The following is a 57,671-nucleotide window of genomic DNA, read 5'->3' on the forward strand; positions in this document are numbered from 1 at the left end:
GGCTTTGCTGAGTCTGCGTTCATTTCAAAACCAACAAACTCCGCTTCTGGTGCTGCCTCGCCAAATAAAAACTCAACCGCTGGCAACCAAGCGGTTCTTAATTTTTCTAGTTTATTAACCTGTACAGATTGAGCGTCGGACACAACCTTTTCCTTCTAAATACTTTCAATAATGTCAGCACGCGACTTAGTTCGCCAGCACGCTTTAGGTAGCCGAAACCTTAACACACTGAAGAAATTTGAGCAGTGAAAAATCCACAACTAATAAGGATCAAACTCATCAATAGCCTTGATACAAATCACATTGATAGCAACTGTCAATAACGGCCACTTTCATTTACATATAGAGCATCGGGACTCACTCCCTATTGATTATTTTGAAATAAAAAACGTTAATAGGAATTCATATCAAGCAAATATAATTGACTTTGACAACATTAAGGCATAATTAAATAACACTCTAATAAGTACAAAAATTAACCAGCCTAGCTAGTGTTTTTTCTCATTAGCTTCTTAGAGACCATAAATCTCTATTGCAATTCAACAAGGTCATTCACATGAAAAAGTATTTAATCGAGGGAATCTTATTCCTTACTTACGTGCTGTTTGCATTTGCATGGGCAGGCTCAAGCATGATGAGCCCAGAAATCATGAAAACGTTTGATACTGGAGGCCTAACAATGATTGCAATGGCGACCAACATGATTGCTATTGCTAAAATTGTGGGCAATATTTTCGCCGCTTGGTTTCTTGTAAAACTAGGGCCTAAAAACGTATTTACGATGGCTTCTATTTTAGTCATTCTTGGCGGTATGGGGGCGTTTGCCTCCAGCTACAATCTGTACTTACTTTCTCGCTTAATACTTGGTTTTGGTGGCGCATTGGTCTTAGTTGTTACCGCACCAATCGTAATGAACACTTTTAAAGAGCCCAAAAGCCGTATGGTTGCAAATGCGTTAAACGCAGATGCATTTAATACTGGGAATTTAATCGCCGTTTTAGGTGTTGGCGCACTTATGACTCTCGCGGGTAGTTGGCAAACCACTATGCTAACAATGGCTGGTTTAAGTGCGATAGCAATGCTTGTATGGTTATTTGTTGGCACCAATTTCGACATAACAAAAAAAGACGATGGTACATCTGCTCGTGGCTATACGATGAAAGAAGGCCTTAAAGAAAAGTTTAATTGGACAATCGCAATCGGCTATTCTGGCCTCCTTTTCTGCTACATATCAGTATTTACTCTATTTCCTAATATTCCAGGTTTTGCTATTGAATCTAAATACCTCAGCTCTATCATGATTGCGGGTGGAATGATTGGAACCACGGTTGGCGTATTTGTCGTCCCAAAATTTATCCCTCAGCGTGTTAAAGCTTTACGTTGGTTTGGCCTAGGTATTACTGTTTTTGCTGCAATAGCGGTAACAACCAGTATTCCTAGTTTAGCGATGGCGGCTGGATTAATGTGTGGCGTGTGCATGTTCTCACCAATGAGTTCTTTGCTTACCATGATGCAAGAACAATCGGACACTTTCCCTGCTCGAGTAGCCATCGCTGCTGGTATTTTTTGGTCTGCAGCCTATGTGCTTGAAATGATCTATATGACGATAGCAACCAGTATTGCAGATTCAATGAACAATTCATTAGTCGCTGCATTTATCGCCGTGGGTATGTCGAGTACTATTTTCTTATCTAGCTTCTTCCTAAAAGAAACTAACAACAAGCAAACTAATTAAAGCAAAGGATAGCCCCAGGTATTGTTGGGTTTTCATTTGGAGTGATTCATTATGCGTAGAGTAAGTCCAAAATTACAATCTTGGCTCAATAATTTAAACAATATCACCATACCTACTCTGCTTGAAAATGGCTTTAAGCCAACGCCTATCAACGCCAGAGAGGGATTAGCCAACTTAACTAAAGCTTTTATCACTGATGTTCAAAATGTCGCTCGCATCACAGATGATATAGTAAAAAATGATGAGTATGACGTACCAATACGAATCTATAACCCTGTTCCGGAGCACCCCCTACCCATTCTTATTTTTTGTCATGGTGGTGGTCATATGTCAGGGTCAGTCACCGTTTATGACCCTATTTGTCGAAAGCTCGCCAATGCCACCCAGCACATTGTTGTATCAATAGAATATAGACTGGCTCCAGAATGCCGTTACCCAGCAGGCATAAACGACGCCTATGCCGTCACTAAAAATATTTATGACACCTTAGACAATGCTGGTATTCAATACATTTCAACATTATCTCTAATCGGCGATTCTGGCGGCGGCGCAATGGTAGCAACCGTGGCGGCCAAAGCACAATTTGATGACCTAGTGTCTATTAACAAGCAAATTCTGATCTACCCTAGTCTAGATTACACTATGTCTTGCCCATCAATAGAGCAGAATGCGGAAGGCTATTTACTACAAAAAGATAAGATCGCTTGGTATTTTGATCACTATTTTCATAAAGTGGATAATCGTAAAAAAGCCTCCCCCTTACACTGTAACTTTACCTGTAACTTACCTAACACCTTAGTATTTACTGCCGAATTCTGTCCACTTAGAGACGAAGGAATGCAATATGTCCAAAAGGTGTTAGACAACGGAGGGTATGCCGAACACATTCATTTTAGTGACATGATCCATACTTTTCTCAATATGGAAAATCTCGTTCCTGAAGAATGCAATTCAGTTTATCGCTCAATAACAACATTTTTGCATCAAAGTGATTATCAAAAAACAACAGCGAACTAAGAATTGTCGTTGGGCTCGCCCCCTAATAAATTATTATATTCCACGACTCGCAGCGGCATTAAGTCGCTGTCTTTGGTGATCACTAACGACGGATCCACACGAATACAACTGCCGGCAAAATGTCCACCTACGGAAAAAGTACAGATCTGTGATTTATACCCTTCAATGTCTGGTAGCTTCCAAAGCGCTTGATATATTTGATCTTGGTGCGAAAACCGCCCTTCAGTTTCTTCCATTAAGGTTTCACTGCCATCATATAGGCTGATGTTAAATCCACATCGACCAGCGATTGGTTTACTTACATAACCTGTTTCTTGTAGTTCTTCGGTGAGTTCGAACGAAGAATTCAACAAGTAAGGATGGTTAGGAAACAAACTCCACAGCACGGGTAAAATGGCTTTATTACTGGGGATTAAAGTCCAAAGTGGTTCATACACCATCACCCCTTCGCGCAATAACACATCCACCAAACGCGGAGCGACACTGCGAGGAACATCCGTTTTGTACTCACGTAAACGTTGCTCATCATCGTCGCATTCAGAACGAATCTGATCCAATGCGGTTTCCCACGCCCACGTTTTCCATACCCAACGAATCTTGTTTCCCTCAGGGTCAACCACATCACCATCAGTGTCCCAGGTTAAACCCGCCACTCCTTTAATTACTTTACAAACGATGCCAGCTCGCTCTATCGCTTTTTTCATAAACAACGCATGATAATTCTCTTCCAAATCAGTGTCTTGCATAATATGAAGCACACTGTCCACGTCGCTGTGTTGCCACGCATCAATCAAATTTTCTACTAATGCCGTCGCCGAGCTTTTACCATCATGACAGCCATAATGCTTGGCCCATTTATCTTGAACCAAACCAGCTTCCATATAACAAGACGCCGAATCACAATTGTATTCGTACACCTTAATACCGCGCGCCGACATACTAAAATCAAAGCGCCCAGTGATCATTTGATTCCGACGATTATCCCAAGATTGATGAATCTTCGGCCACAAGGCCTGTGGAATATTAAAATTTGCCAACAGCTCATCGTTTTGCAACACATGATTCGTTGCGTGCATAAACAACGCATGCAGCTCATTCGTTGCCCGTTTCAGCTCCCGCTCTGCTGTTTCCGACATCACCATATAGCGATAATCGTCTTCTGGACAACTGGCTAACTTATGCCCGCCCATCATATCGACAAATGCCTCTTCATCTGGGTTCGCTACGTTTAACCAAGCTCTAGACGCTTGCCCTTTATTCAGAACATGCCGTAATGTCAAATCAAAGAGCGCAGGGTCGTCTGGTTCAATTCGTTCGGCATACGTATCGTCATCGGTTTGAATAACCCAACCTAAAATAGACGCATCACCATAAGAGCAACGAAGCCAATAGCCACCATCATCACTAATTCGCGCAGGCAATTCTCGAGAATAATTCTGACCTTTAGGCCATATCTGATGACCCACATTCTGCTCTACCAAGCGCAGTTTATCTGGGTATACTTCAGTAACAATCGCCACATGCCCAGTGACTTCAAACTCTCCACCCTCGCTCCAAATCAATAACGCCCCTACTTCAGGATGACGTAAAGAACCATTACGAAACGACTTCAACGGCAAACGACTTCCATCGGCTAAAACACGCACAGACGTTAAACGAAAAATATCATACGCCATCGCCACATCATCAAAAATGTAACCGCGATTCAGATACCACCAACGCCGTACGAATTCTACGCATTGCCACTTATGCCCCATGTATACGCCATCAACATAATGACGATACGCATTTCGATTGGGCAATTCCGTTTCGTCGGCAGAATCATAATCTGAAGAATAGACAGGGACATTGCCTGGCGCCATTCCTAATAAAGTGCCAAATTTAGCCACCGAACCCGTTGAATCAAAAGTCATATTCGTCCTTAGATCAGAACAAGTAACAGCACAGAACGTGCCGAATAAAGAGAAGAAAAAAACACATAAAAACAACACTTGATCTATGCAATATAGATCAAGTGTTCAGTATCAACAACCGCTAATTCAAAGAGTTTAATTAGGTGATTTATAGATCAAAAATGACATTCAATATAAACGCAACATTAATTGACTTATTCAACAAAAATCAGAGAAATGCAAAGATATAGCATAAATTATTATTCTCATTTATGAACCTCATTATTCTTGATAACGATCAATATAAATAGTTCTAAGGTTATGTCTAATACGTCTAAATCAACTCACTTTGAAGGCTTCGGTATGGAATATGTAGATCAGAAAAAAACCGATGGAAACCTATTACTATCCCCTGCATTTTGGCAAATGGCAGGATTAATGGCCCTAGCAGTACGCCTAATCACTGGTTGGATTTATTGGGGTGGCGCTAGCCGTCGACTTATCTACGCACCGTTGAAACTCGATCCAACATCCCATGCTTATCTAGCAAATAAATTAGTACACGCAGCACCTGGAATGGCCTTTGACCTGTCCGGTGTTATGTACTGGTTATTGGCTCATGGCACGCTATTGTACGTTTCTATTATCTTTTTCACCTTAGTTGAACTTGTTGTCGGTGTCGGCTTAATCATTGGTTTTGCAACACGCCTTATGTCGCTTATCAGCATTGGATTGGCCTGTACCTTAATGGTCATTTTCGGTTGGATGGGAACCACCTGCTTAGACGAATGGACAATGGCCGCCTTTGGGTTTGCAACCGCATCAGTCACTTTAATTACTGGCGGCGGAAAGTACTCCGTCGATCAGTTATTTCAAAGCAAATTTGAGAAAAACAACATGAATTGGGCACGCTGGTTAACCAGTGGTCCGTTACCATTATCCATGCCTCAATTAGTAAAATTTTCGGTCATCATGGGCGGCTTATCCATCCTCTTTACCGTCGCTTTTTATGGCTACAACTTTGGCGCACTCGTTACCCCATTAGGCAAACGAATCGACAACGCAAATCATTACGTCGCGCTTTCTCAAGCTAAAATAGATGGCAATAAGATAGACGTAAACAGCTACATCAATGCGGGTCCAGACACTCAAGGGGCTTACATTACTCAAGTTACTGTGATGCAAAACAACCAAGCCATAGCGACCTACCCTGCGACGTCATTAAAAGACCCTACCGCCGTCACTATTAACAACCAATTTGCTCCTTGGTCTACCTGTAAAGCCATGCCATATGCAGTCCGCTGCCAGCTAGGTTCAAAAGCAACATGGTCATTCACACTACCTAAAGACAGCAGTCTAAACGCTGCTCAACCTATTACCTTGCAGTTTAGTAACGTAGAAGGAAAAATCTTTAAAACCACAATTAAGTAATCGCGCTATACAACGAAAATTAGACAATAAAAAGACCTTGTAGAATAATGTCTACAAGGTCTTTTTTGTCCGATTAAATAGCGACTATTCCCAACCGCTTTTAGTGGCAGTCATGTGCGCAGAAACATTAAAAGTAGAGTGATCGAAGAAGATTTTAAAGTTGACGCGCTTACTCATAGGATCAACCTGGTGGCCATTAATAAACAGGTCTCCTTTCTCACAGTAAGTTATATTGAAAGGCAGGCTTGGCACCTCTGACCCAGTAGAACCACTATTCGTTAACATTAATCGCGAAACGCCACCTAGAGATATAGTCACAGGAGCGATGTATGGATTTTCATACGTTAAATCATCGTCATCAGCAACATTGATATCACTTAGATCAACACTCGCAAAAGCATCATGCGTTTTTGTGGTTTCACGCACCTTCATTCTCTCTAATAAAGCCATTTTCATCGCAATCAGTTTATAAATATTCGCCGCGAGCTTCTTCTTATCAGCGTCTCTCTTTCCTTTCGTGAACGCCATGTAAGAGATATCTGATGGCAAAATAGTCTGACAAGTTCGTTGATGAATTTCCGCAATCAGAGTCGCTTCAATCCTTGTTAACTCTGAGGTTTTACGCTGAAGTAAATCTTCAGCCTGAACCGAAGAAGACATCATACAAATTAGCGCAAAAGAGACCGCGGTTTTAGAAAACATGATTAGTCCTTTATATCAAATAACGCAGTAAAAAGCGTTTTACACTGCTCTATTTAAAAATTCACACAACTACGAAAAGTACCTACATTATTTGGGCTAAAAGAACACAAAAGCCCACCCCATTGATAACCCACTACACCCGTTTGAGTACGAATTTTGAACCAGTGATAACCATTTCTAAACTCCTTTACACGCTCTAAAATCTCTAACTTATCGCCTGCTTTTAAAGATAATAACCGAGGAGAATCTATCGTCGCAGCACTACGCACCACACCACCATAAGACAATCCTTTCGCATTCACTTCTTGGCGCTGGCTATTTTCTGATTCAGCCAATTTAGTTTGTAATTGCTCAACCTTGCCTTGTAGCGCTTTTACTTCTTGAGTGTTCGTCGTACAACCACTAAGAATGACAACAAAAATACTTAACCAATATTTATACTTCATAATTTACCCTTCTCCTAATAGCTAAGCTTAATCTGATCCATAAAATATTTGATAATGCCTTCAACGTTCTTAGTCACCTAAATTCATTTAGACGCTTTCGTTCTTACTTGATGGCGGCCAAAAACAGCTTAATTTACAAATGATTCATAAACGATAAATTTATTGGCATTCGACTTATCGGGCGAAACTGAGAATACTAACTCCCTTCCTATTTTAACATCAGTCTACTGTGCGCAACCGGCTCATCTTTTACCGGCTCAATACCTGAATCAGCAACCATGATAAAACCTAATAACGAAACTATAGATGTAGATAAACTCTTCTTTTTCTCAGCTCTTTTGAGTTGTACTCTAGGTTTTTTAGCCCCCCAATAATACCTTGGTTAAGTAATAGAAAACACCTCATCACTTACTGAAATAACTCACTGAGAAATAGCTCCGTAAAAGTAGAAAACAGCATAAGATCACAGGTCTCATCTGACCAAAATTGACTTTCATTTTTAATACACAATTGATACTGAAATCGAACAGTTATTCTTTATTTGTATTACAAATTAACTGGCGATTTATTATGATTTCTATTAATATCCTATATATTAGGGTGTTTATAAATGATTTAAAAAACATTGGTAATACAAAACAATCAACATAAATCATATTGTGATTGATATTTACTATATTATTAGTGCCATATTGTGGCTATTTATACGATGAAATTAATCCAGAAAACATCATTAATATAGGCTGACATTACATAACAATAAGAGGTCAAAAATGAATCAAAGCGACGTTTTTTCATATGCAAATACAACAGAAATCGAAGACATAGGAGGTGGGCTTAAACGCCAAATTCTAGGCTATAATGATGAATTAATGATGGTGAAAATTTGGTTTGATAAAGGTGCCATTGGTTACAATCACGCTCACCGACATTCTCAAATCACCTATATAGTAGAAGGTGAATTTTACTTTAATATAGATGGTGTCACCAAGGTTTTAAGCGCTGGCGATAGCTGCTTAATACCACCTCATGCAGACCATGGTGCAACCTGCCCAATGGGCGGAATTTTAATCGATACATTTAGTCCTCCACGTGAAGATTTCTTGAGAGGAAATAACAATGAAAATCATTAACTTACGTTGGTGGGTTGTCACCTTAATCGCCTTAGCTACTATAATAAATTATATTGACCGTTCAGCGATCTCGGTACTCTGGCCAGATATTGTAAAAGACTTATTTCCTAACCAGAGTACATTTGAGGGTAAGCAAATATACGCAACCATCTCCATGGTTTTCATCTTATCTTATGCTTTTGGTCAGGCCATATTTGGTAAAATTTTTGACTGGATAGGAACGCGATTTGGTTTCTTACTGTCTATTGGCGTTTGGTCACTAGCCACTGCCGCTCACGCATTTGCCCAAGGCATTCTTAGTTTTAGCCTTGTTCGCTCAATATTAGGGGTTGCAGAAGCTGGTAACTGGCCCGGCGCAGCTAAAAGTAACGCTGACTGGTTCCCTACTAAAGAGCGCGCTTTAGCCCAAGGTATTTTCAATTCGGGAGCTGCCATTGGAGGTATTATCGCCACTCCGTTAGTCGCATACATGACTGTTTATTTTAATTGGCAAATGGTTTTTGTGACAATAGGCTTACTCGGTTTATTGTGGCTTGTTCCATGGATGATATTAGTCAAAGCCCCTCCTAAATCCCATCCTTGGATTACTGACAAGGAGCGTGCATATATTTTATCAGGTCAAAAAAACACTGATGAAAACGACTCACCTAACGAAGAAGAATACAACCCGACAACAAGCGAACTCCTCTCTCGTAAAGAGAGCTGGGGAGTAATCATTGCCTCAACTGTGGTTGAGCCCATCTGGTGGTTGTTTGTCTTCTGGATTCCCATTTATCTTAATCAAGTATATGGTATGGATGTTAAATCCATTGGTATTTACGGTTGGGTACCTTATGTGGGGGCGATGTTTGGCGCTTGGTTTGGCGGCCTTCTTGCACAAAATCGTTTAAAAGCTGGCTGGAGTATAGACAAAACACGCAAAATAATAATTACTCTAGGGTGTTTAATTATGCTACCCGCGCTATTAGCAATGGCAAAACCTGGTGGGCCGACTACGGCAGTGATCATTATGGCGGTTATTTTATTTGGCTTCCAAACCGTTATTAGTAACCTTCAAACTCTTCCAAGTGACCTTTATGGTAAAAAGTCAGTAGGTACACTATCAGGATACTCCGGCATGGCGGCTAAACTTGGTGCACTCGGGCTTACCGCACTTGTCCCGATGCTAACCGCTGGCGGGAACTACACCCCTGCATTCCTTATCGGTGCGGCTTTAGCTATTATCGCAATCGTTGCTGTTTGGGTTCTTATTCCAAAAATTGAACAATTAAAACCGTTGAAGTAAATACATAAATAACACAAGAGAATGTTGTTGTGTGCTGAGTCTATTTTAAGGACCATAATAAAATACGTTACAACTTATTTCTGATGTAACGTATTATCGTCGAAGCTTCAAACAGGGAATTTATCCACTGTTTGAAGCTTATTTATATACCCTGATCACCCTTGTTAAATCAGAAAATAACAGGGGAATTTAAAGTACTTTCCAGACTAACAAAAAGTTATTGGCAGGCATTGATATTTGTTCTATTAATGTCATACCAGCGGCCCATTCAACTAACTCTTCTATATCACGAATACCGCCACAACCACTTTGTTGCAAATGATGATCGAAATCTCGGTTGCCTTCGCTGGTGTATTTTCCATTTGCATTCATAGGCCCATATTGGCAAAACACACCACCTGATTTTAGATGAGAAGCGATGGTTTCCATCATCAACTTTGCCTCATCGCGCTGCATAATGTGCGTCGTATTAGCCGTGAAGACCGCATCTATATCTAACTCTGGCCAGTCATTCTTTCCAAAATGAAACACAATAGGAGCAACCAGATTGCTCAAATTAGCGTCCTCCATCCAAGCCTGAATACTGCCATGATAATCGAGCATATCACTGGTATTCCAAAGCAAATGGGGCAAATATTTAGCGAAAAACACCGCATGTTGACCTGTACCAGATCCTATCTCAAGTACTTGTTGGCACTCTTTAAAATACACAGAAAGTTGTTCAAGAATCGGCTGCTGGTTTCTATCACAGGATGGAGAAAAAGATTTTTTCATATTGTTCGTCATAAAAGTGTTTATCAAAATTCAGGATGAGAGAAAATCAACTAAACATAACATAGAAATAAGACTTGAAGAGCTAAAAACAAGCTGAAAAACTGGAAGTACTATGCTTAATTTCTTTTCCCCATGCACATCGTGAAAAGTTGCTTTTTAGTTTTCTATCATCACTGCCTATATTGCTCAATATATCTAAGATGCACTTCACAACCACTCAATCCCATATATCAATAGCAATAAAGATCTACAAAAAATCCAACTTAACAGAAGTATACACAATGTGCTTATTTTAAGAGAATAAGATCATTAATTTGAATAATAGAATGTAACGTGACACTACACTGCATAGCCTTTTTATTTTTCAGTTAACTGGTATTATTTTAAACATAGAAACAACACAGACAATATGTCTATTAAACGAATTATATTTAAGGTGATACATTATGAATACTTTTACTAAAAGCGCACTGACTCTTCTTGCCGCATCTTCTATTGCTACTATGGCTTTTGCAGCACCAGGCGATGCAACATACGGTAAATCTGTACGCTCTCAGATCAGCTCTTTAGGTTTAGAATCTCAGACACAAAACTTTAATGTAGACCTTAATAATAATGCTGCTTTCGCACCAACTATTAAAGCTTCTGAAGACAATGCACACCGTGCTGAGTTTTTACAAAATCAAATTAACTAAGTTTTCAGAAAATTAGCTTTCTTTCTGTCTAAACAGGCAAAAGACACCTTATAAGCCAGTATGGTTACCCATGCTGGCTTTTTAACGATCTATCATCACCGACTATTTTACTCAATGTATCTAAATCCATGCTACGTCGATATTCGTAGCTGGTACCTGTAAATGGACCTTCACCCCATAAAAATACTCTACAAACACATAGAGCTACGTTATATTAATAAGGGGTATCGCCTAAACATACTTGCTGTCTTTTCGGCATTGGCATAATTCGGCTCATCTTCCTTGAGAAAAAGTATTAAGTATAAAAGAAGACTGAAAAATAAACCGAAAGGGACCTTAAGGACTGTGGTTACTGGTTTTAATGTATTCCTGTCTTGGATAAGCTATTCATAACGTCATCTTTCATTTCGACTTTATCCGATTTTAGTATTCATATAGGCATGAGTCATTGGCTAAAGGTAATAAAACCAGTAACTATACGGCTTGGTGGCTACCAGTCGTGGTATTTATAAAGCGTTGAAACTATAAAACATCTGCTTCGATACAATTAAATAGTGCGACTTAATTATATTTATCTAATCTAAAAATGACTAAATACCTTCCTCAAATAATCGATAAACAGACGTTTTAATGTGCCACGAAAGTCATAAACCAAAGAGCTTAAAAAGATTTTTGGTTTTTCTTTTAACGTAAAGTTTTGCATCGATTGTCAGAAGTTACACACTCGGCCTTTACTGGATTAAAAAGCAGAATAAAGGCTGGGAATCCTACGTGTTGGAATAGAACTTAAGTACCTCGCCTATACGTCAAATGACGTACCCCTCTGGGTCATTCAGCGAATACTTTTCTTTACGGTTTCTATAGATACTGGTTTCGCTTACTCAACGGAATCAGGCGGTGTTTAACTCACCTCTCATTCTGTGATCTGGATTCTTGTTAAATACGATAACGAATAGGAAGACTCAACAATGAAGATTAAGACGTTAGTTTCTGCTATTGCATTAACCGGTGCCACGTTGGTTGCTGTGCCTTCATGGGCGGCGGATACAATTAAAGTGGGCGTGTTGCATTCTCTTTCCGGCACCATGGCGATTTCTGAAAGCGCGCTGAAAGACACTGTGCTGATGCTGATCAAGGAGCAAAACGCGAAAGGCGGTTTGCTGGGCAAGCAGATTGAGCCTGTGGTAGTTGATCCTGCTTCTAATTGGCCGTTGTTTGCGGAAAAAGCACGTGAGTTGATCAGCAAAGACAAGGTAGATGTCATTTTCGGTAGCTGGACGTCTGTGTCTCGTAAGTCGGTGCTTCCTGTTCTCCAAGAGTTGAATGGTTTGATGTTTTACCCAGTGCAATTTGAAGGGGAAGAGTCCTCTAAAAATATTTTTTACACCGGAGCAGCGCCAAACCAGCAGGCCATTCCTGCGGTCAATTACTTGATGAACGACCTAGGCGTAAAACGTTTCGTCCTTGCGGGTACGGATTATGTTTATCCTCGTACTACTAATAAAATTCTGGAAGCGTATTTACAATCAAAAGGCGTTCCAGCAAAAGACATCATGGTGAATTACACGCCATTTGGTCAGTCCGATTGGCAGTCTATTGTCTCGCAAATCAAGAAGTTCGGTAGCCAAGGTATAAAAACCGCCGTGGTATCTACCATTAATGGCGATGCTAACGTGCCTTTTTACAAGGAGTTAGCAAACCAAGGTATTTCTTCTGAAGACATCCCTGTGGTGGCTTTCTCGGTTGGCGAGCAAGAATTATCGGGGTTAGATACTAAGCCTTTGGTTGGCCATTTGGCGGCTTGGAACTATTTTGAAAGCGTCGATACGCCAGAAAATGAGAAATTCATCAAAGCATGGAAAACCTTCAAAAAAGACCCTAAAGCGGTTACGAACGATCCGATGGAAGCCACTTATATTGGTTTCAATATGTGGGTTGATGCCGTCAAAAAAGCCGGTACAACAGATGTCGATGCGGTTGAAAAAGCCATGATCGGGCAGAAGTTTCCAAACTTGACCGGTGGCATGGCAGTAATGAATAAAAACCATTATCTAAGCAAGCCTGTTTTGATCGGCGAAATCCAAGACGACGGCCAGTTTGAAACGGTTTGGGAAACCGACAGTACGGTTCCTGGGGATTCTTGGTCTGACTATTTACCAAGCTCTAAGAACGTGATTGCAGACTGGACTTCGCCAATCAATTGCGGTCATTACAACACTGTAACGAAAAAATGTTCAGGCGAAAACTAAGCGTCAATATCGTTAGAAATGCTTAATAGCGAACCTCTCAGGTTTGTATGGACTCTCTGTCACACAGAGCAGAGAGTCCCTTTTTCTGCTCGTCTCCTCTTGTTTCAACTGTCCAAGAGCAACGAACGAATCCACCAGCAAGACATCTTGCCACTATTCACTCCACGGAGTATGACCTTGAGACATTTTATAGCACTTTGCTGCTGTCTTTTTGGCCTCTTATCTTCACAGGCTTACAGCGCAGAATCTTCTACCTCGACAAGTCCGTCCGCTAATCAGCCACCCGCCGAACTTGCGCCTTTAATGCTGGAACTGACCAAAGCAAAATACAGCAAACTCTTACCTGTTTTAAAGAAAATCGAAGCCAACAGCGACGAGTCTATGTTGCCGCTATTTCGCACTATGATGAATGGGAATTTGTACTTCATCAAAACCAATAAGCAACTTGTTCAACTTATTGAGGATGCGAATCAAAAGACTTACCAAGGGATTTTTAGTCAGCAATTAGTCGCAGATCTTAGCAAACGAGACGTGTCTAAAATCAAGGTCAATAACCACTTACGCAGTTATTTACGTAATGCCATTGCCCGTATTCAGTTAACGTCTTCCTCTGCTGAGGTACGTAAAAATGCGGTTCGAGAGTTGCTGTCTAGCCTTGATGAAGAGACAGTAACCACCTTAGAACGGCTCTATTCAAGTGAGACTAATCAGACAGTCAAAACAGAAATGGGCTTAGCCTTGGCGATTAATACCGCGCGACAAGCCAGCTTACCGAATTCCACACGCATTGCTGCTATTGAGCGCTTATCTGGCAGTTTAGAAAATACGGCTCGCAATGTACTCACACAGCTGACGAATCAAGACAACCCCGCGATTAAAGCCGCGGCAGAGCACGCGCTGAAAAAGATCACTCAGCGGGTTGAGCGCTTCGGTTTTTTGAACCAGTTATTTTTTGGTTTGAGCCTTGGCTCTGTGCTGTTACTGGCATCTATTGGTCTGGCTATTACCTTCGGTGTGATGGGTGTCATCAATATGGCCCATGGCGAGATGATTATGCTCGGTGCCTATACCACTTATGTTGTTCAACTAATGATGCCGAATTACATCGACTATTCTATTTGGGTTGCTATTCCAGCGGCTTTTCTTGTCTCTGGTATCGTCGGTGTACTGATTGAGCGGTTAGTGATTCGTCACTTACATGGTCGTCCACTAGAAACCTTGCTAGCTACCTTTGGTATTAGCCTGATTTTACAACAACTGGTGCGAACCATTTTTTCACCATTAAACCGTCAAGTGTCTACACCAAGTTGGATGAGTGGCTCTTGGGAAATTAACCCAGTGTTCTCACTCACTTTAAACCGTTTGTATATTCTGGCATTTTCGCTGCTAGTATTTTTTGCCTTGGTTATGGTGCTTAAAAAGACCTCTCTGGGATTAAACGTCCGAGCGGTGTCCCAAAACCGCAATATGGCCAAAGCCATGGGTGTAAAAACGAATTGGATAGACGCTATGACGTTTGGCTTAGGGTCCGGTATAGCAGGCATTGCTGGTGTGGCACTGAGTCAACTCACTAATGTTGGACCAAATCTTGGCCAAGATTACATCATTAATTCTTTTATGGTGGTGGTCTTTGGTGGTGTGGGTAACTTGCTCGGTACTTTAGTAGCGGCGTTCAGTTTGGGCATTGCGACCAAGTTTCTTGAGCCGATGACAGGCGCGGTTTTATCCACCATTTTAGTGCTGGTGTTCATTATTTTGTTTATCCAAAAACGTCCTAAAGGACTCTTTCCTCAAAAAGGCAGGGCCGCAGAATGAGCGTGATTACTCAGTATTTTTCAGAAGGACGCACATCGGGCAAACACACTATGCCATTTGTCATTATCCTGTTAGCCGTGACGGCAATGGCGTGTTTGTCGAATCTCTATTTGCCCGCCGATTCCGCACTGCATGTGAGCACTTACTCTATTACCTTATTGGGCAAGTATTTGTGCTATGCCATGCTGGCGTTAGCGGTGGATATTATTTGGGGCTATTGCGGTATTTTGAGTTTAGGACACGGTGCCTTTTTCGCTTTAGGCGGTTACGCCATGGGCATGTATTTGATGCGTCAAATTGGCGATCGCGGCGCTTATGGCAACCCAGATCTGCCTGATTTCATGGTGTTTTTAGGCTGGAAAGAGTTGCCATGGTTTTGGCACGGTATGGATCAATTCTGGTTTGCGATGATCATGGCAGTATTGATTCCGGGATTATTGGCTTTTGTATTTGGTTGGTTAGCGTTTCGCTCGCGAGTGACTGGGGTGTATTTGTCCATCATGACGCAAGCACTCACTTACGCGCTCTTGCTTGCATTCTTTCGTAATGAGATGGGCTTTGGTGGCAATAATGGCCTAACAGATTTTAAAGACATTGTCGGCTTCAGCTTACAGTCCGATACCACACGGGTGAGTTTGTTCGCTATTACGGCGCTCATGTTGGCGGTGGTGTTTGTCATCAGTCATAACATTCTCTCGTCACGCTTTGGCAAGGTGATATTGGCCGTTCGTGATTCAGAGTCACGCGCACGTTTTATTGGCTATCGAACCGATCGCTATAAGATTTGGTTATTTGTTTTCTCAGCGGTGATCGCGGGCATTGCAGGAGCCTTGTATGTACCACAGGTCGGCATTATCAACCCTGGCGAGTTCTCCCCTATTAACTCGATCGAAATGGTGATCTGGGTGGCGGTTGGTGGACGGGGCACCTTGATCGGCGCGGTCATTGGGGCGCTGTTAGTGAATTATGCAAAAACGCGATTTACCGCGATTTTACCGGAAGCTTGGTTATTTGCGCTGGGCGGTCTGTTTGTATTAGTCACTCTGTATTTACCCAAAGGCATTGTCGGCTTATACACCCAACTACTGGAAAAACGCCGTACTCAATCCGTTAAGGAGTCTGAAGCATGAATGCGATTCAACATACCGTAGAAAGCTTACGCCACACGTTTCGCCCTGATCAGGTATGGCCTTTTCTTGCCCCTGAAAACGCTAAGGTCAACGTCGATAAAGACATCATTTTGTATGTGGAAGGTTTGAATTTAAGTTTTGATGGTTTTAAAGCCCTGAATAATTTGAATCTCTATATTAATGATGGCGAGTTACGTTGCCTGATCGGCGCCAATGGTGCGGGGAAAACCACCTTAATGGACGTTATTACCGGTAAAACTCAATGCGATTCTGGCAGTGTTTTTTTTGGCCAGAACCAAAACTTACTCAATAAAGACGAAGCTGAAATAGCACAACTAGGCATTGGTCGAAAATTCCAAAAGCCAACCGTATTTGAAGAACAAACCGTGTTTGACAATTTGGAACTATCGTTAAAAACCGATAAAGGCGTGTTGGCAACCCTCTTTTCTAGACTGACACCGACGCAAATAGATCGCATTGACGACGTGCTAAAGATTATTGGTCTGGCTAAGCACCGCTTTATGCTGGCAGGTGCCCTTTCTCATGGCCAAAAACAATGGCTCGAAATTGGCATGTTACTTGTATCAGATCCTAGACTTTTGTTGATTGATGAGCCAGTCGCTGGAATGACCCCAGATGAAACCGAGCGCACCGCTGAGCTACTCACCTCTCTGGCGGGGGATCGAACGGTGATCGTCGTCGAGCACGATATGGAATTTGTTCGTAGCATTGCACGAACCGTCACAGTGTTGCACCAAGGCTCTGTTCTTGCTGAAGGTACTATGGACCAGATTCAAAGTAACAAAGATGTTATTGAAGTCTATTTAGGAGAACAAGAAGAAGGAGCAACCTCATGATTTCCATAAAAAATGTTGATCAACTCTATGGTGGCACACAAATTCTTTGGGGCTTAGATTTAGACATAGAACCCGGCTCAATAACCTGCATTATGGGCCGTAATGGCGTCGGTAAAACAACCTTACTGAAAGCCATTATGGGATTACTGCCGATTCAAAGCGGCGAGATCACTATGAATGGCGAAATACTCAATAAACAAAGCGCTGAAAAACGCGCCTACGCAGGCATTGGCTATGTACCGCAAGGCCGAGATATTTTCCCAATGTTAACGGTAGAAGAAAACTTACGCATTGGCTTGCCAGTGCTGAACAAGAAAAGTAAGCATAAAAGCAACGAGATACCGGAGAAAATCTTTGATTTATTTCCGGTGTTAAAAGACATGCTGCATCGTCGTGGCGGCGATCTTTCCGGCGGACAGCAACAGCAATTAGCCATTGGACGCGCTCTAGTATTAGACCCAAAAGTGCTTATTTTAGACGAGCCAAATGAAGGCATACAACCCAACATCGTCAAGCAAATCGGCGATGTGATTTTGAAGTTAAACGCGGAAGAAGGCATGACGGTGATCTTGATTGAACAGAAGCTTGGTTTTGCGAGACGCGTCGGTAAAGAATTCCGTTTAATGGAAAAAGGTCGTATTGTAGCTTCAGACCGAATGGACAAACTCAACGATACCTTGATCAAGCAGTATCTAGCGGTATAGCCCTAGCACGCTGAGCAAGCTGATTTTTTAAAAAGGAAGAAATGGATAATAATCATAATCTTGCCTTGGTAACGCAGCCAGTGACACAACAAGAAAACGCGCCGCCCTCTTCTGGCGCACCTTCTCACTGGCATGCATTCCTAACCTTAGGCTTTCAAAAAACCGCTCGCGGCACTGTGCTCAAAACTTGCGAACATAAAGGGCCTCTTTACGTACAAAAGCCCTTTTATCCAGAAGGCCCTGATATCGCTCATGTCTATCTCCTTCATCCACCTGGTGGACTCGTCTCTGGAGATCGCTTAACCATCACCGCGAATCTAGCCGAAAACACTCATGTATTAATCACCACACCCGGCGCTGGTCGAGTCTATCGCGCACGCGATGACAAAACTCTGCAGCATCAGATTACCCAACTGAATGTCCCGCAAGACAGCGTGATGGAATGGCTGCCACAAGAAGCTATTCTCTATCCCAACGCCCACACGCGCCTTGAGAATCAAATCAATCTGACGGGTAATGCCAAATTTATCGGTTGGGAAGTCACTTGCTTTGGCTTACCTGCAAGCAATGAAAGTTTCGCCAACGGCCACGCTGAACAAGGTTTTGAAATTCGTCAGGATGGCCGTCTAAAAGTCCGTGAGCGACTGGTGATTGACGACCAAAGCCGCGCTATTTTTCAAGCGAAAGCCGGTTTAGCAAACAATCCAATAAATGGCCTGATGATTGCAGGACCTTTTGACCGATCGGACAATCATGATGAGCTAATGGACACGCTGCGTGCCCATTGCACAGAACACAATTCACTTAGCGGCGCGACACTGGTAGACGAATACCTTATTGTGCGCAGCATTCACGATGATTCCGAGCAAATGAAACAACTGTTTACTCAGTGCTGGCAAGCGATTCGCCCTGCGCTGATTAACAAAATAGCGTGCGAACCTAGAATTTGGGCGACTTAATTCTCACGATTAAGACATTAAAAGCGCCATAGAATAACGACAAAAGGGTTGAAGAATGGAATTACTACCAAGAGAAAAAGACAAATTACTCGTCTTTACCGCGGCATTATTAGCAGAACGTCGCTTAAATCGCGGTTTAAAACTGAATTATCCAGAAGCCATGGCTTACATCACCATGGAAATTATTGAAGGCGCTCGCGATGGCAAAACGGTGGCTGAACTAATGAGCTTCGGTAAAACCTTGCTTAGTGCAGAACAAGTGATGGACGGCGTGGTGGATTTGATCCACGAAGTACAAGTGGAAGCCACCTTCCCTGACGGTACTAAATTGGTCACGGTTCATAATCCTATTAACTAACATGGAGACCCACCATGATTCCAGGTGAAATTCAGGTAGCCGCAGGCGATATTGAGCTCAATGTAGGCCGTAAAACCTTAAAAATTCGTGTTGAAAACACAGGGGATCGACCTGTTCAAATCGGCTCACATTATCATTTTTATGAAGTAAACCCTGCATTGTCTTTTGATCGAGAACCCACTAAGGGCTTTCGTTTACATATCGCATCTGGCACGGCGGTTCGCTTTGAACCAGGCCAAGGTCGCGAAATTGAACTCGTCGAATACGCTGGCACGAAAACCATTTATGGCTTTCGTGGTGAAGTGATGGGGCCACTTGGCGATACGGAGCATTCAATATGACTAAAAAAGACAAGACTAAGATGGACAGACAAAGCTACGCACAAATGTTTGGACCAACCACTGGAGACCGTGTACGCCTAGGCGATACAGACATTTGGATCCAAGTGGAGAAAGACTTCACTACCTACGGCGACGAAGTAAAATTTGGCGGCGGTAAAGTGATCCGTGATGGCATGGGGCAAAGCCAAGTTACCAATGAAGTAGCGGTCGATTTAGTGATTACCAATGCCTTAGTACTCGACCATTGGGGCATCGTAAAATGCGACGTTGGCGTCAAAGAAGGGCGTATTTTTAAAGTCGGTAAAGCCGGCAATCCAGACATCCAAGACAAGGTCGACATTGTGATTGGACCGGGTACCGAAGTCATCGCGGGAGAAGGCTCTATCCTTACCGCAGGTGGCATCGATGCGCACATTCACTTTATTTGTCCGCAACAAATTGAAGAAGCACTCACCTCTGGTGTCACCACCATGATTGGCGGCGGTACTGGGCCTGCGACGGGCACCAAAGCCACGACCTGTACGCCTGGACCGTGGTACTTAGGTAAGATGCTACAAGCAACCGACAGCATGCCAATGAACTTAGGCTTTCTAGGCAAAGGCAACGCCAGCCAACCAGAAGCCCTTGAAGAGCAGTTGGAAGCTGGCGCCTGTGGGTTGAAGCTGCATGAAGATTGGGGAACCACACCAGCATCGATCGATTGCTGTTTAAGTGTCGCAGACAAGTACGATGTGCAAGTCGCGATCCATACGGACACACTGAATGAATCCGGTTTTGTCGACAGCACATTGGCGGCGTTTAAAGATCGAGTGATTCACACCTATCACACAGAAGGCGCGGGTGGCGGTCACGCTCCCGATATTATTCGTGCGGCCGGAAAACTCAATGTGTTGCCCTCTTCGACAAACCCTACTCGTCCGTATACTCACAACACCGTCGATGAGCATTTGGACATGTTGATGGTCTGTCACCATTTGGACAGCAACATTCCAGAAGATGTGGCGTTCGCGGATTCTCGGATTCGCAAAGAAACCATCGCCGCAGAAGACATTTTTCATGACCGTGGCGCGTTCAGCATGATTTCATCGGACTCTCAAGCCATGGGACGAGTCGGTGAAGTTATCACTCGTACTTGGCAAACTGCCCATAAAATGAAACAGCAATTTGGCTTATTGCCAGAAGATCGTGAGCTCGGCGCTGACAACTTTCGGGCCCGTCGTTATATTGCTAAATACACGATTAACCCAGCGATTACTCACGGTATTAGCCATGAAGTGGGCTCAATTGAGCCAGGAAAGCTAGCCGACTTAGTACTTTGGAAACCGGCATTTTTTGGCGTTAAACCGTCGATGATTATTAAAGGTGGAATGATTGCCAGTGCACCTATGGGTGACCCAAACGCATCTATCCCAACGCCTCAGCCAGTGCATTATCGCCCTATGTTTGGTGCTTTTGGTAAAGCCGCCGCCGCAACCTCGGTGACCTTCGTATCAAAAGCCGCGCTTCATAATGGCCTTGCTGAGAAATTTGGCTTGGATCGTAAGCTGGTCGCGTGTTGTAACACTCGTAACCTTTCGAAGCTCGACATGATTCATAACAGCTGGCTGCCAGATATTACCGTAGACCCACAAACCTATGAAGTGCGTGCAGACGGCGAGCTGCTCACCTGTGAACCTGCAGAAACATTGCCATTAGCTCAGCTTTATACCTTATTTTAAAGATACCTAATTTTAAAAGCGCACTGTTTAAACAAATAAAACACCAAGCCCTATAAGACTTGGTGTTTAAGCGTAAGTCCTTAAGGAAAATAAGATGCTAGATATATATCAACGCTTAGGCACACATTGCCACGAAACCGTTTACACCACAGTCACTTTAACTCATGAGCAGCGCGATCGTGGTCGCCTTAAACTGGTTGGCGAAAACAATGAAGAGGTGCGCGTTTTCCTTGATCGTGGAAAACCGCTCCAAGTTGGGGAGTTTTTACGTAGCGAGTGCAACAAAATAGTGCAAGTTAAAGGTGCAATTGAAGAAATTGCTCACGCAAGTTGCGATAATTGGGAAGCATTTTCTAAAGCTTGCTATCACTTAGGTAATCGTCACACAAAAATCCAAATAGGCGATCGCTGGTTACGCATTAAACCTGATCACGTATTAGAAGAAATGCTGCATTTGTTGGGTCTCGTTGTGACGCATGAAAATGCGGTGTTTGTCCCTGAGTCTGGAGCGTATAGCCATGGTCATCACCACCACGGATAGTAGCTTCTTACGCTTATTACAATTAAGCAGCGTCAGTTTACCGGTCGGTGGCTATGCCTTTTCTCAAGGTATGGAATACGCCATTGACCAAGGCTGGGTAACCAATAAACGCGACGTATCTGACTGGATCAGCCTGCAGATGCAACAGTCCGTGGCCCGTGTCGATTTGCCTGTATTGCGTTTATGTATGATGGCGGCCGCTCAGCAAAACACAGCGCGCTTATTAGAACTAAACGACTTATCACTCGCCTGTCGAGAAACCAAAGAATTAAGGCTAAACGATACAGCAATGGGCGAAGCCTTAGCACGCCTCATGCGCAGCTTAGGCATAGAATCGCCTTTTAAGCGCTTAGACGACATTAGTTTTGTCACCTTGTTTGCTATCACGGCGACCCATTGGTCGATCCGTTTTGATGTAGCGGCTCTTGGCTTTAGCTGGTCTTGGTTAGAAAATCAAATCGCCGCGGCCACTAAGTTGGTGCCTCTTGGTCAAACACAGGCACAAGAATTGCTCGGCGAATTACAGCCTATTATCACCGAGGCCATTAGTGCTTCGTTAACCATTGATGAAGAGCGTATTGGCGCGGGACTGCCTGCTATTGCAATTGCCAGCGCTCAGCACGAAACACAATATTCACGGCTATTTCGTTCTTGATTTTTATTAGGAATAGCCTTCAATTTTAAGAGGACATGTTATGAGTAAACCAAAACAAACATTACGTATCGGCGTCGGTGGCCCTGTCGGCTCTGGTAAAACCGCATTACTGCGATCTTTGTGTTCTGCTCTTCGCGATCATTATAATATCGCCGTTGTGACGAACGATATTTATACTCAAGAAGACGCCAAATTCCTCACTGAGCACGAAGCTCTCGATGCTGATCGTATTGTGGGGGTAGAAACAGGCGGCTGCCCACACACCGCCATTCGGGAAGATGCGTCGATGAACTTAGCCGCAATAGATCAATTACTAGAGCGTCACGGTGAACTAGATGTGGTGTTTGTCGAAAGTGGTGGCGACAATTTAAGCGCGACCTTTAGCCCGGAATTATCAGACTATACAATTTATGTAATTGATGTGTCCGCTGGGGATAAAATTCCACGCAAAGGCGGCCCAGGTATCACGAAATCGGACCTATTAATCATTAATAAAACCGATTTAGCCCCCTTGGTCGGCGCCTCTTTAGAGGTAATGGCTCGAGACGCTAAAATGATGCGTGGTGAGCGCCCTTTCGTCTTCTCCAACCTGAAAAAAGCCCAAGGCTTAGACGAAATCATTCAATTTATCATTACCGAAGGTATGTTAGAATCCAAAACTATTCCAGCCGCAAGAGCGGTGGTTTAATTCATTACTTTATTTAGGAGATTTATCTATGCGTTTTAATACGCTAAAAGTGGGATTAGCCACTCTTATTGCTGCACTACCAACCTTAGCGCTTGCTCATCCTGGTCATGATCACATTACCAGCTTTTCAACTGGGTTTATGCACCCTATGAGCGGCCTTGATCACCTGTTAGCCATGATTGCTATTGGCCTTTGGGCAGTAAGTATCGGAGGCAAAGCATTGTGGGCAGTACCTACTGCTTTTGTTGGCACCATGATTATTGGTGGCGCATTTGGCATGGCCGGCTTGCAAGTCCCTTTCGTTGAGCAAGGTATTGCACTTTCTGTCATCCTAATGGGCGTATTGCTTGTGGGATCTGTTCGCTTCTCTGTTGGTACTTGTGCCGCGATTGCTGGCGTATTCGCATTCTTCCACGGTGCTGCACACGGTATGGAAATGCCATTGAGCGCTCATGGTGCGGAATACGCTATTGGTTTTGCCTGTGCTACAGCATTATTGCATGTCGTTGGCATGGGATTCGGTAAAGTAATATCTCGTATCGAAGCACCTATAGTCACGCGCATCACTGGTGGTGTTATCGCCGCCGCTGGCGTGATGATGGCCATCGCTTAATAAGCCTTTTAACCGCTGTAACCTGAGACGCTAAAACCCGAAATAAAAGGGTCTAACGTGTCATGTTACAGCGTTTATATTAGATAGTGTGGTTACTCATTCTCCCTCATCCCTAGCCTATCGAATACTCCCTCGCTATTACCCTCTACGAGAAGGCTCTTCCATTCTCAAGTGTTTCATTATTAATAGTTTTTCTTATTAATAGACAACTTTGAGCTCAGCCGTCTATTATTAAAGAATAGGTACTTTATAATGACCTAACATAAAATTTTGTGGGCCTGGCTCATAGTGTATATAAGGATGTTTTTTTGATAAGAGCCGAGTTCAAACAGCCCATCGCTGCCTTTATATCCTGCATTGTATTCTTGGCTATTGCACTCGCTGGCATTTATTGGACCCAATCTTCTAATAAGGCGATTGTAAAAGAGCAAAAGTTGCTTTTGAACGGCATTTCTCGAACGCAAGCATCGGCATTGGAACGACGCTTAACTACGGCGTTTACCTCTACGCAAATATTAGCCATTGAAGTAGAGCAACATAATGGCACATTTAACGATTTTCACAGTTATGCTAAAAATCTTATAAATTCTATTGGGGGTATATCCAGTCTCCAACTCGCACCAAATGGCATTATTGAGCAAATATATCCTTTGAAAGGAAATGAGTCCGCGATCGGATTAGACATTTTTGCAGACCCCAAATATCGTGAAGCCGCGCTTATTGCTATAGAAGAACACAAAATTATCGCTATCGGCCCAATTTCTCTTGTACAAGGCGGTATAGCGATAATAAGCCGCTCACCAGCCTATTTATTTAAAGGGACTCAAAGAGAGTTGTTTTGGGGCTTTATTTCTGCGGTCATTAGCCTTGATGACCTTTTGGAATCCACTCGTCTTAAAGACCTTGAGAAAGATGGGTATCGATATTCTCTCTCACGTGTACACCCCGACAGCAAAAAAACGATTGTTTTTTCGCACTCAAAAAAGCCTCTTACTAACATCGTCGCAACAACGAAAATCCACTTACCTGTCGGTGTATGGGATCTTAAAATCAGCCGTGATCTAAACGATCGTCTAAAAGACAATTCGGTTTCAGGTTATTTTTTAAGTGTTCTTTCCGGCTTTTTTATTGCTTTAGCCCTCTATGGAATTTTGATACAACCTTTCCGCCTTAGAAAATTGGTCAAAGAGAAAACAACCGAACTACAAAGTCTCGCTTACAAAGACCCACTAACGAATTTACCTAATCGCCGCTATCTTAATGACTATCTTCCATCACTTTTGAGCGACAGCCAAAAGCGGCAAGAAAATGCGGCTTTCATTTACTTTGACTTAGATAACTTTAAGCGAATTAATGACACAATTGGCCATGATGTAGGCGATAAGGTTCTCGAGATTGTTGCGCAAAGACTACATAATCTGTGTCGTGAAACCGACAAAGTAGTGCGCTTAGGCGGTGATGAATTTGGTATCTTATTATGTAATATCAAAAACAAACAAGAGGCAAAAAAGCACGCTGAACGAATTTTAGCTCATATTCACACTCCTCTAGAAATTGCTTCCCGAGAGTTTATCCTCAGTACGTCTTTAGGCATTGCGATGATACCTGAACACGGTGATAGCCTTATTACTATCATGCAAAATGCAGATATTGCGCTTTACCAAGCAAAGCAGAACGGTAAAAATCGATATAGCTTCTACAATCACGAAATGAGAACTAAAGCACAAAACCTAGCAGAAGCAGAAGCAGATCTATCGAAAGCATTACAAAACAATGAATTCGAACTCTATTATCAGTCACAGTTTGATTTAAAAACAAAACAAGTTTTTGGTGCTGAAGCACTCATTCGTTGGAACCATCCTAAAAATGGATTAACCCTTCCAGATCATTTCATGGCGCTTGCCGAAAGTACTGGACACATTATTAAAATTGGCCAATGGGTACTAGAGAATGGAATTTCTTATTTAGCAAGACGAAGAGAAAAAGGGCTTCCGTACATTTTACTGCATGTGAACCTGTCTTCTTTGCAACTCGCTGATCCGAATTTTGTTTCTGTCGTAAAAACGCTACTTGATAAACACCAAGTCCCTGCACAATGGCTTGGCGTAGAAATAACGGAAACGGCCTTATTAAAAGATGTTGCTTTAGCCAAAACCACACTCCAAGCATTCAAGGACATGGGGATATGCATTGCCATTGATGATTTTGGCACCGGCTACTCTTCATTAGGACAGCTGAAGAATCTCCCTATCACCCTGCTTAAAATTGATCGTAGTTTTGTGGTAGATCTAGAAAAAGACCAAGCCAATAGACAAATTGTGGAAGCGATTGTTGCGATGGCTCATAAACTGGGTATTAAAGTATTAGCCGAAGGAATAGAAACCAAAGAGCAATGGGCAATATTGGAATCTTTTCAATGCGAATTTGGACAAGGCTATTATGTAAGCAAACCAATGACGGAAAAAGATTTTGATCAAGCGGATCTTATCGTCAAAAACATCTAAGCTTTGCTAATAAAATCTACTTGATCCACTTAGCGTCAGTTTAGATAAAACAATAATACACCGCATAAAAAAACCGATCATTTAATGATCGGTTTTTGTACGAATAACCATGAATAACCATGAATAACCATATAGTAGCGCTTGCGACTATTGAGTAATCAAATTAAGAAGCAAGGCAAATAGCACGACCATGTTCGTAGACTTCAACAAGCTCTTTATGAAGACTACAAATGGCTCTTTCGTAATCTTCTTCATCAACAACAAATTGCATATCTACTTGACGCATTGATTGGTGCATAGCGATGACGTTAACGCCTTGATCAGCAATGGCTTTTACTGCTTTTGCCAACATACCGGTCGTTTTCATATCACTGCCAATCGCTGAAACAATGGCCACTTTACGTTGAGTGATTTCCGCATCAGGAAATTGCTCATGAAGCACTCTCATCAACCGCTTTAGAATCTTCAAGTTAATGGCTAAGTAGTGAGTGATCGTATTGGCGTTAATATCCTTGGCGATAATATGAATATTAAACTGGCGTAGTACTTTCAGAATAGACACGTCAAACAGATCAATTTCGCCAGACATATCTTGATCAAATAACTCGACAGCAAACACACCACGAGAACCCGCAATAATTTCAACACATGGCTCATCACTAACATAATCGCCAGTAATCAATGTGCCTGTGTGCTCTGGTTCAAAAGTGTTTTTTACACGCAATGCGATATTGTTTTGGCGAAGGCCTTTTGCCGCTTTTGGATGGATAGCTTCCATGCCTAAATTTGCCAACTGATCAGCCACATCGTAGTTAGTGCGGCCAATAGGAACGGCTTTATTTTCACCAACCAAACGAGGGTCCGCACTACTTAAGTGAAATTCTTTATGAATAACTGCTTCACGCGCTTCTGTTAATACCGCGATACGGCTAAAGATCATTTCGCTGTAACCACGATCGAAGGTCGACATTAAGCCTGTTTCACTATGAGCGTAACCGGTTGCAATGGGTAGCTGGGTATCTAAATCGATACTTTTAAAAGTCTCTGATATACGCTCATCTAACATTACATGCTGAGTATTATTCCAGCCCGTTAGATCAACAAACACCGCATTTACACCATCACGCTGTAGCAAGGTAGCGGTATTCCAAGCACTGTGTGCTTCACCAATACTGGCTAACATTTCACGTACTGTCGATAAATGCTTACTAATCGAAAAATGGCCATGCTGACATAAGCGATGCAGATCATCTAAGCATTCGCGAGCGTCTTGTAATCGATGATGTATAAAGTCATTGGCTTTGTGCAACAACTCACCTTCGAATAAAGAGGCATTGATTGCTAGCATCGAATCGTAAACGTCTTGCAATGCAGCAGACCATGAGTCCTGCTTTCTGTCTTGAGCAAATAATGCATAAACGCCAGGTTCACCGGTTTTCTTATGCTCAAGTAGCTTATCTGTCATACCGCCATAGGCCGATACAACAAAAATGCGCTTATATAAATCGTCCGTTTGAACGGGTTTAAAAATTATATTGTCTCGAACCGATTGGTAGTCACTCATGGACGTACCACCGATTTTTTCAACTGTATGTAGTCCCATTATTTAACCTAATAAATTAAAGGGCTGAAAAGTGACTCCAGCCATGTTCAAAATCTGACGCTAATAGTGTCACAAGGCATGTCAAAAATTAAGTACAAAAGATACTTTTTAACGCTTCCCCCTTTGCATCAAGCTACGGCCTGTAATTACTGATTCGATAATCTGTAGATTTTATGGAATAAGTATTTGAGGAACGAGGTCATCAGTACATAATTCAGATTAATGGAGGGCAATAATAGCGACATGGTCAACACTTAGTGCAGGGGCATAATGTTCATAGAACAAGAATGGAAAACGCCCCACTTGAGACGTTTTTGATAGGCATTTTAATCAAGAAGTTCGTAGGCGCCTTCAGAGTTGTGTACTTCATCACCAGTAATCGGCGGATTAAAAACGCACGCCAATTTAAGTTCTTTAAACGCTCGCAAAGTATGCGCATCGTTTTTATCTAGCACATAAACCACACCCGGTTTAATCTGGTGTTTTTGACCCGTTTCACGACTTTCTACTTCACCTTCACCTGAAATACAGTACACAGACTCAAGATGATTCTGGTAATGCATATCAAAATCTTTACCTTCATAAATCGTCGTAATATGAAAAGAAAAGCCCATGTTGTCTTCTTTCAATAAAAGTCGAGTACTCTCCCAATTACCATCTGGGGATACAACACGGCGATCGGTCTTTTCGCATTCTGCTAAATCACGTGCAAACATTCTGTTCTCCTTATGATCGTTAGATCAATTAAATGCAGGTAGATAAATAACTACCGAAAGAAACTTGAGGTTTCGAGCTTACTATCTGTTTCACTCAAGAGGGAAGACACCGGCGTTAGGCGTTATGTCACCGATGTCTTAAGAAAAGAAACTAGACGGCGATGTCATAGTTCTCATCAAAGTAGCTTTTCGCTTCTGGCATATCGTCTTCTTTAGCACAGATTTCACGAATGGCATTTTCAAGAATATCGATACCCTCTTTAAGAACATCATCACTAATAATCAGCGGACATAAAAACTTCACCACCTGATCATCTGCGCCTGATGTTTCTATCATCAGACCATTCTGGAAGCATTTTTTAGTAATTTTACTGGCTAATTCACCACTCACACAGTTAATACCACGCATCATTCCGCGTCCTTGTAGAATGAAGTTGCCTTCACCATATTGATCAACGATGGCCTGAGTGCGGGTATGAATGTAATCGCCTTTGCGCTTAATGTCTTTTTCGAACGCATCGTCTTTCCAGAAGGTATCAATGGCCGCTTTCGCGGTAACAAACGCTAAGTTATTACCACGGAAAGTACCGTTGTGCTCACCAGGTTTCCATTCATCCAGCTCAGGCTTCATAAGAACCACGGCAAATGGCAAACCATAACCACTCAAGGATTTAGACATGGTAACAATGTCTGGGGTAATGCCAGCGTCTTCAAAACTAAAGAAAGTACCAGTTCGGCCACAGCCCGCTTGAATATCATCAACAATCATCAACACATCGTGTTTTTTACAAACGGCTTCTAAGTTTTGTAACCAACCAAAGCTAGCCGCATTGATGCCACCCTCGCCTTGTACCGTTTCAACAATGACAGCAGCTGGAAGATCAACACCACTACTGGAATCGGTTAGCACCTTATCTAAATATTCTGTGGTTTCGATACCATCACCTAGATAGCCATCAAAAGGTACGGTAGAAACACCAGCGCCAAGACTCGTCCCTGCTGCACCACGGTGATGAGAGTTACCTGTTACTGACAGCGCCCCCAAACTACAACCATGGAAACCATTAGTGAAACTAACGATGTTTTCACGGCCAGTAACATTACGCGCTAACTTCAGAGCAGCTTCTACTGCATTGGTACCTGTTGGCCCAGTAAATTGCATCATGTACTGGAGTTTTCGTGGCTTCAGAATGTTTTCATTAAAGCTTTCCATGAATGCCGCTTTGGCCTTGGTGTGTAAATCTAGACCATGGGTAATACCGTCTTCCATAATGTATTCAATCAATTTTTCTTTGAATATTGGATTATTATGGCCATAGTTTAGAGTGCCAGCACCCGCCAGAAAATCGATATATTTATTGCCATCTTCATCAAATAAATGCGCGCCTTGTGCACGATGAAAAATACGTGGAAATGCTCGTGCGTAGGATTGTACTTCTGACTCAAGTTCTTCAAAAATTTTCATACTATGGCTTCTCTTAACGTTAAATTACGGTAATCAATACAAAACAGGGATCAGGACGCCTTATTTAAAAAGGACCGATACGAACCAAATATTCTGTGTCATGCTTACCTTGGAAATGCGTGTTTTCATCAAACTTAACCGATTCTTCTAATGGAGCATTTAGCTGTTTTGCTAAGCTTCTAAAAAGCGCCCATGAACCTGCATTTGATTTCGTGATTGTGGTTTCAATGTAGTGGACCTCAGCGCAGATCGAGCGCTCTAAAATAGAGGTCAACATCTTCTTCGCAAGCCCTTTTCCGCGAGCAGATTCGCCCACAGCAACCTGCCACACAAATAATGTGTCTGTTTTCAAGGGGACTAAGTAGCCGGAAATAAATCCCACCAGCACGTTATCTGCACGTGCCGCAATACTTGTGTCACTAAAATGATCACATTGAAGTAAGTTGCAATAAACCGAATTAGTATCTAGTGGGGAACAATCGGCAACCAATTGATTAACGAACATTCCATCTAGTGCACTCGGTTTTTTTAGCTCTAACTTTTCTACTGTCATACCTTTACCCATTAGACAACAAAACAATAAATCAATATGAAGCAGCTCAAAATACAAAAAATCGCCTTAAATAAAGCGAATACGTCTGTAAAATTAGAATTTAAAAGCAATCAATTGATTTGATGTCTAAGCATTCTAGCGATTTAAAACTTTATGTCCAGAACTTATTTACAGCACTAATGTTTTGTCGTGGAATGAATTTTAACGTAATACATCTCTATACCTTGCTATCACTCGCTTAGCACGAAATATCAAGATTCTTCATTTTTGGGTAAAAAAATGTCATTTTTTGTTGCATGATGCGTTCAAAATTCGGAAAATCTCGCCCCTAAATAAAGTATCCCCTCAAAATAGACCTCTTAAATAAAGTGGGAATTATTGAAAGGTCTTAACAAGAAGAAACTTTATTCGCTGTTTATTTATTTTATTTTCAACTATTTAGAGATTTTTTATGCAAGAAAAAACATCCATCCAAGGCTCGTGGGCGAGTCGCTGGATTTTTATTATGGCCGCAACAGGGTCTGCTGTTGGTTTAGGCAATATTTGGAAATTTCCTTACATTACAGGTGAAAATGGCGGGGGAGCTTTTGTACTCGTTTACCTTATCTGTATTTTGCTAGTAGGTATTCCAATCATGATGACAGAAGTCTTCATTGGTCGTCGAGCTCGCAAAAACCCCGTTCATGCGTTGGAAGATGTTGCAGAAGAATCTGGAAAGTCTCGCGCTTGGGGATTAATTGGCATGATGGGGATGCTTTCTGGCGCACTTATCTTTTCCTTTTACTCAGTTGTAGCTGGCTGGGTACTTCACTATATAAAAGCGATGGCAACTGGTGAATTAGCTGGCGTTAATTCCGATCAAGCCGGCGCCGCCTTCAATGCCCTGCTAGCAGACCCAATGACCTTACTTGGCTGGCATACATTGTTCACCATTATGACAATTATCGTGGTTGCCCGAGGCGTAAACAAAGGCCTTGAATTAGCCACCCGCATTATGATGCCTGCATTATTCATCCTATTATTCGTACTATTTTGCTACGCAATAACAACCGATGGTTTCTCCGCTGGTTGGCACTTCATGTTTGATTTTGACTTTAGCAAGTTAACTTGGGATTCTGTATTGGTTGCTCTTGGGCACTCCTTCTTTACCCTATCACTTGGTATGGGCACTATCATGGCTTATGGCTCTTATATGCCAAAGCAGGGTTCAATCGGCAGAACAGTACTAGCCATTGGTGCATTAGACACCTTAGTAGCATTAGTCGCTGGCCTATGTATTTTCCCTATTATTTTTGCTAACGGAATGGATCCAGCAGCAGGCCCAGGTCTGATGTTTATTTCCTTGCCTGTTGCCTTTGGGCAAATGCCAGGCGGCCAATTCTTTGGCTTCCTATTCTTTATTCTAGTGGGTGTTGCTGCTTGGACTTCTGCAATTTCTCTAATGGAACCGACTGTTGCTTACCTAGTCGAGCGCTTTAAAATGGCACGTTGGAAAGCATCTATTGCTCTAGGCGTCGTTGTTTGGGCATTGGGCATTGCGTGTCTTGGTTCTTTCAGTTTTATGAGTGGTTTCACTATCTTCGGTAAAAACACATTCGACTTCTTAGACTATGTGACTGCGAATATCATGATGCCTCTTGGCGGCATTTTGACAGCGATCTTTGCAGGTTGGTTAGTGAAGAGTCAATTTTCTAAAGAAGAGCTTAGCATTTCCGAGGTTTTTTATGCCTTTTGGCGTTTTGCGATTCGCTTCATTGCACCGATCGCTATCGCGGTTGTATTTTACTTGAATCTATAATTAGACTTAATAAACGTAAAAATCCCAACTAGCATAGGTTAGTTGGGATTTTTTTTGAAAACTCATCATTGACCTTGTACATTTTAAGAAAAGCTACATTGCTCTTAATGCATAACTTTCACTTGTTGCTTGCCAAGCGTTATTGAACGATCGCTTAGCAGGTGATTCTGTATATTTAGTCCAGATTTTCTCATGGAAATAAAACGCAACGGTATTAACGGCTGGCTCGACAATGGCAAGTATTCCACCCACCACAAAACTGCCTGTTATTAAGTAAGCAACCGTAAAAGCAATACTGAAATGCATAGCCGCAAAGGTTAAAGTCTTAGTCATGTAAGTCTCCTAGTAATTTATTCACTAAGATTACTGGAAACCCTTTAATATAAAAAATATATTATAAATATCAGTCTGATAGTTTTTTTATTTAATCAAGGCTGCTTTATCAAGGATAGCAGCCACTCCCTCTAAAGCCTCTGAATGGACACTCACCTGCTTGAAACTTGTCATTTTTTTGCTATTCACCGCCAACCAAAAACTGGCACCAATAAGTGAAATAGGTTTCCCCCACTCTGCCAAAGACGCCATTAACTCAGCCGATCTTGAGGCTAACTCACTCTCACAAAAAGCCACAACACCCGTTGGATTAATTCCCTTTATTAAATCCTGCCAATCTTGATCTGACGACATATTAGGCAGCACTCGGCAAGAATAGCCATGATCACTCAAAATAGCGGATGTCATGTAACACCATAGTGCCTGCTGACCTGACAGCCCTGTTATCAGTAGTATCGGAGCAGCCGTGTGTTGATTTTTAAGCGATGACAGCCTATTCGTTAAGCTACGAGTAAGAACCGCCTCACAAAAACGTCCATGAACACTTACACCTAACTGCTTTAAGCTTGGTAGTATCCAGTTTTGAATAGCAATTAAAGGAGGATATTGAGAAAAAATCTGCTGATAAAGGTGTTCTATTTTATCTTCTTCAAAATGCAGAGACATATGAACTAGCGCGGCTTGCCACTCAAGCCATTCGTCAGCTGGTATTACATTTTCAATATTCTCATTTTGATCAAGTAACGCTCTTACTTTACTGACCGCTACCCCTTGGTTAATCCAACGAACAATATCGTCAACTCGAGTCACATCCTCCTCACTATAAAGACGATGACCTTTCTCTGTGCGCTTAGGCTTAAGTAAGCCATAACGCCGCTCCCATGCCCTTAAGGTAACGGAGTTCACGCCAGTTTTGGTAGATAGTATACGGATCGGAAAATACGCTTGCTTCTCTTCCATACCCCATTCTCTTTCATCTTGGCTCACTCTCTTACTTCCTTCTTCGGTTAAGGGGCTGTCACTACTTCATCTCAATAAAAATAATTCAGCCATTTGAGATTCTTCAATTAAGATAAAAATATTGTACATTTATTTTTTTGTACAATAATATTGCATTTATTATACAGAAGACTATATTGTACAACAAGAAGTGATACAAAAAATGAAGATGTACAAGAAAATAAACGAAATTTGCGATTAATTGCGCCACGCACCATCTAAGCGTGAGTGTCACTAATAATTCGGTTTGGAGAACAACATGACAACAACAAAACACATTTCAGAAGACTTTTTCTCTGCAGATAAGTTACAGCACAAAATTCCGGTAGGAATAAGTGCCTGCTTACTTGGTGACAATGTGCGTTTCAATGGTGGTCACAGCCGATCAGATTATTGTGACGCCACTTTAAGTGATTATTTTGACTATCAGAAGTTTTGCCCTGAAGTGGCCGCTGGGTTTGGAACGCCAAGACCGACACTACGCTTAGAAGGCAATCCACAAGACCCTCGCATGACTTACTCAAACCAAAAAGGCGGAGACATTACCCACACTTTTATGGAAGCAAGCCTTCCTTACATTGATAAGCTTGCTCATTTAGATGGCTATATACTGATGAAAAACTCACCAAGCTGCGGCCTAGAACGTATTAAAGTGTATCAAGAGAATGGCCATCCTCACATGCAGCGCACCTCTGGTTTATTTACGAAAGCTTTGAGAGAGCGCTATCCACTATTGCCAGTAGAAGAAGATGGTCGACTGAATGACCCGTTACTAAAAGAAAACTTTTTGATGCGTGTTTTTGCCCATCACGAATTTCGCCATTGCGTAGAAATCGCACCAAGCATGAAATCCTTGATTGAGTTTCACAGCCGCTATAAATACCTTGTCATGGCTCACTCGCAACCAGCCTACAAGATGCTAGGAAAAATGCTTTCGGGGAATGACCCTAGGTCACTTATGGAGCTAAAAGACGCTTATTTTCGCGCTTTTATGACCACGTTATCAAAGCCTGCAAAACGTAAAAATCACTGCAATGCATTGATGCATTTGGTCGGTTATTTAAAGCGTTCTGTGGATGTTTCAATTCGCAAAGACATTCTCGGTGTGATCGAGCAATACCGTCGCGGTGAAGTGAATCTAGCAACACCTATTACTTTGCTTAATCACTACTTGAGTCACTACGGCAGTCAGTACGTCAAAGAGCAACGATACTTTGCCCCTTATCCGAGCGCGCTAGGAATTCGAAATGCTATCTGAGGACGTTAAAATGGACATCAAACAATTAGTATGGCTACGTAATGACCTGCGCTGGTTAGATAATCCAGCGCTGTATTATGCGGCGTTAGAAGGCAACATTCGCGTTGTGGTAACCGCCACACCAGAACAGTGGAAAATACACAATGAATCCAGCGCTAAAACCAGTTTACGTGCAGGTTTAATTCGTACGCTTTTTAGAAAACTAGCCAGCTTTGGGATTCCCGCTGACTTAATCACGGTGGCAAGCTTTCATGACATACCAGGCGCTCTTGAATCTTATTGCTTAACTCATGAAATCAAACACGTTTGGTTTAATCAGGACATTCCGATTCATGAGCAACAAAGAGATCAGAAAGTTAGTATACAACTAGGCACCCAAGGTATTAAAACGCACCCACAAAATACCGATTTAATGGTACCAAATCCCGTTTTAAGCCAACAAGGAACACCATTCAAAATCTTTACACCGTTCTTTAAACGCTGGTTGACACTGCTGTCTGCTCAAGACTGGCAGCCACTGCCAAAACCTAAAATCCAAAATACAGCTATTGAATATGTCGAACCAGATATTCGCTGGGCAACAACATACAGAGAAGACATTTGGGCGCCAGATCAAGAGGAAGCCCAACAAAAATTATGGCATTTTTGTTATACAAAAGAAGAGCGCTATCAAGAGCAACGTAACTACCCTGCTACTCCTGGCACAAGTTCGCTATCACCTTATCTTGCTTTAGGGGCGCTGGGGCCAAGGGAGTGTTTATTTGCTATTCAGTACGCTTGTGACAATAAAGGCGGTAATTGGAAAGACAGCATTTGGTTAAAAGAGCTCGCTTGGCGTGATTTTTATCGCCAGTTAATGGGGAACTTCCCATTTCTTGCCATGGGCAAACCTTTCAAGCCAGAAACTGATTTTATTCGGTGGAACCAAGATGAATCATTATTTCTCGCATGGACCCAAGGAAATACAGGTTTTCCGATTGTAGATGCAGCCATGAGGCAGCTGAATCAAACTGGCTGGATGCACAATCGTCTGCGTATGATTGCAGCAAGCTTTTTAAGTAAATTAATATTTGCTGATTGGAGAAAAGGCGAAAAGTATTTTATGGAACACCTTATTGATGGCGAATTTTCATCCAACAATGGCGGCTGGCAATGGAGCGCATCAACTGGATGTGATGCGGCCCCTTATTTCAGAGTATTTAACCCAACTCGTCAATCAGAAACCTATGATTCAAATGGTGATTTTATCCGTCGATTTGTTCCCGAGCTAAAAGATTTGGATGCAAAATCCATTCATAATCCATCTCATTCTCAAAGATTAGAGTGCGGTTATTCGCTGCCTATCATTGATTATAAAACAACGCGTATAGCCGCTATTGCCGCATTCTCAGAGTTAAAAAACATGAGATAACGGCATTTAGATTTTCATTTTTTCCATTAAGCACTAAGAAGCGATTAACTTTCCTATTTATAAAATAACCACTATCATTAGAGCTATAAATTATTTATCTTATAAAAGCATTACTTGGCTAAAGTTATTAATTATAAAGAGTTTAATAGATGCCTTTGAAAGCATATAATCTGCAAAAATTTTAATGGAAATACAAGCAAGATGTCAGACCCTCAACACTTACACGATGTGCTGGTTCACTTAAGACGAATCATCCGCGCCACAGACTTACAATCGAAACGAGTTGTAAAGGCGTGCGGTCTTACGATCCCTCAAATTATGGTTCTTCGTTCAATAGAAGAACTGGGGGATGTCACTGTCCGCAAAATTTCAGACAGCGTTTCACTGAGCCAAGCGACAGTTACCACCATCCTAAACCGCCTAGAGGATAGGAAAGTAGTAGAGCGTGTTCGTGTACAAAAAGATAAACGCATTGTTAATGCAAGGCTCACAGAGGCTGGTCGATCAATTTTAAAAACCACCCCTCCTTTGCTCCATGAAAAATTCATCGGTGAATTTGAATCTTTACAAGGATGGGAGCAAACTCAAGTACTTTCTTCATTGCAAAGAATTGCGATTATGATGGATGCAGAAGGCCTTGATGCAGCCCCACTATTGGACATAAACTCCCCAAATTTATAGCTCTATTTAGCTAATAGAAAGCTCACCAACGCAAGATGGTGAGCTTTTTTTGCTCAAAAAAAGAACAACCTAACTGAAAACAGTTCTTATTCATCCCATTTTTCCCGCATAAAGAATCCTTTTTCTCCATAAATATGACAAATATTTGATAAAATCCATTAGACGTGTAAACTAATTTTAGTTTGATGACTAATAATTAAAAATCACAACAGGAACCTAATCATGTATACCAAAAGTATTATTGCGGGAATTTTAACGCTTGCCGCTACCTCCTCATTTGCAGCAGCAGACAAATGCGGCAAGGTTCAAATTGCAGAAATGAACTGGAACTCAGCGTCGTTAATGGCGAATGTTGATAAATTTATTTTGAATAATGGCTTTGATTGTAACGCGGACTTAATTCCCGGTGACACCATGCCAACCAGTACATCCATGATTGAAAAAGGCCAACCAGATATAGCGCCTGAAATGTGGACTAACGCCGTTCAAGAACTGATTGATCGCGGAGTTAAAGAGAAACGTCTTAGCATTGCCGGCGCCTCTTTATCTGATGGCGGTGAAGAAGGTTTTTGGGTTCCTAAATACATGGTAGATAAAGACCCGTCACTGGCAACTATTCAAGGCATTATCAAGCACGCGAAAGAATTCCCTAACCCAGAAGACAGTTCTGTATCGGCATTTTATGGTTGCCCGCCAGGATGGGGCTGCCAAATATCTTCAGGTAATCTATTTAAAGCTCTTAAGCTAAAAGACGCTGGCTTCGAATTGATTAACCCAGGCTCTTCTGCCGGTTTATCTGGCTCTTTGAGTCGCGCCTATGAACGTAAAGAACCTTGGTTTGGTTATTACTGGGCACCAACAGCCGTACTAGGTAAATACAAAATGGTGAAAGTAGACTTTGGCTCAGGTGTTCACCCTAAAGAATACATTAATTGTATTACCAAAGATGACTGCCTAGATCCAAAAGTAACCATGTTTCCACCCTCTCCTGTTTACAGTGTAACAACGACGGAGTTTGCTAAAAAAGATCCTAAGGCTTATGCCTATATTGCTAAGCGCTCTTTCACAAATGCGCAAATGAACAAATTGTTAGCATGGATGGAAGACAACCAAGCAGACGGTCAATACGCAGCTGAAAACTTCATGTTGAACCATAAAGACATTTGGTCTAAATGGGTAAATAAGGACGTTCAAGCAAAACTTGAAAAAGCGCTCGACAAGCTATAACTGGTTGAGATTGAATGGGCTATACAAGTGTGTAGCCCATTCTTTTGTTTTACTCTTTGAGAATTCATTATGATAGACAGCTCCTGGTTAACAGAATTTCCAGACATGAGCCGACGAGACCTTCTGGCAATACGACAAACTCTCGATGGCGCCTACCGATCCTTTTCCCGCGCCTACGGTCAGTCAATCGAAGACTTTTTTAACCCACTTTTACATTTCCTCGTGTGGTTCGAACACCTTTTAATACAAACACCTTGGTGGATTGTATTAGCGGTTATTGTTGGGTTAGTTTTTGCTGCAACAAGATCATGGAAATTATGTGCCGGCGTTCTCGCCTCGTTTCTCGCCATCGGCTATTTTGGTATGTGGGAAAATACGATGCGAACCCTAAGCATCATTACTGTCTGTACGATTCTTTCTATTTGCATTGGCATACCTATTGGTATTTTGATGGCGCGATCGGATAGAGCGAGGTCAATCATTACCCCTCTCCTCGACATAATGCAAACCATGCCGGCGTTTGTGTATCTAATTCCTGTGGTTATGCTACTGGGGATTGGTAAAATCCCTGGCGTTATCGCAGTCATCATTTATGCGATCCCTCCTGTGATTCGCTTAACAAATTTAGGCATACGCCTAGTAAACAAAGATACGTTAGAAGCGGCAACGGCTTATGGCGCTACAGCAACTCAACGACTGTTTGGCGTTCAAATTCCTTTAGCAATGCCAACTATCATGGCAGGAATAAACCAAACTATCATGATGGCACTAGCAATGGTTGTGGTTGCTTCCATGATCGGTGTTAAAGGCTTAGGACAACCTGTATTGAAATCTATCACTAACCAGTACTTCACTCTCGGGCTACTAAACGGCCTTGCGATTGTAGCACTGGCCATTATTTTCGATCGTGTTTCTCAGACCTATGCAAAACGCGCGCAAAGACATATGGAAGGAACTGAGAATGGATAATAACCGAGAAACATTAATAGAAATTGAAGGCCTTTATCAAATATTCGGTCCAACGCCTAATAACGTGCTACCTAAAGTAAAAGCGGGCGCAAGTAAAGAAGATATACTGGCTGAAACCGGTCACACGGTTGGTCTTCAAGATATTAACTTAACCGTAAAACGCGGTGAAATTTTTGTCATCATGGGACTTTCCGGATCGGGAAAATCCACGCTAATTCGCCACTTTAACCGCCTTATTGATCCTACTGCCGGTAAGATTAAAGTAAGTGGCGAAAATATCATGGAATTGTCGCCAAAAGACTTAATCACCTTCCGCCGACATAAAATGGCGATGGTTTTCCAGCATTTTGGCCTTATGCCACACCGCTGCGTGCTTGATAATGTGGGCTATGGCTTGCTCATTAAAGGTGAAAAAAGAGCTGAGTGGAAACCAAAAGCGGTTTCTTGGTTAGACGCTGTCGGCTTGTCAGGCTATGAAGATCAATACCCATCACAGCTTTCAGGTGGACAACAACAGCGCGTAGGCCTTGCCCGCGCCCTTTGTACTGACGCCGAAATCCTATTAATGGATGAAGCCTTTTCAGCACTTGATCCTTTAATCCGAAGCGACATGCAAGAACAGCTAATAGAGCTACAGGAAAACCTACAAAAGACGATTATCTTTATTACCCATGACCTAGATGAAGCATTACGCTTAGGCGATAGAATTGCGGTATTAAAAGATGGCAAACTTGTGCAAATTGGCACACCTGTCGATATCATGCTCCACCCAGCTGATGACTACGTACAAGCCTTTGCTAAAGATGTTAACCGAGCAAGGGCACTAAGCGTGCAAACCATCATGACACCAAATACAGAGAAGCTCGTCGCTAACACAGCGGCAGAAGCCAAGGCTAATTTTCCTAAAAATAAAGAATATGCTTTTGTATTTGATAACGATGGCTACCAAGGCGTGCTGACTAGAGAGAAACTTGAGAGCCTAGAAGATGAAGCCCCCTTGAAAGGCGCTTTGCATCATATTGAATCCGTACGTCCAACTGATTTGCTACAGAAAGTTATTCCGCTTTCTCTTAACTCTCGCTTTGATTTACCTGTTATTAATAAGTCAGGTGAATTAAAAGGCAGATTAGAGGCATCTAAATTAGCCGATGTATTATCTCCTAAGTAATGACTATCGCATTATTATATTAGCAGCGAAATATTCATAACAATGACAAATAAAAATGGCCGCAAATCGCGGCCATTTTTTGTATCGAATAACAGTACGTTATTTTAAATTCAATACATCTTGCATGTCATACATAGCCGCCGATTTACCTGACAGCCATTTAGCTGCACGTACTGCACCTTTAGCAAAGGTCATACGACTACTGGCTTTATGAACGATCTCAATACGCTCACCTTCTGTTGCAAACCAAACACTATGCTCACCAACAACATCACCAGCACGAATCGTTTCAAAACCGATTTCTTTTTGTGTCCGTGCACCAGTCTGACCTTCTCGACCATACACTGCACACTCTTTCAGATCGCGCCCCAAGGCCTCGGCCACTACCTCACCCATACGTAGCGCCGTGCCTGACGGTGAATCCACCTTGTGTCTATGATGTGCTTCTACAATTTCAACATCGTAGTCATCACCTAGGATTTCAGCGGCCGTGGCTAACAATTTCAGCGTCAAATTCACGCCGATGCTCATATTAGGCGCAAAAACAACGGGAGCTTGTTTGGAAAAGGACGTTAATGCTGCCTTCTCTTCATCATTTAGGCCCGTAGTTCCGACTACTATGGCTTTATTATGCTGCGCGCAAAATGCGGCGTTCTCTAACGTAAGCGCAGGCGTTGTAAAATCGATCAGCACATCAAAATCCGCAACACAAGCATCTAACGATGACACTGCAGCCACCCCTAGCTTACCAATTCCTGCAATTTCACCGGCATCCGCACCAACAAGTGAGCTGCCTGATTTCACAATCGCCGCACCAAGAGAAACGCCTTCTGCTTCATTGGCTGCAATAATTAAATTCTTTCCCATGCGCCCAGACGCACCGATAACTGCTATTCGCATCTTCTTTCACCCTTAACAATAGATTGCGCAAACCATAACAAATACTGACAAGTTTCTCAGCTACTAATGCCATTAAAAAAGCCCAGAAGCTCACTTAACGATAAACGCTAAGCCAGTCTTCTAGGCTTTTATCTAAAGCACTTTCCGCTTCTTATTTAAGACTTCATACGCTCAGCTAAATTTCCTTGCTCGTAAGCCTCTTCTTCAATGTGTGCAATATTCGTCACGGTATTTTCCGCACGCTCAATACTGGCCAAACTTAGGGCATCCACTTCTTGCATCTGATCATTCAGATCTCGCGCGACACTTGCCTGCTCTTCTGACGAAACATTAATTTGCGCGGTCATTTCAACAATGTGCTTAATAGCCGACTCTATTGTCCGCATCTTCTCAGCCACTTGCTCCACTCGGCTTACGCCTTCTTGTGCAACCACGCTGCCTTTATCAATCGCTCGAGTCACATCAGAGGTGTTTTTCTTCAGTTCTTCAGTCATTTCGTTAATGCTTTGGGTAGCCGTTTGAGTTCGGATCGCAAGCGCTCGAACTTCGTCTGCAACAACGGCAAAACCACGACCCGCTTCACCCGCTCGCGCTGACTCGATCGCCGCGTTCAAAGCAAGTAAGTTGGTCTGATCAGCAATATCACTGATCGAATTCACTACGTTATTAATGTTATCGCTACGCTCTGTCAAAATGTCAACAACCGCCTTCGCCGCTGATATTTCAGCATAAACCTGTCTCATCGTATCGCCAGTATCCAGCGCTAAAGTTTGACTTTCACGAGCAGCAATAGCGACCGATTCAGTTGCTTCTGCCGCGCGACCGACGTGCTCTGCAACATCGTTCACACTTTGTAAAAGCTGTGAGCTTGCGGCTACTACGCTTCTAAATGTATCCCGCTGTTTCGTAAAGTTATCCAAGTTCGTCGCCACACTAACTTTAACGCTAGAAGCACGCTTACGTAACTGCTCAGACCCTTCAAGTAAGCGATAACGAAATGTGTTGCCCGCAGCATCTTGATGGATATGAGCGAAACGCACTGCGGCTTTATTACCAATGGTTTTACAATATAAATACTGACCGATTGGGTTCTGAGCTTCGACTGGTAGGTGCTGCAATATGACGCCTAATGATTGTTTTTGGATTAGTAAGAACCACACACCAAGAACGCCAGCTACTCCTCCTATAACCTGCAATGACAAGCTTGCTGACAATAAAGCAATCGCTGCCATCAGCACCACGACAAACATCAAAGGCCACACACTATTAGCAAAAAATGACGCTACCTTAGTGCCTGTAGATATCGCATTTTTCCCTGCATTCAGTCGATCATAAAACATTTGTGCGTGATTAATTTCTTCGCGCGTTGCTTTACGACGCACTGATTCATAACCAATGATTTTTCCGTTATCTAGCAAAGGACTAACATGGGCACTTACCCAATAATGATCACCGTTTGTGCAACGGTTTTTCACTAGCCCCATCCAGCTATTGCCTTTTTTCAAGTGACTCCACATATCAGCAAACACCGCTGGCGGAACATCTGGATGACGAATAACGTTGTGCGCTTTACCAATTAATAATTCACGCTCATAGCCGGCCACATCACAAAAGTGATCATTAACAAAGGTAATACGCCCTTTTGTATCCGTACTTGAGACAATCTGATAATCCGCAGGGAAATCATATTCTTTGTTCGTAACAGGCATTTTTTTCATAAATAGTTCCTGGTCTCTTTATCATATTATTGGCCACTATTCTTGTGGCTTCATTGTCAACTTTATGGAGAATTCACATAAACGAGATACTTAGCTAATGACACTTAATCGTCATCAAAATCACGGTAAGCATCCGGAGCAAGATCTTCAAATCGAGTGTATTTGCCTACAAAAGCCAAACGGCAAGTTCCTATCGGGCCATTACGCTGCTTACCTATAATGATTTCAGCGATGCCCTTATGAGGCGAATCTTCATGATAAACTTCATCACGATAAACGAATGAAATCACATCCGCATCCTGCTCTATCGCACCAGACTCACGCAAATCCGAGTTAACCGGACGCTTATTAGGTCGGTTCTCCAAGCTACGGTTAAGCTGAGAAAGCGCCACAACTGGGCACTCCATTTCTTTAGCAAGCGCTTTCAAGGAACGAGATATTTCAGAAATTTCGTTAGTACGACCTTCTGTATAACCTGGTATTTGCATCAGTTGAAGGTAATCGATCATGATCATAGCAACAGTACCGTCACCATGCTCACGAGCAATTCGACGAACACGAGAGCGCATCTCGGTTGGGCTAATACCTGCCGTATCATCAATGAACAATTTGCGGTCTTTCAGCATTTTGACCGCTGACATTAATTTATCCCAATCCTCTTGTACCAACTGACCGGAACGCATGCGCGTTTGGTCAATCCGCCCTAAAGAAGACAACATACGCATCATGAGCTGCTCGGAAGGCATCTCAAGACTGAAAACAACCACTGGTTTATCCGTGATCATGGTGGCATTTTCCACCAAGTTCATCGCAAATGTCGTTTTACCCATAGATGGACGACCTGCGACAATAATCAAGTCAGACTTTTGCATGCCCGCTGTCATGCCATCTAAGTCGGTAAATCCTGTGCTCAGGCCAGTAATAGCCCCTTCTTGATGATAAAGCTCATCAATCTTATCCACAGTCGCACTCAAAATATCAGAGACAATACGAGGGCCACCTTTTTTCTCACCGCCTTCGGCAATTTGAAAGATTCGGCGCTCGGCTTCATCTAATACTTCGGCAGCCGTCATCCCTTCAGGGTGAAAAGCTCTGGCTGAAATCTCGTTGGTGGTAGAAATAAGGCGGCGTAGGATCGAACGCTCTCGAACAATATCAGCATAAGAACCGATATTGGATGCACTCGGGGTCGCTTCTGCCACTTCGATCAGGTAAGCCATACCTCCAATGGATTCTAAGTCCCCACGCTTATCTAGGCGTTCACCGATGGTCACTACATCAATAGGCTCTGATTCATCCGCTAAGCGCGCAATCACAGTAAAGATAAGTTTATGCTCTGGTCGATAAAAGTCGTCGGCAATAACCAGCTCAGACACTTTTTCCCATGCTTGTGGGTCTAGCATCAAACCACCAACGACAGAGCGTTCGGCTTCGATTGAATAAGGAGGTAGTTTGATAGAAGCTATTTCAGAATCGTTTAATTGCACGTAAAACACCCAAAGCGGAATAGTAAAATAACAGGGAGATTAGCTTATCATGCTAATAAAAAAAGGGCATCTTGCATTAAGCAAGACACCCTTTTTTATTGATCAGTTTTCGTCGAAACGAATTACTGAGCAACAACTTCCAAAGTAACAGTAACAACCACTTCTGGATGCACTTGAATATCAACTTCGAAAGAGCCTGTGTGGCGAATAGCACCTTCAGGAAGACGAATCTCCGCTTTGGCTACTGCAACTTCAGCAGAAATCACTTCAGCAATATCGCGAGTACCGATAGAACCAAAAAGCTTACCTTCATCACCAGCATTTGCTTCGATTTTGAAAGTTTTGCCAGCCAAAGTTAAAGCTCGAGCTTCAGCAGCGGTTGTACGCTCAGCAGCTTGCGCTTCAAGTTCAGCACGACGCTCTTCAAAGCTAGCCAAGTTAGCTTTAGTTGCCATTACGGCTTTTCTGTTCGGAATCAAAAAGTTACGAGCATAACCTGGTTTAACGACTGCAACGTCACCAATACCGCCTAGCTTGTTTACTTTGTCGAGTAGAATAACTTCCATCTCGATCACCTCTAATTAATCAATCACTATCACTTGATGCTGGATGATTTATCTTGGATCCGTTCTCGTATATTTACAAAACTATCAACCACACTCAGTATGATTAATATGTTTACGAAATACACATTTAGAACAAAAAATCCTACAAGATAAAACGCAATTAGCCCAACAATCCCAATTCTTTTTTTTGCTAGAATACCATGTACTAATGCAATGCCTGGCAACACTAATGCTGGAATAGCTGCTTGAGATAAAACAAGGTACGGCCCGCCTAGACTTTCACCTAGCAACACCATTGCACCTAACACCAAGCTAAACGCTAAAGGCAGTCTTAAATGATGAAACTCATCACGTAACCCACCTGGATTATAGAGCCCTGCTTGCCATTTTCTCGCTAAGAATAACGAAGTTACGGCTATCATCGCCTGAATAATGGACAAAGCCACTACCGCTTGATGAAAGATGACACCTTTATCAGGCATCTTCACCCCTTCTGATGTCATGACTCGCTGAATAAGTGAAGTCACTAAGTTCAACATGTCCGACATAAGTAAAGGCAGCAGGAAAGAGCTAATGACGGCAATAAAACTACCAGCCAATAACACCCAACTCCACGACGTTGTCACCCTAAGTAAACAGGCTAACAATGTCACGTTAATCAACACCATTAATGTTGTCGCATCACCTTGGAGTGCCCACAATACTATTGCAGGTAAACAGCCCCAAGCTAATACAGGTATTCCTTCTTTTACACCTTTACGAAGCACTACCAAACCAATAATGGCGGCAGATACCCAAAACAGTAAGGGGATGATACTGAAAACAGCAACGCCAATAACGGCATTGCGCGGACGTGTCATAACCCATTTCGCTAAAGCGCTCATTTTGGTACTTCGTTCCACCTATTAATTAAAGTGGCTATCAGTGTAAGGAAGCAAAGCAATGTAGCGAGCGCGTTTGATCGCAGTCGCTAGTTGACGCTGGTAACGTGCCTTAGTGCCAGTAATACGGCTAGGTACGATTTTACCAGTTTCAGTAACATAACCTTTCAGTGTTTCTAGATCTTTATAATCGATCTGTTTAACGCCTTCTGCTGTAAAACGGCAGAATTTACGACGACGAAAAAAACGAGCCATACGTGTCTCCTAATAAAAATATTGATTAATCTTCAGATTCTTCAGCAACAACTTCTTCAGTTGTTTCGTTGTTACGCTCTTCACGTTGAGGAGCAGAACGACGATCTTCACGACCTTCAGAAGCTTTAATAGGAGATACATCTGTAACCGCATCTTTACAACGAATCACCAAGTTACGGATGATTGCATCGTTATAACGGAAAGTATCGTTCAATTCAGCTAAAACACTGTCAGAACACTCAATGTTCATAAGAACATAGTGTGCTTTGTGAATTTTGTTGATTGGGTAAGCTAGTTGACGACGGCCCCAATCTTCTAAACGGTGAACTTGTCCACCATCTTCAGTGATTAGGTTGGTGTAACGCTCAACCATTGCTGGTACTTGTTCGCTTTGATCTGGGTGAACCAGAAAGACGATTTCATAATGACGCATTTAAGCTCTCCTTATGGATTCTAGTCTCTACGCCCCCCCTGTTATGAAGCCTTGAGACAAGGAGTATAGATTTACAGGGACGCGAATTGTATAGCATACAGAACAATAAATAAACGACTAGATCACATTGAGCGAGTATTCTTGCTGCTAAATGCATATATCTCAAGAAAAGCTTTTTAGCTTACCCGTTAGCCAATTATTCTTCGACGCGATTTAATGTCAAAAGACGTAAACTAAAAAAAGCATTCGACTTAGCTTTTATCTTATCTTCTATAGCGTTAGAGTCTCTTGATAAAATAAATCATAAAAAAGTAACGCTCTAAATAAGGATGTTATATGCCCTCTTTTGCCTACCTATTGCTACCAGTACTTTTCTGGTCTGGTAATTATGTACTTGGACGAATGACTGTATCCGAGGGAATAGATCCTTATACCATTTCATTTTTACGCTGGAGCATTGCTTGCCTAATAATCCTCCCTTTAGCGTATAAAAAAATATGGGCAGAACGGCACATAATTGCCAAAAACTGGCCTTTACTATTACTTTTTAGCTGGTTAGGCATTTGCAACTACAATCTATTTTTATACATAGGCTTAACCTCTACCAGCGTGACTAACGCAGTATTACTTAATGCTATTGTGCCCGTCATCATCCTCATCACAGCAAGAGTGCTGCTCGGGAACAAAACCAGCTGGGTGCAAAATACGGGGATATTTCTATCAACTATTGGGGCGATTGAAATTATCAGCCGCGGTAGCTTAGAAACACTGCTTCATTTGAAAATGTCGCAAGGTGATTTATGGATTATTGTCGCTGCGATTAGTTGGGCTGTGTATTCTGTCCTAATTGCAAAACGCCCGAAGGAAATGTCTCTTATCGGCTTTTTTACAACCACCGCTTTAATTGGTACAGCCATTCAAGCACCGCTTTTTTTCCTCTTTGGAAGCACTCAAATCAGCGACTTATCAGCAACGAACTGGGGGACACTTTTGTATATGGGGCTGTTTGCCTCTCTCGCCGCTTTTCTTTGTTGGAACTTAGGCATACAAAAACTAGGCGCGGCCACAGCAGGACAATTTATACACTTATTACCCGTGTTTAGTATTTCGCTTTCTGTATTATTCTTAGGCGAACACCTTTCTAGCTTTCACTATATTGGAATGCTATTAATTTTCTCAGGGATTTTTATCGCTACATTACTGAATAAGAAACTGATGACATTAAAAGCGGCTAGATAGTCATCATTTATCGCGATTTCTTGCCATGCGGGTACTGATAATAATACTCAAAAAGATCAATGAAATACCCGTATAGGCAAACGCATCTGGCACATGCCCCCAAACGACCCATCCCCAAAAACCACTAAAAACCACGCCAGCGTAGCTAACAGGAGACACAATACTGGCTGGCGCGTAGGAGTACGCTTTTGTGTATAAAAACATGCCAAGGTATAAAGTCACACAGACAACCGCAACAAATGGCCAGCTCGCCATAGGCAGTAACAAGCTATCACCTTGCACTAATACAAGGAATAAAGACAAGAAAGCCGATATTAGAAAATACACTATCATGGTTTCTTGACCGCTCACTTGATGGGACAACATACGAGTCGTCACCATAGAAAAAGCCAAGCCAATAGCCGATAGAAAACCCACTAAATACCAAGGATTTAGATGTGTTGGGGTTGGCTGAATAATACAAGCAACGCCAATAAAACCAATTACAAGAGGGATCCATCTTGTTTTTGGAACCGCTACTCGATGCATAATAAATACCACGAGCGGAACACAGAGCGGCGCGCAATAGCGTAGTAATGTTGCTTCAACCAAGGGCACGTGATTCAACGCTAAATAATAAAATAAGAAACCAGTAAAGCCGCCCAAACTTCGTAAAAAGTGAATTTTCCATATTGATAAGGGGCGTCGTTGCCAACGCCCATGAAGCTGAGGATAAAGTACTATGACACAAAATAAGCTCTGCCAAAAAACCAGAACAGGAACGGCAATCGTTTCCTGAACCTGCTTAGCTGCAAGTCCAGTAACCGACATAATAAAAGCATAGGCAACCGTTAATATGATCCCTTTTTTTAGCATTTGACGCTCATCAACTAATAAAGCCACGCATCCCCTCCCTTTAGCTTATCAAGCAAAAATCAGTGTGTTTTGTAAACCACTAATGCTCTTTTGTCGAGGAGTTAAACAACCCTAGATAATTCGAAAAAGCATCTGGAAGAGATTTAGAAGCAAGAACATCGGCCGATTCGTGAGCAACAACACGGCCGCCTGCAATCAACATAACACGCCCACCCACCAGCAAGGCTTCACTTGGCATATGAGACACCAACACGGTAGTCAGCTGAAACTGCTCGGTAACATTATGCACCAGCGCTAACATCTCTTCTCGTAACATTGGATCGAGCGCACTAAATGGCTCATCCAATAATAAAATCGGTTTATTGCGCACTAACACTCTTGCTATTGCCACCCGCTGAGCCTGCCCACCGGACAAGGCTTGTGGTATTTGATCTCGTTTGTTAATTAGCTGAGTTTGCTCTAGTGCCCAACTTACCTTCTCTTGCTGCTGATCCGTTAACTTCAATGAAGGCTCAAGGCCTATAGCAACATTCTGCCAAACGGTTAACTGAGGAAAAAGGTTATCACTTTGAAACAAAGTAGTAACAGGCCTTTCATAAGGCGCAAGACTGGAAAAATCTTCACCCAAATAAGAAAGCGTTCCACGTCCGTTTAAGTAACCTCCAACCAGTTGAAGTAAAGTACTTTTACCTTCTCCACTAGCGCCCAATAGCGTCGTCATTCCTGGCTCGATTGATACCTGATAATCGGCTCGGAAGTTTTCCCAATTGTACTGGAGATTAATCTCTAACACCTGATCTTCCTCCGATGAGTCGCGTTGATAGATAAAATAAAATAAGACATAAAGAGATTAGTATTACGGCAATACACGCCCCCTCTTCTAAGCGGTACGATCCAACCAATTGGAAAAGATATAACGGTAAGGACACTAATCCCTGACTACCAAACAACGCAATAACGCCCATGTCTCCTAATGAGAGTAACAGCGCATAACCAACAGCCTGAGCAACACTTTTACGGATCAGAGGCCACTCAATTTTAAAACGACACCAGCCATAAACACCTAAACTCAAATACACATTACGAAAACGTTTTTCTTGCTGATACACTACCGGCATCAATACTCTCAGTACGAAGGGTAACGCCATTACCGCATTGACCCAGACAACGACCCAATAACTGGATTGCAAACTAAAGCCAAACTCACGAAGCCATAGAAATAGCCCTGTCGCCAACACCAGTCCCGGCACCATAAGAATCATATTTCCTAGATGCTCTAATTTACTTGGTAGGAACGACCACCAACCTTGGTCCATCGCCTTACGAGCAAGGCCACCAAAGCAGCCAGCAAGCAACAAACTTAACAGTGCTGCAGGTATCGCAATTTTTAAAGAAACCCAGACAGCATGCCATGTCGCCCTTGATAGCAGTGTAGGTAAAAATTTATCTGAAAATATAGGGTCAAAAATAGCCAAAAACGGTGGCAAGACTAATAACAAAGCAATAATCATGATGAACATATCAAAGCCGCGCGCCACCCTACTGTCTCGTACGGAATAAGATTGCACTTTCAACAAGCTGGCATCTTGTTGATTTTTAGGCACCACTTTATAAATAACCATTGCAACTACCGTACAAATGGCCACTTGAAGTAGTGATAAAAAGCTGGCTTTATCTAAATCGAAATCAAAGCGTAACGCCTGATAAATTGCTACTTCCAAGGTGCTCGATTTAGGTCCACCTCCCAAACTCAACACAACAGAAAAGCTTGAAAAACACAGCATAAACACCAGAACAAAAGCACCTGGTAGAACTTTTTTGATATAAGGCCATTCAATAAGCGAAAACGATGTTCCTCTTGAAAATCCTAATTGAGAAGCGAGCCGCCATTGCCCAGAAGGCACAAGACTGTACCCCTGGAGTAACAGCCGTACTGCCAACGGCATGTTAAAAAACACATGCGCCAACAAAATACCTAGTAACCCATAAAGAGGAACATTGATCCCTAACCCTGTCGCTAACCAACCAGATCGACCATAGACCACAACAATACCTAAAATGGCAACAATCGTTGGCACCACCATAGACACAGCAAATAACTGTAGCAGTAAATTTTTACCTTTAAATTTTCGATGACTCAAACAAGAAGCAACCGGAATCGCAATAAGCAAACTAAGTACACTACTTAATAACGCTTGCCATAATGAAAATCGAATAATTCGCCACAAATACGCATTTTGTAAATATCCCCACCACTGTGAGATATCCATATGATGCAATAGAGCCGCCAAACTGGCGGCTCCAATAAATACAAAGAGTAAAACACCGATTAATGCAGGTAACAGCCGCATAAAAAGACGAACAGATGAACGACATTGCCCCATTAGCGTGTCGTTGCTTCAAGCCATTCATTTATCCAAGCTTGACGATGCTTAGCAACCTCATCAGCTGACAGTGTTAGCACCTTCACTGGTTTAGGCAAAGTACTGAAAACCGCTGGCAATGGCTTGGCCTGCTTAACAACAGGGAACATCCAGTTCCCCGTCGCAATAGTAGACTGAAAACCTGGCGTTAGAATAAACTGCATAAATTTCTTAGCCAAAGCAGGATGTGGCGCATTTTTTAACATCGCTGCCACTTCTACTTGTGGATAAAACCCTTCACTCGCGGAGGCCGCTTTATATTGTGTTTTGCCTTCTTCAATCACATGGTAAGCAGGTGAAGTTGTATAACTTAATACCACATCCGACTCGCCTTTTAAGAAAAGACCATACGCGTCAGACCAGCTTTTTGTCACTGTTACCGTGTGCTTTGCTAGCGTGGCCCATGCGTCAGCCGCTTTATCGCCATAAACCGCTTTAATCCAAAGCAACAAACCTAACCCAGGCGTACTGGTTCTCGGATCTTGATAAATAACTCGTAGATTTTGATTTTCAACAATAGATTTCAGGCTGGTCGGCGGTGTTTTTAGCTTGTTTGCATTATAGATAAAGGCAAAATAACCTTGGTCAAATGGCACAAAAATAGGACTCGTCCAAGTATTAGGAGTAACAACATGGCTCGTATTAACACCAGAATCCGCTAACAACCCCGTCTTTTCTGCTTTTTTCATTAGGTTAAGATCGAGGCCTAGCACAACGTCTGCCGCTGAATTTTTACCTTCAAGCTGCACTCGTGATAAAAGGCCAACAGAAGAATCGACGGTGACAAACTTCAATTCACAACCACACTCTTTTTCAAAGTTGGCTTTAATTTTTGGCCCAGGCCCCCAATCAGAAGCAAAGGAATCATAGGTATAAACATTTAAGGTTTCGGCAAAAGAAGCGCTCGAGAAAGACAATAATACCCCCGTGATGGCGCCAGCGCTTAGTAAAAATTTATTCATTGTGTCGCTCCTAAAAGTGAGCGGCGTACAGGGGAAATGGCAAGAAGGGCTTGCTATCTCGATTCCTACGCCAGCATGATCTGGATCAGGTTCAATGGGTTAGCGTATCCGCTTCTCAGTGATGGCTAAAATTCAACCAAAACACCCCATGAGATAATTGTGTTGCTATTGTAATCAGTCGTCTAGCGGAAGTCTATTTCAGATAAAACTCGCGTCACTGCACCTTGATTTTGCTGAGCAAACCGCAAGGCTGCTTGCCCAAGACGATGACACTGACTGTGCTTTCCTGCCAATGAGATCACCACTTCTTGTAGCTGTTCTGCGTTTTGACAGCGAATAGCACCACGATGCTGGATAAGCTGCTCGGTAATATCTGCAAAGTTAAAGGTAAAAGGCCCAACCAGTGTAGCTCGAGCTAACAAAGCAGGTTCAATAGGATTATGACCACCCCGCTTAATAAGACTACCACCGACAAAAGCCAAATCAGCTGCTTGATAATACTGCATCAGCTCACCCATAGAGTCTCCGATAACCACATTCAACCCGGCCCAGTTTGCAGGTTCGATCTCGCTGCGCAACGCGACATGATCAAAATATTCGCAAGCCAGTTCATACACGCTCTGAAAGCGCTCAGGATGTCGAGGAACCAAAATCAGTAAGGCGTCAGGGTATTTTTCCACTAACGCTTGATGGATTTTTAGCAAAGGTTCATCTTCGCCGTTATGCGTACTACCCGCAGTCCAGACAAACGAACTCGACATTTGCCGATGCCAGTTTTGCTCTGCAACCGAGGCCGGCACACTTAGGTCAAACTTAATACTGCCGGTAACCAACACATTGTTAGCCCCCAATGCGCTGAAGCGGTCGGCATCTGCCTGAGCATGTGCCAAGAAACTCGTTGGTAATGCCATCAATCGCTTCGACAAACGGGGAAAGCGCTGGTATTGCTTAAAAGAACGCTCGCTTAAGCGGGCATTAACAATATTGATACGCAGCCCTTTGCGTTTTGCTTGTTGCAGAAGATTAGGCCAAAGCTCTGTTTCTACAATCAGTAGATGACTACAATCAAGCTGCTTTAGAGCACGTTTTACAGAACATCGCCAATCCATAGGCAAATAACGATGGATAACAAAAGGAAATGTCTTTTCAACTTGCTCAGCACCTGTCGGTGTCATCGTTGTAATAAGCATTGATCGCTCAGGGTATTTCTCTACCCATTGAGCTACCAAAGGACGCACTGCCAGCACCTCTCCCACTGACGAACAATGAATCCAAATATCTGCTTTAACTGGCTGCCAAAAACCAAAAGCTTCCCGAGCTCGATACGCAGGATAGGTTTTTCTAAACCGTCGAATTTTAACCAGTATAAGCGGGGTTAATACCAACAACAAAAGACGATAAAGCCACATCGTTATTCAGCAACATCGCTAAATTGTTGGTTATGGAGCTTGGCATAAGCGCCATTAAGAGCCAATAATTCACGATGAGAGCCTTGTTCAACTATTTCTCCATGATCCACAACCGCAATGATATCAGCGTTTTCAATAGTAGAAAGTCGATGAGCAATCGCAATGGTAGTTCGATTTTCCATCAGTTTGTCCAACGCTTGCTGAATAGCCCGTTCGGACTCAGTATCTAGCGCAGACGTTGCTTCATCTAAGATAAGAATAGGAGAGTTTTTTAGGATGGCCCTAGCAATCGCAAGTCGCTGACGTTGTCCACCAGAAAGCAATACTCCATTCTCGCCAACCAATGTGTCTAAACCTAGCTCTAGTTCTTGAATAAAGTCCCAAGCATTGGCCGCTTTTGCCGCCTCTACAACCTCTTCTCTGGACACATCTCTCAAGCCACCATAAGCAATATTGTCCTGAATCGTTCCATTAAAAAGAACCACCTGTTGATTCACTAGAGCAATATTTTTACGGAGGTCACGCAAGGTGTAGTCATTAATATTTTCATTATCTATAAACAGACAGCCATCATCCACATCGTAGAAGCGCGGAATCAAATTAGCTAAGGTCGATTTACCACTACCGGAACGCCCTACCAATGCCAATTTTTTGCCAGCCGGCAGAGTCAAGGTTACGTCGCTTAGTGCATTTTTTTCCATTTTTGGATAACGGAAGGTTAACCCTTTCCAGCTAATATCGCCCTTCAAGCGATCTGCTGTTTTGCTACCAGTGTCTTTTTCGCTGTCTAGATCCAAAAATGCAAAAATACTTTGCGCTGCGGCTATCCCTTTTTGCAAAATACTATTTACAGACGTTAACTGTCTCATAGGTTTGCTCAACATACCTGCAGCACCGATGAAGGCAACAAAATCACCGGCAGACATACTTGCTGAAATAGCAGGATCTAATGCTAACCAAATTAACAATGCCAAAGACAAGGCAATAATAAACTGAATAATAGGCACGTTCAGCGCCTTGGTTAATTCCATTTTTAATTGTGAATGACGATTTTCTTGAGCCGTCTTATGAAAGCGTTTAGTTTCATATTCATTGCCGCCAAAGATCTTAATGACTTCGTGCCCTTTAATCGCCTCAGAGGCAACATCTGTCACGCTTCCCATGGCATTTTGTATTTTCAAACTTAGCTTACGAAAGCGCTTTGAAGCGTAGCGAACAACAAGCCCAATAAAGGGAATGACAAAAAGAAATAATAGAGAAAGACGCCAGTTAATAAAGAGCATATACCCTAGTAGACCAATAACACTTAACCCTTCTCGCAAAATAACCTGAACGGCTTGGGTGACTGAATCCACAACTTGCTCTGTGTCATACGTTAATTTGGCCAGTAAACGACCACTTGGCATACTATTAAAGTAACTCGATGGTAAGGTTACCATTTTATTAAACATGCTAGTTCGAAGGTCAAAAACGACATTGTTAGCCACTTTTGCCATGCAATAACTGCCGAGAAAAGTACCAATACCGCGAATGAAAAATACGCCTAAAATAGCCAATGGGATCAAAGATCGCCCTTCAACTACTTTATCATTAGAAACAACATCCACTATATGTTTAAGCAAAGCGGCCAAAGCTGGTTGCATAGAAGAATATAAAATATACCCAAACACACTTAAGATAAAATACCCCAGTGATGGCTTAACATAGCCTAATAACCTGAAATACAGTGACATTCCAGTTACGGTTTCTTGTTGTTTTTTCACATTCAATGTCGCTTCGTCTTGCATTTACAAATTTGCCTTTTCAATAATGGAGGTTGTGGAATAACCATCAACAAAGGTCAATACTTTTACTTCACCACCATGGGACAACACGTGTTCAGCGCCAACAATACTTTCTATGGTGTAATCGCCGCCTTTTACTAAAACATTCGGACTGAGTGCTTCGATTATTTCTTTCGGTGTATCTTCATCGAACCAGGTCACCCAATCGATCGCCCCGATTCCTTCTAACACAGCCATACGATGCTCTAAATTATTAATCGGTCGTTTCTCACCCTTAAGCCGTTTTACAGACGCATCGGTATTAACCGCAACGATTAATCTATCGCCCAAGGCTTTGGCCTGTTTCATATACGCGACATGACCAGGATGAAGAATATCAAAACAACCATTGGTGAAAACCACTTTTTCGCCGCTCACCTGAGCTAATTTGATTTGTTCCAGTACATCGACAGGTGATAACACACCGAAATTAGTCGTACGGTTGCGCTGATACATGATGGAATCAAGTTGCGCTGCATTGATAGACGCGGTTCCTAGTTTACCTACCACGTAACCTGCGGCTTGGTTTGCGTATTCTACCGCATCAATAAAGCGCTTACTGGTCACATAGACAGCGGTTAACACGGCGACAACCGTATCACCAGCACCAGTCACATCGAACACTTCTTTAGCGGCGGTCGCTAGAGAGAATGGCGGTTTGTCATCGCTCAGCAGTATTAAGCCATCTTCGCCACGAGTGACGAGTAACGCCTCCCAACCAAATTGTTCACGAAGTGTTTTGGCTTTTTCTTCCAACTCTTTTACTGAGCTGCATTTGCCAACAATATTTTCAAACTCAAGTAAATTAGGTTTAACTAAAGTCGCCCCTTTATAGATAGAAAAGTCGTCGCCTTTCGGATCAATAAAACTTGGCACATTAACAGTATTCGACAGCTGAATCAGCGTTTGCACATCGGCTAAGCAACCTTTCGCGTAATCCGAGTAGATAACGGCATCCATATTGGGCAGGCAGTCTTTTACCATGGTAGCTACAGCATCATTTTGGGATAGACTGTCTTCTCGTTCTTCAAAGTCCAAACGAATCAACTGCTGATGACGACTCATCACGCGCAATTTTGTAATCGTAGGCAATGTCTCAGAATAAACAAACTGGCAGCGGACACCTTCTGCTTCTAAACAGCGGGTCAATACTTCTGCGTTTTCGTCTTTTCCGACAACACCAACCAAGGTAACAGCCACGCCAAGTTTAGCGAGTCCAAGAGCGACGTTCGCCGCACCACCAGGTCGATCTTCAATAGTAGAGACCTTTACTACTTGCACTGGGGCTTCGGGCGAAATACGAGATGTGCCACCATGCCAGTAGCGATCTAACATCACATCACCCACAACGAGGATGTGTTTATCCTTAAAATTCAAATATGAAGAGTTCATAGTCACATAATAATCGATTTTTGAGAGCGCTCATCTTATCATACTCACTCAATAAGTTGGACACACCGACATCACAAGTAATAAGGCTAATTTACTCATGCTGAATTCCCCCCTAACTTCCTGTAAAAGTTTCCTTTTTGATCAGCTGCTCGCTAACTGGGCGAAGTATGGTATTGACCAAGATTTGGGCTTTAGCTATGAGAGCATGAATCACGATTGGAGTAGAAAACAAGTAGGTCGTGTGCGCTTATTAACACAATGTCGTCAACTCTATACCTTTAGCCATGCGGTTAGCATGAGTAACAATGAAGAATGGCGCGCCAAGTTATCGCCTTTATTCAATTTTATTGTTGAGCATTATTTCCAAGACGAACGTTGGATATTCTCACTCAATGACGACCTGTCAGTAAAAGACACGCAATCCGATGCCTACGCATTAGCCTTCGTGTTGCTTTCTTTTAGTCATTATTACACCATCACAAAAGACCAACGCGCCCTAGATCTGATGAAGAAAACCCATCTCTTTTTGATGACGCACATGCAAGCCGCTTCAGGTGGCTTTTACGAGGCCTTCCCTGTTGATCCGGCACAATTGCGTCGCCAAAACCCTCATATGCACTTGCTTGAAGGTTATATCGCCGCCTATAAAGCGACCCAAGACGACATTTATAAAGAACAAGTCAGCGTCCTACTCACACTAGCCCTTGAACACTTTTACGATAAGAAAACAAAGACTTTACGAGAGTTTTTCACCCTTGATTGGCAAACTCACCCAGAAACGGGCCATCAAGTCGAGCCAGGACATCACTTTGAATGGGTATGGTTACTATTCCAAGCCAATAAAATCCTTCCAAATTCAGACTACACTGAATTGGCACAACATCTTTGGCGCACAGCATCGCGCT

Annotated in this window: 54 protein-coding genes and 1 riboswitch (2 of these 55 running past the window's edge); of the genes, 29 read left to right on the forward strand and 25 right to left on the reverse strand. The window is 42.5% G+C overall.

Going from position 1 to position 57,671, the window contains the following annotated elements; genetic code table 11:
- Positions 1-143: the 5' end (the start) of a hypothetical protein gene (locus tag E0D70_RS09175; protein ID WP_133011976.1), read on the reverse strand. 442 nt of this gene lie to the left of the window's left edge; 143 of the gene's 585 nt are visible here — the first part of the coding sequence; it begins with the start codon at positions 141-143; the stop codon falls past the left edge of the window.
- Positions 144-556: 413 nt separating this feature from the next.
- On the opposite strand from E0D70_RS09175, the gene E0D70_RS09180 reads away from it, so the two are divergent.
- Complete coding sequence (locus tag E0D70_RS09180; protein ID WP_133011977.1) at positions 557-1,735, forward strand: MFS transporter; 1,179 nt, start codon at positions 557-559, stop codon at positions 1,733-1,735.
- 51 nt (positions 1,736-1,786) lie between these two features.
- Positions 1,787-2,752 carry an alpha/beta hydrolase gene (locus tag E0D70_RS09185; RefSeq protein WP_133011978.1) on the forward strand — a complete coding sequence of 322 codons (966 nt, stop codon included), beginning with the start codon at positions 1,787-1,789 and terminating at the stop codon, positions 2,750-2,752.
- On the opposite strand, the gene gss is transcribed toward E0D70_RS09185, so the two are convergent.
- Entirely contained in the window at positions 2,749-4,665 is a 1,917-nt protein-coding gene (gene gss, locus E0D70_RS09190) for a bifunctional glutathionylspermidine amidase/synthase (RefSeq protein WP_133011979.1), read from the reverse strand. The genes E0D70_RS09185 and gss overlap by 4 nt on opposite strands.
- Before the next feature lie 300 nt (positions 4,666-4,965).
- Between gss and E0D70_RS09195 the strand changes: the two genes are divergently transcribed.
- Positions 4,966-6,075, forward strand: coding sequence for a TQO small subunit DoxD (locus tag E0D70_RS09195; RefSeq protein ID WP_133011980.1), 1,110 nt, complete (start codon positions 4,966-4,968; stop codon positions 6,073-6,075).
- A gap of 84 nt (positions 6,076-6,159) precedes the next feature.
- Here the strand turns inward: E0D70_RS09195 and E0D70_RS09200 are convergent, their stop codons facing one another.
- Together E0D70_RS09200 and E0D70_RS09205 are read right to left on the reverse strand one after the other, a co-directional pair.
- Positions 6,160-6,777 (reverse strand): hypothetical protein, encoded by a 618-nt coding sequence (locus E0D70_RS09200; RefSeq protein WP_133011981.1) that lies wholly within the window; start codon positions 6,775-6,777, stop codon positions 6,160-6,162.
- Positions 6,778-6,830: 53 nt separating this feature from the next.
- On the reverse strand, positions 6,831-7,223 hold the full coding sequence (locus E0D70_RS09205; protein ID WP_133011982.1) for an SH3 domain-containing protein: 393 nt from the start codon (positions 7,221-7,223) through the stop codon (positions 6,831-6,833).
- A 773-nt stretch (positions 7,224-7,996) separates the two neighbouring features.
- Here E0D70_RS09205 and E0D70_RS09210 point away from each other — a divergent pair.
- Complete coding sequence (locus tag E0D70_RS09210; RefSeq protein WP_133011983.1) at positions 7,997-8,356, forward strand: cupin domain-containing protein; 360 nt, start codon at positions 7,997-7,999, stop codon at positions 8,354-8,356.
- Positions 8,343-9,641: an MFS transporter gene (locus E0D70_RS09215; protein ID WP_133011984.1), complete on the forward strand. Its 1,299-nt coding sequence runs from the start codon at positions 8,343-8,345 to the stop codon at positions 9,639-9,641. The genes E0D70_RS09210 and E0D70_RS09215 overlap by 14 nt, the downstream gene beginning before the upstream one ends.
- Positions 9,642-9,830: 189 nt before the next feature.
- Here E0D70_RS09215 and E0D70_RS09220 read toward each other — a convergent pair whose 3' ends face one another.
- Positions 9,831-10,415, reverse strand: coding sequence for a DUF938 domain-containing protein (locus E0D70_RS09220; RefSeq protein WP_133011985.1), 585 nt, complete (start codon positions 10,413-10,415; stop codon positions 9,831-9,833).
- Between the two features lie 446 nt (positions 10,416-10,861).
- Here E0D70_RS09220 and E0D70_RS09225 point away from each other — a divergent pair, with 446 nt between their 5' ends.
- From E0D70_RS09225 to E0D70_RS09295, 15 genes are all read left to right on the forward strand, one after another.
- Positions 10,862-11,110 (forward strand): hypothetical protein, encoded by a 249-nt coding sequence (locus tag E0D70_RS09225; protein ID WP_133011986.1) that lies wholly within the window; start codon positions 10,862-10,864, stop codon positions 11,108-11,110.
- A 968-nt stretch (positions 11,111-12,078) separates the two neighbouring features.
- Positions 12,079-13,359, forward strand: a complete 1,281-nt coding sequence (gene urtA / locus E0D70_RS09230) for an urea ABC transporter substrate-binding protein (RefSeq protein ID WP_133011987.1) — start codon at positions 12,079-12,081, stop codon at positions 13,357-13,359.
- Between the two features lie 171 nt (positions 13,360-13,530).
- Positions 13,531-15,174: an urea ABC transporter permease subunit UrtB gene (urtB, locus tag E0D70_RS09235; RefSeq protein WP_133011988.1), complete on the forward strand. Its 1,644-nt coding sequence runs from the start codon at positions 13,531-13,533 to the stop codon at positions 15,172-15,174.
- A complete protein-coding gene (gene urtC, locus E0D70_RS09240) occupies positions 15,171-16,304 on the forward strand; it encodes an urea ABC transporter permease subunit UrtC (protein WP_133011989.1) in 1,134 nt (377 codons plus the stop codon). The genes urtB and urtC overlap by 4 nt, the downstream gene beginning before the upstream one ends.
- Positions 16,301-17,161, forward strand: coding sequence for an urea ABC transporter ATP-binding protein UrtD (urtD, locus tag E0D70_RS09245; RefSeq protein WP_133011990.1), 861 nt, complete (start codon positions 16,301-16,303; stop codon positions 17,159-17,161). Before urtC ends, urtD begins: the two co-directional genes overlap by 4 nt.
- A complete protein-coding gene (gene urtE, locus E0D70_RS09250) occupies positions 17,158-17,865 on the forward strand; it encodes an urea ABC transporter ATP-binding subunit UrtE (RefSeq protein WP_133011991.1) in 708 nt (235 codons plus the stop codon). Before urtD ends, urtE begins: the two co-directional genes overlap by 4 nt.
- A gap of 41 nt (positions 17,866-17,906) precedes the next feature.
- Positions 17,907-18,824: an urease accessory protein UreD gene (locus tag E0D70_RS09255; RefSeq protein ID WP_133011992.1), complete on the forward strand. Its 918-nt coding sequence runs from the start codon at positions 17,907-17,909 to the stop codon at positions 18,822-18,824.
- 55 nt (positions 18,825-18,879) lie between these two features.
- Positions 18,880-19,182, forward strand: a complete 303-nt coding sequence (locus E0D70_RS09260) for an urease subunit gamma (protein WP_133011993.1) — start codon at positions 18,880-18,882, stop codon at positions 19,180-19,182.
- 14 nt (positions 19,183-19,196) lie between these two features.
- Positions 19,197-19,523 (forward strand): urease subunit beta, encoded by a 327-nt coding sequence (locus E0D70_RS09265; protein ID WP_133011994.1) that lies wholly within the window; start codon positions 19,197-19,199, stop codon positions 19,521-19,523.
- On the forward strand, positions 19,520-21,241 hold the full coding sequence (gene ureC / locus E0D70_RS09270; protein WP_133011995.1) for an urease subunit alpha: 1,722 nt from the start codon (positions 19,520-19,522) through the stop codon (positions 21,239-21,241). The genes E0D70_RS09265 and ureC overlap by 4 nt, the downstream gene beginning before the upstream one ends.
- Before the next feature lie 94 nt (positions 21,242-21,335).
- Positions 21,336-21,782, forward strand: a complete 447-nt coding sequence (ureE, locus tag E0D70_RS09275; RefSeq protein WP_133011996.1) for an urease accessory protein UreE — start codon at positions 21,336-21,338, stop codon at positions 21,780-21,782.
- Entirely contained in the window at positions 21,760-22,437 is a 678-nt protein-coding gene (locus E0D70_RS09280; protein ID WP_133011997.1) for an urease accessory protein UreF, read from the forward strand. The genes ureE and E0D70_RS09280 overlap by 23 nt, the downstream gene beginning before the upstream one ends.
- A 40-nt stretch (positions 22,438-22,477) precedes the next feature.
- Positions 22,478-23,125 (forward strand): urease accessory protein UreG, encoded by a 648-nt coding sequence (gene ureG / locus E0D70_RS09285; protein WP_133011998.1) that lies wholly within the window; start codon positions 22,478-22,480, stop codon positions 23,123-23,125.
- A 28-nt stretch (positions 23,126-23,153) separates the two neighbouring features.
- On the forward strand, positions 23,154-23,738 hold the full coding sequence (locus E0D70_RS09290) for a HupE/UreJ family protein (protein ID WP_133011999.1): 585 nt from the start codon (positions 23,154-23,156) through the stop codon (positions 23,736-23,738).
- 308 nt (positions 23,739-24,046) lie between these two features.
- Positions 24,047-26,242, forward strand: a complete 2,196-nt coding sequence (locus E0D70_RS09295; protein ID WP_133012000.1) for a bifunctional diguanylate cyclase/phosphodiesterase — start codon at positions 24,047-24,049, stop codon at positions 26,240-26,242.
- Positions 26,243-26,405: 163 nt separating this feature from the next.
- On the opposite strand, the gene E0D70_RS09300 is transcribed toward E0D70_RS09295, so the two are convergent.
- The 4 genes from E0D70_RS09300 to ectA form a co-directional block, all read right to left on the reverse strand.
- Positions 26,406-27,845, reverse strand: a complete 1,440-nt coding sequence (locus E0D70_RS09300; protein WP_133012001.1) for an aspartate kinase — start codon at positions 27,843-27,845, stop codon at positions 26,406-26,408.
- A 326-nt stretch (positions 27,846-28,171) separates the two neighbouring features.
- Entirely contained in the window at positions 28,172-28,561 is a 390-nt protein-coding gene (locus E0D70_RS09305; RefSeq protein WP_133012002.1) for an ectoine synthase, read from the reverse strand.
- A gap of 151 nt (positions 28,562-28,712) precedes the next feature.
- Positions 28,713-30,026, reverse strand: coding sequence for a diaminobutyrate--2-oxoglutarate transaminase (gene ectB, locus E0D70_RS09310; protein WP_133012003.1), 1,314 nt, complete (start codon positions 30,024-30,026; stop codon positions 28,713-28,715).
- Between the two features lie 64 nt (positions 30,027-30,090).
- On the reverse strand, positions 30,091-30,579 hold the full coding sequence (gene ectA / locus E0D70_RS09315; protein ID WP_133012004.1) for a diaminobutyrate acetyltransferase: 489 nt from the start codon (positions 30,577-30,579) through the stop codon (positions 30,091-30,093).
- A gap of 451 nt (positions 30,580-31,030) precedes the next feature.
- Here ectA and E0D70_RS09320 point away from each other — a divergent pair, with 451 nt between their 5' ends.
- Positions 31,031-32,377, forward strand: a complete 1,347-nt coding sequence (locus tag E0D70_RS09320; protein ID WP_133012005.1) for a sodium-dependent transporter — start codon at positions 31,031-31,033, stop codon at positions 32,375-32,377.
- Between the two features lie 93 nt (positions 32,378-32,470).
- Here the strand turns inward: E0D70_RS09320 and E0D70_RS09325 are convergent, their stop codons facing one another.
- Both E0D70_RS09325 and E0D70_RS09330 read right to left on the reverse strand, forming a co-directional pair.
- Positions 32,471-32,710: a DUF2061 domain-containing protein gene (locus tag E0D70_RS09325; protein WP_133012006.1), complete on the reverse strand. Its 240-nt coding sequence runs from the start codon at positions 32,708-32,710 to the stop codon at positions 32,471-32,473.
- 87 nt (positions 32,711-32,797) lie between these two features.
- Positions 32,798-33,697 (reverse strand): MerR family transcriptional regulator, encoded by a 900-nt coding sequence (locus tag E0D70_RS09330; RefSeq protein ID WP_240537055.1) that lies wholly within the window; start codon positions 33,695-33,697, stop codon positions 32,798-32,800.
- Between the two features lie 271 nt (positions 33,698-33,968).
- Here E0D70_RS09330 and E0D70_RS09335 point away from each other — a divergent pair, with 271 nt between their 5' ends.
- From E0D70_RS09335 to E0D70_RS09360, 6 genes are all read left to right on the forward strand, one after another.
- Positions 33,969-34,967, forward strand: coding sequence for a YbgA family protein (locus tag E0D70_RS09335; protein ID WP_133012007.1), 999 nt, complete (start codon positions 33,969-33,971; stop codon positions 34,965-34,967).
- On the forward strand, positions 34,957-36,378 hold the full coding sequence (locus E0D70_RS09340) for a cryptochrome/photolyase family protein (RefSeq protein WP_240537056.1): 1,422 nt from the start codon (positions 34,957-34,959) through the stop codon (positions 36,376-36,378). Before E0D70_RS09335 ends, E0D70_RS09340 begins: the two co-directional genes overlap by 11 nt.
- A 201-nt stretch (positions 36,379-36,579) precedes the next feature.
- Entirely contained in the window at positions 36,580-37,059 is a 480-nt protein-coding gene (locus E0D70_RS09345) for a MarR family winged helix-turn-helix transcriptional regulator (protein WP_133012008.1), read from the forward strand.
- A 222-nt stretch (positions 37,060-37,281) separates the two neighbouring features.
- Complete coding sequence (locus E0D70_RS09350; protein ID WP_133012009.1) at positions 37,282-38,286, forward strand: ABC transporter substrate-binding protein; 1,005 nt, start codon at positions 37,282-37,284, stop codon at positions 38,284-38,286.
- Between the two features lie 69 nt (positions 38,287-38,355).
- Positions 38,356-39,255: an ABC transporter permease gene (locus E0D70_RS09355; protein WP_133012010.1), complete on the forward strand. Its 900-nt coding sequence runs from the start codon at positions 38,356-38,358 to the stop codon at positions 39,253-39,255.
- Positions 39,248-40,423 carry a quaternary amine ABC transporter ATP-binding protein gene (locus E0D70_RS09360; RefSeq protein ID WP_133012011.1) on the forward strand — a complete coding sequence of 392 codons (1,176 nt, stop codon included), beginning with the start codon at positions 39,248-39,250 and terminating at the stop codon, positions 40,421-40,423. Before E0D70_RS09355 ends, E0D70_RS09360 begins: the two co-directional genes overlap by 8 nt.
- A 99-nt stretch (positions 40,424-40,522) precedes the next feature.
- Here the strand turns inward: E0D70_RS09360 and dapB are convergent, their stop codons facing one another.
- From dapB to rpsF, 7 genes are all read right to left on the reverse strand, one after another.
- The gene (gene dapB, locus E0D70_RS09365; RefSeq protein WP_133012012.1) at positions 40,523-41,323 is read right to left on the reverse strand and encodes a 4-hydroxy-tetrahydrodipicolinate reductase; all 801 of its coding nucleotides are present in this window, start codon (positions 41,321-41,323) and stop codon (positions 40,523-40,525) included.
- A 155-nt stretch (positions 41,324-41,478) separates the two neighbouring features.
- Positions 41,479-43,041 (reverse strand): methyl-accepting chemotaxis protein, encoded by a 1,563-nt coding sequence (locus E0D70_RS09370; protein WP_133012013.1) that lies wholly within the window; start codon positions 43,039-43,041, stop codon positions 41,479-41,481.
- 104 nt (positions 43,042-43,145) lie between these two features.
- Complete coding sequence (gene dnaB / locus E0D70_RS09375) at positions 43,146-44,528, reverse strand: replicative DNA helicase (protein WP_133012014.1); 1,383 nt, start codon at positions 44,526-44,528, stop codon at positions 43,146-43,148.
- Positions 44,529-44,650: 122 nt separating this feature from the next.
- The gene (gene rplI, locus E0D70_RS09380; RefSeq protein ID WP_133012015.1) at positions 44,651-45,094 is read right to left on the reverse strand and encodes a 50S ribosomal protein L9; all 444 of its coding nucleotides are present in this window, start codon (positions 45,092-45,094) and stop codon (positions 44,651-44,653) included.
- A 29-nt stretch (positions 45,095-45,123) separates the two neighbouring features.
- The gene (locus E0D70_RS09385) at positions 45,124-45,978 is read right to left on the reverse strand and encodes a hypothetical protein (RefSeq protein ID WP_133012016.1); all 855 of its coding nucleotides are present in this window, start codon (positions 45,976-45,978) and stop codon (positions 45,124-45,126) included.
- Positions 45,979-45,999: 21 nt separating this feature from the next.
- The gene (gene rpsR, locus E0D70_RS09390; RefSeq protein WP_036161308.1) at positions 46,000-46,230 is read right to left on the reverse strand and encodes a 30S ribosomal protein S18; all 231 of its coding nucleotides are present in this window, start codon (positions 46,228-46,230) and stop codon (positions 46,000-46,002) included.
- A gap of 25 nt (positions 46,231-46,255) precedes the next feature.
- Complete coding sequence (gene rpsF / locus E0D70_RS09395; protein WP_133012017.1) at positions 46,256-46,663, reverse strand: 30S ribosomal protein S6; 408 nt, start codon at positions 46,661-46,663, stop codon at positions 46,256-46,258.
- A 336-nt stretch (positions 46,664-46,999) separates the two neighbouring features.
- Here rpsF and E0D70_RS09400 point away from each other — a divergent pair, with 336 nt between their 5' ends.
- A complete protein-coding gene (locus tag E0D70_RS09400) occupies positions 47,000-47,902 on the forward strand; it encodes a DMT family transporter (protein WP_133012018.1) in 903 nt (300 codons plus the stop codon).
- Positions 47,903-47,905: 3 nt separating this feature from the next.
- Here the strand turns inward: E0D70_RS09400 and E0D70_RS09405 are convergent, their stop codons facing one another.
- From E0D70_RS09405 to hldE, 7 genes are all read right to left on the reverse strand, one after another.
- Positions 47,906-48,784, reverse strand: a complete 879-nt coding sequence (locus tag E0D70_RS09405; protein WP_240537058.1) for a DMT family transporter — start codon at positions 48,782-48,784, stop codon at positions 47,906-47,908.
- 52 nt (positions 48,785-48,836) lie between these two features.
- A complete protein-coding gene (locus E0D70_RS09410; protein WP_133012019.1) occupies positions 48,837-49,550 on the reverse strand; it encodes a thiamine ABC transporter ATP-binding protein in 714 nt (237 codons plus the stop codon).
- Positions 49,537-51,141, reverse strand: a complete 1,605-nt coding sequence (thiP, locus tag E0D70_RS09415) for a thiamine/thiamine pyrophosphate ABC transporter permease (RefSeq protein WP_207923239.1) — start codon at positions 51,139-51,141, stop codon at positions 49,537-49,539. The genes E0D70_RS09410 and thiP overlap by 14 nt, the downstream gene beginning before the upstream one ends.
- A complete protein-coding gene (gene thiB, locus E0D70_RS09420; RefSeq protein ID WP_133012020.1) occupies positions 51,141-52,142 on the reverse strand; it encodes a thiamine ABC transporter substrate binding subunit in 1,002 nt (333 codons plus the stop codon). Before thiB ends, thiP begins: the two co-directional genes overlap by 1 nt.
- A 44-nt stretch (positions 52,143-52,186) precedes the next feature.
- A riboswitch (TPP riboswitch) is annotated at positions 52,187-52,301 on the reverse strand.
- Between the two features lie 23 nt (positions 52,302-52,324).
- Positions 52,325-53,551 carry a 3-deoxy-D-manno-octulosonic acid transferase gene (locus tag E0D70_RS09425; protein ID WP_133012021.1) on the reverse strand — a complete coding sequence of 409 codons (1,227 nt, stop codon included), beginning with the start codon at positions 53,549-53,551 and terminating at the stop codon, positions 52,325-52,327.
- A 2-nt stretch (positions 53,552-53,553) separates the two neighbouring features.
- Positions 53,554-55,338: a lipid A export permease/ATP-binding protein MsbA gene (gene msbA / locus E0D70_RS09430; RefSeq protein WP_133012022.1), complete on the reverse strand. Its 1,785-nt coding sequence runs from the start codon at positions 55,336-55,338 to the stop codon at positions 53,554-53,556.
- Entirely contained in the window at positions 55,339-56,766 is a 1,428-nt protein-coding gene (hldE, locus tag E0D70_RS09435) for a bifunctional D-glycero-beta-D-manno-heptose-7-phosphate kinase/D-glycero-beta-D-manno-heptose 1-phosphate adenylyltransferase HldE (RefSeq protein WP_133012023.1), read from the reverse strand.
- Positions 56,767-56,863: 97 nt separating this feature from the next.
- Between hldE and E0D70_RS09440 the strand changes: the two genes are divergently transcribed.
- Positions 56,864-57,671, forward strand: the 5' portion of a protein-coding gene (locus E0D70_RS09440; RefSeq protein ID WP_133012024.1) for an AGE family epimerase/isomerase. 335 nt of this gene lie beyond the right edge of the window; 808 of the gene's 1,143 nt are visible here — the first part of the coding sequence; its start codon is at positions 56,864-56,866; its stop codon lies off the right edge, out of view.

It is taken from the genome of Marinomonas flavescens, assembly GCF_004352835.1.
GTDB lineage: Bacteria > Pseudomonadota > Gammaproteobacteria > Pseudomonadales > Marinomonadaceae > Marinomonas > Marinomonas flavescens.

Bases quoted from the DNA above. Each gene is read 5' to 3' on its own strand.
- E0D70_RS09180 (WP_133011977.1), top strand. From the start codon at position 557: ATGAAAAAGTATTTAATCGAGGGAATCTTATTCCTTACTTACGTGCTG.
- E0D70_RS09185 (WP_133011978.1), top strand. From the start codon at position 1,787: ATGCGTAGAGTAAGTCCAAAATTACAATCTTGGCTCAATAATTTAAAC.
- gss (WP_133011979.1), bottom strand. From the start codon at position 4,665: ATGACTTTTGATTCAACGGGTTCGGTGGCTAAATTTGGCACTTTATTA.
- E0D70_RS09195 (WP_133011980.1), top strand. From the start codon at position 4,966: ATGTCTAATACGTCTAAATCAACTCACTTTGAAGGCTTCGGTATGGAA.
- E0D70_RS09200 (WP_133011981.1), bottom strand. From the start codon at position 6,777: ATGTTTTCTAAAACCGCGGTCTCTTTTGCGCTAATTTGTATGATGTCT.
- E0D70_RS09205 (WP_133011982.1), bottom strand. From the start codon at position 7,223: ATGAAGTATAAATATTGGTTAAGTATTTTTGTTGTCATTCTTAGTGGT.
- E0D70_RS09210 (WP_133011983.1), top strand. From the start codon at position 7,997: ATGAATCAAAGCGACGTTTTTTCATATGCAAATACAACAGAAATCGAA.
- E0D70_RS09215 (WP_133011984.1), top strand. From the start codon at position 8,343: ATGAAAATCATTAACTTACGTTGGTGGGTTGTCACCTTAATCGCCTTA.
- E0D70_RS09220 (WP_133011985.1), bottom strand. From the start codon at position 10,415: ATGAAAAAATCTTTTTCTCCATCCTGTGATAGAAACCAGCAGCCGATT.
- E0D70_RS09225 (WP_133011986.1), top strand. From the start codon at position 10,862: ATGAATACTTTTACTAAAAGCGCACTGACTCTTCTTGCCGCATCTTCT.
- urtA (WP_133011987.1), top strand. From the start codon at position 12,079: ATGAAGATTAAGACGTTAGTTTCTGCTATTGCATTAACCGGTGCCACG.
- urtB (WP_133011988.1), top strand. From the start codon at position 13,531: ATGACCTTGAGACATTTTATAGCACTTTGCTGCTGTCTTTTTGGCCTC.
- urtC (WP_133011989.1), top strand. From the start codon at position 15,171: ATGAGCGTGATTACTCAGTATTTTTCAGAAGGACGCACATCGGGCAAA.
- urtD (WP_133011990.1), top strand. From the start codon at position 16,301: ATGAATGCGATTCAACATACCGTAGAAAGCTTACGCCACACGTTTCGC.
- urtE (WP_133011991.1), top strand. From the start codon at position 17,158: ATGATTTCCATAAAAAATGTTGATCAACTCTATGGTGGCACACAAATT.
- E0D70_RS09255 (WP_133011992.1), top strand. From the start codon at position 17,907: ATGGATAATAATCATAATCTTGCCTTGGTAACGCAGCCAGTGACACAA.
- E0D70_RS09260 (WP_133011993.1), top strand. From the start codon at position 18,880: ATGGAATTACTACCAAGAGAAAAAGACAAATTACTCGTCTTTACCGCG.
- E0D70_RS09265 (WP_133011994.1), top strand. From the start codon at position 19,197: ATGATTCCAGGTGAAATTCAGGTAGCCGCAGGCGATATTGAGCTCAAT.
- ureC (WP_133011995.1), top strand. From the start codon at position 19,520: ATGACTAAAAAAGACAAGACTAAGATGGACAGACAAAGCTACGCACAA.
- ureE (WP_133011996.1), top strand. From the start codon at position 21,336: ATGCTAGATATATATCAACGCTTAGGCACACATTGCCACGAAACCGTT.
- E0D70_RS09280 (WP_133011997.1), top strand. From the start codon at position 21,760: ATGGTCATCACCACCACGGATAGTAGCTTCTTACGCTTATTACAATTA.
- ureG (WP_133011998.1), top strand. From the start codon at position 22,478: ATGAGTAAACCAAAACAAACATTACGTATCGGCGTCGGTGGCCCTGTC.
- E0D70_RS09290 (WP_133011999.1), top strand. From the start codon at position 23,154: ATGCGTTTTAATACGCTAAAAGTGGGATTAGCCACTCTTATTGCTGCA.
- E0D70_RS09300 (WP_133012001.1), bottom strand. From the start codon at position 27,845: ATGGGACTACATACAGTTGAAAAAATCGGTGGTACGTCCATGAGTGAC.
- E0D70_RS09305 (WP_133012002.1), bottom strand. From the start codon at position 28,561: ATGTTTGCACGTGATTTAGCAGAATGCGAAAAGACCGATCGCCGTGTT.
- ectB (WP_133012003.1), bottom strand. From the start codon at position 30,026: ATGAAAATTTTTGAAGAACTTGAGTCAGAAGTACAATCCTACGCACGA.
- ectA (WP_133012004.1), bottom strand. From the start codon at position 30,579: ATGACAGTAGAAAAGTTAGAGCTAAAAAAACCGAGTGCACTAGATGGA.
- E0D70_RS09320 (WP_133012005.1), top strand. From the start codon at position 31,031: ATGCAAGAAAAAACATCCATCCAAGGCTCGTGGGCGAGTCGCTGGATT.
- E0D70_RS09325 (WP_133012006.1), bottom strand. From the start codon at position 32,710: ATGACTAAGACTTTAACCTTTGCGGCTATGCATTTCAGTATTGCTTTT.
- E0D70_RS09335 (WP_133012007.1), top strand. From the start codon at position 33,969: ATGACAACAACAAAACACATTTCAGAAGACTTTTTCTCTGCAGATAAG.
- E0D70_RS09340 (WP_240537056.1), top strand. From the start codon at position 34,957: ATGCTATCTGAGGACGTTAAAATGGACATCAAACAATTAGTATGGCTA.
- E0D70_RS09345 (WP_133012008.1), top strand. From the start codon at position 36,580: ATGTCAGACCCTCAACACTTACACGATGTGCTGGTTCACTTAAGACGA.
- E0D70_RS09350 (WP_133012009.1), top strand. From the start codon at position 37,282: ATGTATACCAAAAGTATTATTGCGGGAATTTTAACGCTTGCCGCTACC.
- E0D70_RS09355 (WP_133012010.1), top strand. From the start codon at position 38,356: ATGATAGACAGCTCCTGGTTAACAGAATTTCCAGACATGAGCCGACGA.
- E0D70_RS09360 (WP_133012011.1), top strand. From the start codon at position 39,248: ATGGATAATAACCGAGAAACATTAATAGAAATTGAAGGCCTTTATCAA.
- dapB (WP_133012012.1), bottom strand. From the start codon at position 41,323: ATGCGAATAGCAGTTATCGGTGCGTCTGGGCGCATGGGAAAGAATTTA.
- E0D70_RS09370 (WP_133012013.1), bottom strand. From the start codon at position 43,041: ATGAAAAAAATGCCTGTTACGAACAAAGAATATGATTTCCCTGCGGAT.
- rplI (WP_133012015.1), bottom strand. From the start codon at position 45,094: ATGGAAGTTATTCTACTCGACAAAGTAAACAAGCTAGGCGGTATTGGT.
- E0D70_RS09385 (WP_133012016.1), bottom strand. From the start codon at position 45,978: ATGAGCGCTTTAGCGAAATGGGTTATGACACGTCCGCGCAATGCCGTT.
- rpsR (WP_036161308.1), bottom strand. From the start codon at position 46,230: ATGGCTCGTTTTTTTCGTCGTCGTAAATTCTGCCGTTTTACAGCAGAA.
- rpsF (WP_133012017.1), bottom strand. From the start codon at position 46,663: ATGCGTCATTATGAAATCGTCTTTCTGGTTCACCCAGATCAAAGCGAA.
- E0D70_RS09400 (WP_133012018.1), top strand. From the start codon at position 47,000: ATGCCCTCTTTTGCCTACCTATTGCTACCAGTACTTTTCTGGTCTGGT.
- thiP (WP_207923239.1), bottom strand. From the start codon at position 51,141: ATGGGGCAATGTCGTTCATCTGTTCGTCTTTTTATGCGGCTGTTACCT.
- thiB (WP_133012020.1), bottom strand. From the start codon at position 52,142: ATGAATAAATTTTTACTAAGCGCTGGCGCCATCACGGGGGTATTATTG.
- E0D70_RS09425 (WP_133012021.1), bottom strand. From the start codon at position 53,551: ATGTGGCTTTATCGTCTTTTGTTGTTGGTATTAACCCCGCTTATACTG.
- msbA (WP_133012022.1), bottom strand. From the start codon at position 55,338: ATGCAAGACGAAGCGACATTGAATGTGAAAAAACAACAAGAAACCGTA.
- hldE (WP_133012023.1), bottom strand. From the start codon at position 56,766: ATGAACTCTTCATATTTGAATTTTAAGGATAAACACATCCTCGTTGTG.